The sequence below is a fragment of the Aeromonas sp. R3-1 genome (assembly GCF_040908345.1).
In the GTDB taxonomy this organism is placed as follows: Bacteria; Pseudomonadota; Gammaproteobacteria; order Enterobacterales; family Aeromonadaceae; genus Aeromonas; species Aeromonas veronii.
Genome location: NZ_JBFODN010000200.1, coordinates 1 through 55,511, shown reverse-complemented (window position 1 = coordinate 55,511; position 55,511 = coordinate 1). Strand labels below are relative to the sequence as shown.

Below are 55,511 nucleotides of genomic sequence, written 5' to 3'. Positions count from 1 at the left end.
GGCCATGGCATTGATGGTGTCGACCAGTGCCTGCGGGCCCAGCTCGGCCAGCTTGTCATAGAGGCTGGCGGAGGTCTCGTCGGCGGCGATGGGGCAGCTAACCTTGCGGATCATGGCGCCGGTATCCAGTCCCACATCCATCTGCATGATGGTGACGCCGGTTTCGGCATCGCCCGCCCAGATAGAGCGCTGGATCGGTGCGGCACCGCGCCAGCGGGGCAGCAGGGAGCCATGGACGTTGATGCAGCCCAGCCGCGGGGTATCGAGTACCACCTTGGGCAGGATCAGGCCATAGGCCACCACCACCATCAGATCGGCGCCAAGGGCCGCCAGCTCGGCTTGCGCCTCTTCCTTGCGCAGAGAGGCAGGTTGGTAAACCGGCAGGTTGTGGGCCAGTGCCAGCTCTTTGACCGGGCTGGCGGTGAGCTTCTGGCCACGGCCAGCGGGCTTGTCAGGCTGGGTATAAACGGCAACGACCTCGTGGTCGGAAGACAACAACGCCGCCAGGTGACGGGCGGCGAAGTCGGGAGTACCGGCAAAAATCAGTTTCAGCTTATTCAATGGGGCAGATCCTCAGAGGACTTTGCGATCTTCACGGGCCATCTTTTCCAGCTTCTGGCGAATGCGCTGGCGCTTGAGCGGGGACAAGTAATCCACAAACAGCTTGCCGACCAGATGATCCATCTCATGCTGGATGCAAATGGCGAGCAGATCGTCGGCTTCCAGCTCGAATGGCTTGCCGTTGCGATCCAGGGCGCGGATTTTGATCTGTTCAGCGCGAGGCACCAGAGCACGGCTGCCGGGCACGGAGAGGCAACCCTCTTCGATACCGGTGCTGCCGCACTGCTCGATGACCTCCGGATTGATCAATACCAGAGGATCTTCACGGTTTTCAGAGACATCGATCACTATGATGCGCTGGTGAATGTCGACCTGAGTCGCGGCCAGGCCAATGCCTTCCTCCGCGTACATGGTTTCGAACATATCATCTACAATCTGTTGTAACTCGGGTGTAAAGGTCTCGACAGGGGCTGCAACGGTGCGCAGGCGCTCATCGGGAAAACGCAATACATCTAGAATGGCCATAGTTTTTTCTTTAGTTTCGTATAAATGCAGTCAATATTGGCGTAATTCTAGTCATTTACGCCGACAAAAAACAGCAACACTTTGCGTACAGAAGTAACAGGGAGTGTTATGTATCTGAAGCAAACCATCCTCGCCTGCCTGCTGGTGACCGTGAGTCAGGCAGCACTGGCCGATCAGCTGAGGCTGAAAGCGGGTTACCCCGAAAGCTATGTAGTGCAAAAAGGCGACACCCTGTGGGATATCTCCGGCAAGTATCTTTCCGAACCCTGGCTCTGGCCCCGTCTCTGGAACATCAATCCGCAGATAGCCAATCCTCACTGGATCTACCCCGGTGATGTACTGCATCTGAGCTGGGTCAATGGTGAACCCCGACTCGGCAAGGCGATGCAGGGTGGCAAGCAAGTCATCCGTCTCGGCCCGAAAACCCGTTACGAGAACAAAGCCAACCCCATTCCGACCCTGCCTATCAGCGAGATCGGCCCCTTCCTGCAAACCGACCATATTCTGGCTGACAGCCAGCAGCAGAAAACCTTGCCCTATCTGCTGGGGTCGGATCAGAAGCATATCGGCATGCTGGAGGGGGACACCCTCTATGTGCAGGGCTCCCTGACGCCGGGGCAGGTTTATGGCATTTATCACCCCGGAGTGGTCTACAAGGATCGCGAAACCGGTGAACTGCTGGGCCAGGAGGCGATCTTTGCCGGTGTGGTGCGGGCCGTGGCGCGTCTTGATGGCGAGCGGACTGAAGTTACCCTCACTCATAACCAGCGCGAAGTGCTGCAGGGCGACAAGGTGATGCCGCTGCCGGCTCAGGAAAACATGCCCGCCGTCTTCACACCGAAAGCGGCACCTGCCATCACGCCGGGCTATATCATCGATTTGCCGAACAAGACCCGGGGCGGTGGCAAGTTTGATGTGGTGCTGATCAATCGGGGTGGCCGTGATCAACTGGTCGCCGGGGATGTGTTGGATGTCAGACGACCCGGTGCTGCTCTGGTTACCAAGAATGGCGATGTACAGTACAAGGAGCTCTCGTCGGTTTTTAACCGGGTGTTTTACAGCAGCAACAAGAAGGCACCACTGCCCTCTGAAGCGATTGCCCGCGTCATGTTGTTCAAGGTGTATGACAAGCTGAGTTACGGTCTCATCATGCAGAGTAACGACATGGTGAGTGCGGGCTATCAGGTCACTCACTTCTGACGTGAACTACCCCGACGCGCGTCTGGCGCTCTGGCTAACTCTCGATGCGGTCACCGGTATCGGTCCGGTGACCGCTGCACGTCTGTTGGAACGGGCTGGGGGAAGTATTGATGCCCTGTTCCAGAGCGATGAAGCGCAATTGCATGGTATGGGGTTATCGTCAGAGCAGATCAAACAACTGCGCTGGCCCTCGCCAGTGGTTGAGCAGAGCCTGGCTTGGGCTGCTTTGCCTGACAATCTCCTTATTCCGCAAGATCACCCGGTTTATCCACCCTTGTTGCGGGAAATTCCCGCGGCCCCCCTGTTGCTCTACTGTCGTGGAGATCTTGCTGCGCTGTCGCTACCCCAGCTGGCAATGGTGGGGACACGCCATCCTACCTATGCAGGCAAAGATAATGCCTCCCGCCTTTGTAGCGAGCTGGTTGGATGCGGGTTAGCGATCACCTCGGGCCTTGCGCTTGGTATCGATGGTGTTTGCCATCAGCAAGCGCTGGCTTGTGGTGGTATCACCCTTGCCGTATTGGGTTCCGGGCTGGATTGCCTCTACCCCAAACGCCATCAGGGGCTGGCAGGCCAGATTCTGGAGAGCGGTGGTTTGCTTATCTCCGAGCTGGCGCCGGATAAAGGACCGCTGGCTGAACATTTTCCTCGTCGCAACCGTATTATCAGTGGTCTGTCGCTGGGAACTCTGGTGGTGGAGGCGACCGAGCAGAGCGGTTCGCTGATCACCGCCCGTTATGCGCTTGAACAGGGGCGCGAAGTGTTTGCAGTGCCCGGCGCCCCGCAAAACGCCCAGGCGATAGGGTGCAACAGATTAATTCAGCAGGGGGCCAAACTTGTGCTGAGTGCGGCCGATATAGTGGAAGAACTGCCAGAGTGGGTCGCACGGCCAGATCCGTCGGTCATACCATCTGAGCAACCGCATAATAGCGAATTGCCTTATGCCGATTTGTTGGATAACGTAGATTATGAGACCACGAGCGTGGATACCGTTGCCGAGCGGGCCCAGCTTCCTGTCGAAGTGGTATTGGGCAGGTTGGTAGAGCTGGAGCTGGCCGGTGCAGTGATGGCGGTAGCCGGTGGATACGTCAGAGCGAGGAGGGCGAATCATGTTTGATGTATTGATGTACCTTTTCGAGACCTACATCCACAGCGATGCAGATGTGATGGTCGAGCAGGATGAGCTCACCGACGAGTTGAGCCGGGCCGGTTTCGATAAAGAAGAGATCGACAAGGCACTCGACTGGCTGGAGCGACTGGCCAATCTGCACGATAGCGAACGGGAGGTCTATGTCACCGCCAGCGCGCAAGGCTCGATGCGTATCTATGCTCCGCAAGAGCTGGCACGCCTCAGCACCGAGTGCCGCGGCTTCCTGCTCTTTCTGGAACAGGCCCAGGTGCTGAATGCCGAAACCCGTGAGATCTGTATCGAGCGCCTGCTCGAGCTGGACAAGCCGGATATCGAGCTGGATGACCTGAAGTGGGTCGTCATGATGGTGCTGTTCAACGTACCGGGCAGTGAAAATGCCTACCAGCAGATGGAAGAGCTGGTGTTTGATGAGTCAGACGGCGTCATTCACTGACAGTCCGGTGCCGCGCTGGTAGAATTCAGGCCATCTGGATTTCAAGGCGCGGCCCATGTCAAAAATCGATCATCACCTCTTTTCAGCCCACGAACATGCCTTCGAGCGCGAGCCGTGCCCGCAGTGCGGGGCCGAGCTGGTGATCCGCCAGGGCAAACATGGCCCCTTTCTTGGCTGTTCTGCCTATCCTGCCTGTGATTACATACGCTCCCTGACGCCATCCGGCCGTGACAGCGAAAAGGTGCTCGAAGGCTCTGCCTGTCCCGATTGCGGAGAGCCGCTGGCGATCAAGAAGGGGCGTTACGGTCTGTTTGTCGGTTGTACCCAGTATCCGGCCTGTCAGCACATCGAATCCCTGCAGGAGAGCGATGATACCCAGATCCTCTGCCCCGAGTGCGGCAAGGGTCATCTGGTGAGCCGTACCTCCCGCTACGGCAAGCAGTTTTACTCCTGTGATGGCTATCCCCATTGCAAATATGTGGTGAACGACAAACCGATCCCCATGCCTTGCCCCGCGTGTGGCTGGGGCATCATGGTGGAAAAAAAAGTGAGGGGAACTCTGCGTTGGGTCTGTCCGCAAAAGAAATGCGGCCACCAAAGTGAGCAGGTATAATCCCGCCGCCGCAACCGGATTGAAACGTTTTCGGTGAACTTCAACCCCCCACTTGGAGTAAGGAAATTCCCACCATGAATAAACCCTTTGTTGCCGTATTGATGGGCTCTGATTCTGATTTCCCCGTGATGCAGACCACCCTTGAGGTGCTCAAGTCATTTGATATCGCAGTGGAAGTCAAAGTCACCTCCGCGCACCGCACGCCGGCTGCGACCCATCAGTATGTGACCGATGCCGAGGCCCGTGGCTGCAAGGTCTTTATCTGTGCTGCCGGTCTGGCGGCGCATCTGGCGGGTGCCGTAGCCGGCATCACGACTCGTCCCGTGATCGGGGTGCCCATCGATGGTGGCCCGCTCAAGGGGCTGGATGCGTTGCTCTCCACCGTGCAGATGCCGGGTGGTGTACCGGTAGCGACCGTGGCGATCGGCAAAGCCGGTGCCAAGAACGCAGGTTATCTGGCAGCCCAGATGCTGGCAGTAGCCGATGATGAACTGGCGGCCAAGGTTCGGGCCGAACGCCAGAAGAATGCCGAAGAGGTGATGGCCAAGGATGCCGCCCTGCAGGCTCAACTCAAGTAAGTGAACGAGTGGCGATCCGGATGTGTCGTATTTTCCTGTGCAACAGCAAAACGTCACTTTGTTGTGGTCGCCGCCGTATGGATTCAACTTGCTACTAAGTGACGAGGCGGCAGCCTGGCTGCCGCATTTTTCCTATGCCAAATGAATTTGAACAGGCGGTTGCTGCCCTCCAGCAGGAAGGGGTGATCGCTTATGCGACCGAGGCCGTGTTTGGTCTGGGATGTGATCCCGACTCCGAAGTTGCGGTGCAGCGACTGCTGGCCATCAAGCAGCGTCCGGTTGAGAAGGGGTTGATCCTGATTGCTGCCGACGTAGAGCAATTGCAGGATTACATCGATCTGAGCCAACTTAGTGGTGAACAACTGGCTCGGGTTGAAGCCAGCTGGCCCGGCCCCTTCACCTGGATCATGCCTGCCCGTGCAACGACGCCGGCCTGGCTGACCGGGCAGTTCGAGACCCTCGCGGTACGCGTGACGGCTCATCCTCAGGTGCAGGCGTTGTGTCGCGCCTTTGGCAAGCCGCTGGTCTCTACCAGCGCCAACCTGACCGGTGAGGAGCCTGCCCGTCGGGTGGCCGATATTGGTGAGCGGCTGGCAAGCAAGTTGGCCTATATCCTGCCCGGTGAAGTGGGTGGTCAAGCTAACCCCTCCGAGATCAAGGACGCCCGAACCGGCGCCATTATTCGCCCCTCCTGAGCAGGCGGATACGTCATGATTTGCTATCAATCCGCTGAGCGGTGAGCTCATCTGATTGATTTAACTATAAAAATGGACAGGGCGTTCACGATCCTGCCTGACTGGAGACAAGATGAGCAAACCGGATGTGGCCCAGGTCAAGGCCTTCCTGTTGCAGTTGCAGGACGAGATCTGCCGTGGTCTGGAGCAGGCCGACGGCAGTGGACACTTTGTGGAAGATGCCTGGAGCCGTGAAGGCGGTGGTGGCGGACGCACCCGCGTGCTGCGCCACGGCGCGGTGATCGAGCAGGGGGGCGTCAACTTCTCCCATGTCTATGGCGATGCCATGCCTGCCTCTGCTACAGCCCATCGGCCAGAGTTGGCCGGTCGCAAGTTCGAGGCGATGGGCGTGTCGCTGGTGATCCATCCGCACAACCCCTATGTGCCGACCAGCCACGCCAACGTCCGTTTCTTCATCGCCGAGAAAGAGGGTGAAGAGCCTATTTGGTGGTTTGGCGGTGGCTTCGATTTGACGCCCTTCTATCCGTTTGCCGAGGATGTCCAGCATTGGCATCAGGTCTCCCGTGATCTCTGCCAGCCCTTTGGTGATGAGATCTACCCCGAGTTCAAATCCTGGTGCGATCGCTACTTCTTCCTCAAGCACCGCAACGAGACGCGAGGGGTGGGCGGTCTCTTCTTCGACGATCTTAATCGCTGGCCTTTTGCCGACTGCTTTGCCTTTATGCAAGCGGTAGGTCGGGGATATCTCGATGCTTACCTGCCGATCATTGAACGACGCAAGGTTCTACCCTATGGCGAGCGGGAGCGGGAGTTCCAGCTCTATCGTCGCGGCCGTTATGTGGAGTTCAATCTGGTGTATGACCGTGGCACCCTGTTCGGGTTGCAGACTGGCGGACGTACCGAGTCGATCCTGATGTCGATGCCACCGCTGGCACGTTGGGAGTATGACTGGCAGCCGGAAGCGGGCACTCCTGAAGCCTTGCTCTACACCGATTACCTCACGCCGCGAGAGTGGCTGTGACCCGAGGGGCCATGATGGCCCCTTTTTACTGGCCGATATTCGGCTTGTTCCCGAGTGCGAAAACCCGTTAAATCGGAATATTGCCCTCTGATGGAACTCTTTGATGGATCGTTATCTGGTTTTTGGCCACCCGGTGCGCCACAGCAAGTCCCCCTTCATTCACACCCTGTTTGCCAGACAAACCCAGCAAGAGCTGGAGTATGGGTTGGCTGAACCCGCCGTCGACGAGTTTGCCCAAGCCCTGCGCACCTTCTTTGACCAAGGGGGCAAGGGATGCAATGTCACCGTTCCCTTTAAGGAGCAGGCATTCACTATGGTCGATTGCTTGAGCCAGAGGGCCAAGCGGGCGGGCGCGGTCAATACCATCAAGCTGACCGATGATGGCGTGTTGCTGGGGGATAATACCGATGGCGCTGGATTGGTCGCCGATCTCAAGTCCCATGGTGTGACGCTGGCGGATAGCCGGATCCTGCTGCTGGGTGCCGGTGGCGCTGCTCGTGGTGCATTGGCGCCGCTGCTGGCCGAGCTGCCGAGTGAGCTGGTGATCGCCAACCGCACCCACACAAAAGCGCAACAGTTGGCTGCCGAATTCCACGATCTGGGGCCTGTGACTGCCCAGACCTATGAGCAGTTGGCAGGGCCATTCGATCTCGTCATCAACTCTACCTCCGCCAGCCTGCAAGGAGAGCTGCCGCCGTTGGCCCCTGCCCTGATCCACACTGATATTGCCATCTACGACATGATGTATGGCGCCTCGGATACGGCGTTTATCAGTTGGGCCAAACAGCATGGGGCCCGTCAAACCATGGATGGACTCGGCATGCTGGTGGAACAGGCCGCCGAAGCGTTTACCGTGTGGCGCGGAATTCGTCCCGGGACTAAACAGGTATTGAGAGAGTTGAAGCGTAACTTGGGGGTGATATGAACCAGGGTATTCTGTTTCCTGATTTGATGGAGTGGCAGGTTGACGAACAGCGGGTGCGTTTTCCTGCCCAGCAGATGGGGGCACTGATAGATTGTTACATCAGCCAGCGGCGACTGGAGAGAATGACAGGTCTGGCGCTGACGAGAGAGGATGACATCGTCAGAGCCTTCGAAAGTGTACGTTTTGATATTGAAGATATGGCTGAAAAACTCATTGAAGAACAAGAGCTTGCTGAGGATGGCGCTATCTACCTCTGATTTTTCAAAGTTTTTTTGTTTTGTAGCGGAACTACTTTGAAATGGCGCTGACTAACTAGATAGTTGAGGAAGTGCTAGCTAGTCACCTTTATAACTCCCCGGTATTCGTACTGGGGATTTTTTTATCTGCATGAAAGTAAAAGGTTTTTTCTTAATCTGTAAGTTGTGAAACTAAATTACATAAATTACTTTCACTTTCTGCTGCTTTGCTGTACAGTTGTCTGCGTAGGGTACAGAGGTAAGATGTTCTATCTTTCAGACCTTTTATTTCACGTAATTGAATGTGGCTGAATAGCTGCCCCGATGAGGTTCTCGTCGGGGTGTTTTTTTATGCGCATCATTTAGAGTAAATGCTTTAAATTGGCGATACATTTGATAGAATGAGGCTGCTTCTTGAGGAATACCTGTCGTCTGGTACTCAAGATTCAGCTTCTTCCCAATTTTTTGAACTTATTATTTCAGGCTGGATGGCATCACTGTCGTCCGGCCTCATTTTTATCCCTTTCGGTTAAAGTTTGTAATTAAATTTCATTTTTGTCTCATTTTGTAATTCTTGTTCGTTTTGAAAGAACGAATTTGAAAACGCTATCAACGCCTACTTAAGTTAATTATTTTTGTGAATTAACTGCCTATCTATATGAACTGTAAGCAGTATTGGATATAGCAGGGGAGGCGAATGCGGGGTATTTGTCGTGAGGCAGGTGAAAGCGGCAATCTGAAACCCTTTCAATCAGCGGAGGAGTGCTCCGCCAATTGCAAGGAGAGCGAGGAGTAGATTACTCCTCGGCAGGTTGCTGTTCATCAGCGTCCAGCAGGTCGGTATCGTCACCACTGACGTACCATTCGGTCAGGGTTTGCGCCAGCTTCTCCACACCGATATTGGTGAGGGAGGAAAACGCTTCGACCTGGATCTGGGAACCGAGGTTGGCAACGGCCTGGCGCACCTTGATCACCTGGTTGTTGCGCGGGCCGGGGCTCAATTTGTCAGCCTTGGTCAGCAGCAGCATGACGGGCAACTGACGGTGCGAGCTCCACTCCAGCATGTTCATGTCGGTATCTTTGAGCGGGTGGCGGATGTCCATCAGGATCACCAGGCCTTTCAATGACTCACGGCGCTGCAGATACTCTGCCAGTGACTTTTGCCACTTGAGCTTCATTTCCAGCGGAACTTGCGCATAACCATAACCCGGCAAGTCGACCAGACGCTTGCCCGGTTCCAGCTCAAACAGGTTGATCAGCTGGGTACGACCGGGTGTCTTACTGGTGCGCGCCAAGTTCTTGTGTTTGGTTAAGGTGTTCAATGCAGATGACTTACCGGCGTTGGAACGGCCGGCAAACGCGATCTCGACACCCCCATCATTTGGCAGGTGACGGATGTCGGGTGCGCTGGTCACAAAATGCACCTTATTGAAATTCAGAGTTTGTGTATCCAACGTAAATTCCCCATGGAGATAGAGGGTTATAGAGTTACTTTTTTGTAAAATGGTGTAAAATAGCGTCGCTTAAACGCGTTTATTTTAACATGCCTTCAGCGGCATGGGATCTGGAAGCCTAATAACGAAAAGTTGGAACGCCATGAAGAACCTAGTCATTACTCTTGCTCTGATGGTTGGCGTAACGGGGATGGCACAAGCCAAGGGCGATGCCGCTGCGGGACAGACCAAGGCTGCCGTTTGTGCGGCTTGTCATGGACCGGACGGAAACAGCCTGGTTGATATGTACCCCAAAATTGCTGGTCAGCACGCATCATATATCAAAAAGCAGTTAGTTGAACTGAAGGCTGCCGCTTCTGGTCAAATTGGCCGGGTTGCGCCAGTGATGGGGCCGATGGCGTTACCTTTGTCGGAACAGGACATGGATGACCTGGCGGCTTATTTCTCCAGCCTGAAGGTTACCCCTATCGCTGTCCCTGACGACGTGGTCGAAGCGGGCAAGGCACTCTATATGGGTGGTGACATGAGTCGCGGTCTGGCAGCTTGTACGGCTTGCCATGGTCCCCGTGGCTCGGGTGTCGAACAGGCGAAGTATCCAAACCTGTCCGGCCAGCATCCTGCCTATATCAAGGCTCAGCTCACCGCATTCCGTGCCGGCACGCGTGACAACGATCCGAATGGCATGATGCGGGACGTTGCCAAGAAACTGACTGATCAGGATATCGAAGCCCTCTCCAAATATGTGGCGGGTCTGCACTGATATAGTCGATACGGTCGATTTTAGTTGAAACGGGGAGCCTGGGCTCCCCGTTATTTTTATGGCTTTCAGATAATTCTCGGTTTAATCCCCCCGTTCTGTAAGAGATCTCCCATTCTCAAGGCAGGCCAAGGCTCATAAAATTGCATAAAATATTAAATAATCATTATTTATCAATGAATTATATAAGTATTGATATTTTTCGACATGTTGAGAATGTTTTGAGTGGATTGAGCCGCTTTATAGAGTTGGTACAGTAGGCTTAATGGATTCACCCACGGATTGGGTGGCGGTTTCACGACAGGGGGTTGTGAGCAGAGGATGGCTGGCGTGGCGGGATGCCATGGGCTCGGATGAGCTGGCAAAGGATTGAAGGATCAGGATGGTGACCATCTCCGGAGCGGGATGGGGTTGCGGGATGCAGACTCCCCGGCACGATGGCAGGATGCGGTCGAGACGGGTCAAACAAGCACACGCACATTCAGGAACGACCAATATAAGGTCAGGATGACTACACAACGATATGATGCGGCGACAAGTTGTCATGGAGAGGACGAAACAGACTGTTTTGCCATTCAGGATGGCGCACGCATGAACATATCAAGGCAGCTTCGGCTGCCTTTTTTCTTTTGGGTCATTAACCCGATTAGCCATTCTGTGTCAAAATACCAGCAACATGCCCAGAGGATACCGATCCTGCGGTGTTCAGTGGCCTGATTGGGCCTGATTGGTGCGGGATCCTGCTCTTGTTCCAGCCTTACTGTTCCTCGCATCGTATCCCACCGGGTGAGATCATCCCGGGTACGGGTCAAACCAGTTATTTTCGGAGTTAGCCATTCATGTCTGCCAAACAACCCACTCGCAAGCCTACTGGCAAGCGCAAAGAATCTGATGTCAGTGCTCAGGAAGGCCGTGAGCGTAAACGGGCTGCCAAGCGAAAGGGCCTGAAGGCTGGTTCTCGTCAGCAAGTTGAACAGCCGAAGAACAAGTCTGGCAACAGCCAGTCTAAAGATCCGCGTATCGGTTCCCGCAAGCCGGTAGTTCTGGTGGTGGATGACAAACAGAAGAAGCCGGCAGCACCCAAGGCGGTGAAAGAGAAGAAGCTGGTGATGACCCCCGAGCAGGAGCTGGCTTCTATCGAAAACGATGACCGCTTGAATGATCTGCTGGATCGTCTGGATGCCGGTGAAACCCTGGAAGCGGCCGAGCAGGCCTGGGTTGATCAGCGCGTCGACCGTTATCAGGAGCTGATGGATGAGCTGGGCATCATCGACAATGACGATGATGAAGATGACGATCTGCCGTTTGATGATGGCGATGATGCCGAGTTCGACGAGCAGAAACCGGCCTCCGAAGAGGAGTTGTGGGATCGTTTCAACCAGGTCGATTTCAAGCCGGAACCCAAGCCTGAGCCGAAGAAAAAGTGATGAGTGGATGGATGCTGGCCGCCCTGTTGGGCGGCCTGATTTTGTCAGGGTTGGCCATCTATGCAGGCATGCTGCTGGCCAGACTGAGACGACAGCAAGCGATGCAGTGGCAGACGATTACCGCTCGCAATGAACGAATTCTGGAGAGCGTGCGGGTCATTGCTCATGCGGTGCAGGAGGGGCAGTGCGATTACTCCGAAGGCGCCATTCGGCTGACCAATCTGCTGGATGCGTTGCAGATCAAGGGGGGGCGGGCGTTTGTTGCCGAGTTCCCGGGTCTGTACGGGTTGTATGAGAAGGTGAAAGATATGCCGACTCATGAGGCCAGACGTGCCCTCAAGCGCAATGAAGTGATGAAGATGGATCTCGAACGCAGCGGCTACGAGGCCGAGCTGGAGGCCCAGATCCTCAAGGATGTGGCCCAGCTGAAGGATTTTCAGTTAGGTCGGTGAGCCAACAATAACAACAAGAGAGGAAGCGAGCGTGCAAGCAGAACAGATTGTGTGGGATCAGGCCCTGATCGAAAAATATAACTACAGTGGCCCGCGATACACCTCTTATCCCACTGCGCTGGAGTTCAACGAGAGCTTCGGCTATCCGGATTTTGTCCGCGCTGCCGGCCAGTATCCCGAGCGCAATCTGTCGCTCTACGTGCATATCCCTTTCTGTCACAAACTCTGCTACTACTGCGGCTGCAACAAGGTCATTACCCGTCATCAGCACAAGGCTGACGAGTATCTCGACCACCTGGAGCAGGAGATCAAGGCGCAAGCCCCGCTCTTCAAGCACCGTATGGTCACCCAGCTGCACTGGGGGGGCGGAACACCCACCTATCTGGATGAAGCGCAAACGCGCCGTCTGATGGCCATGCTGCGTGAGCACTTCCATTTCGCCGAAGAGGGGGAATTCAGCATCGAGGTCGATCCGCGCGAGATTGCCATTACCATGCTGGATGTGCTGCGAGACGTCGGCTTCAACCGCATCAGCCTTGGGGTGCAGGACTTCAACAAGGATGTACAGGTCGCGGTCAACCGCGAGCAGGACAACGACTTTATTAAAGCCATGTTGGAACGAGCCCGTGAACTTGGCTTCCGCTCGACCAACCTCGACCTTATCTATGGCCTGCCGCATCAGGATCGTGCCAGCTTCCACCATACGTTGGAAGAGGTGCTCAAGACGGATCCGGCGCGCCTCTCCATCTTCAACTATGCCCATCTGCCGAGCCGCTTTGCCGCCCAGCGCAAGTTGAAAGAGGTGGATATGCCTGCGCCGCAGGAGAAACTGGCCATGCTGCAGGACACCATCGCCTTCCTCACCGGTCAGGGTTACCAGTTCATCGGCATGGACCATTTTGCCAAACCCGATGACGAACTGGCGGTCGCGCAGCGCGAGGGCAAGCTGCACCGCAACTTCCAGGGCTATACCACTCAAGGTGATTGCGATCTGCTGGGGCTGGGGGTTTCCTCCATCAGCATGATCGGTGATGCCTATTCCCAGAACCAGAAAGAGCTCAAGGCGTATTACGCACAGGTTGCAGAGCTGGGTCATGCCCAGTGGAAAGGCTGTTCGCTCAATCAGGATGATCTGATCCGCCGTGAGGTGATCAAGCGGCTCATCTGTGATTTCCGTCTGAACTTTGCTGCTGTCGAACAGGCGCACGGGCTCAATTTCAGAGAGTATTTTGCCGACGATCTCAAGCTGCTGCAGACCTTCATCAACGATGGATTGGTGCGTATGACGGAGGATGGTCTGGAGGTCTCCTCCACGGGGCAGTTGCTGATCCGCAATATCTGCATGTGCTTCGACGTGTACCTGCGCAACAAGGCGCGCCAGCAGCAGTTCTCTCGTGTGATATAAGTTGTGCTTGCCGATCAGAAAACAGAAAGGGGCGCCATTGTGGCGCCCTTCTCATATTGTTTTTTGCTTAAGCAGCGGGTCGGGAAGGTTCTGGTAAGAAGTCTCTGCACTGAGGCAAGCAATTGAGAGCCAAGCAAGGGGACGGTGAAACGCAGATAAAAAGATGGGGGCGACTTGCGTCGCCCCCGGTAGTCGTATCGCTCAGATCCTTGAACGAAGTTGCTCCCTGCAATCCCTGACTGTTTACCTCTTCCTTTAGGTTTCCCCTTCCCAATCCTTTGGGGTGTCCTTTAGCCATCTTGGCCTGACGAGTCATCCTGTCCCGTCGCACTTTCTCCGTCCTGGGAGGTGTCCTTTACCACATCCTGTGGTGAGTCCATTTGCCCAACCCTGGCAGCCAATCTTCCTGACCGACTTCATTGCGTCCGTGCATGAGTAACTATAAGGATTTTCTAACCGGCTACAACGCCAGATTGGAAAACGTTTTTGTCATTAGCTATTTCGAAAGTGGTGAGTTTCGATTTATTCATTTATAAACAGCTGGTTAAGTTAATCATCTTCATGTTTTAAGATCTTATCTTCCGATTATCTCGGGGATCTTTTAGGCTGTTGGCTTACATCTGGAATGGCAGATCTCTTACACGGCGTTTTGGTTGCTTCAGAAACAGATTTTGCCGTCTGATGATGGTCATTCGGGGTGAGTTGGCAAGGCACATAAAGAGCGGCTGAATGGAGAAATTATGAGCGCTGGTTGAGCCGCTCATAGATGGTCTGGCGCTCTTCCGGGGTGAGCGAAGAGAAGTAGTGGGTAAAGAGGCGCAGCAACAGGGACTTGTTCATGCCGTCTTGCTGGGTCAGATTACCCAGCTCGTCGATGGCCACCGTGCTCATGGAGAAGGTGGCTTTTTTGTAGCTGGGCTTCAGGTGCTCGCCGCTCTCGATAAAGGCCAGCGCCGACAAGGCTTCGTCACGATGCAGGCCCAGTTCAAGGCTGACCACCTTGGGTTTGCCTTTGGCGTAGAACTCCGCATCTTCGATAAATTCGTCGACGGTGAACTTCTTCTGGTGATGCAGCTGGTGCTTTTTCTTCAGATCGGCCAGACCCATCTCACACCCCCACTTGCAGGAACTCTTTGGCGATGGCCCGGATCTCTTCGGCGGATTTGCCATCCGGCTCGATCTCCATCACCGACAGTCCCTTCTCTTCGCTGTCGTCATAGACGTTGCGACCATAGGTGATGGCGTTCAGGACGTCGACACCGAACGAGGAGCAAACCTCTTTCGCTTCGAGAATGCGTTTTACCTGATTGGGCAGGGCGGGGCACTGGGTCAGCACTACTGCTGCATTGAGGGTCGGGTTGACCATCTTGCAGGTGGTGATGAGATCTTCCATATGGGGCAGGGTCTTGAGGTCACGGCGTTTCGGGCGCAAGGGGATCAAGGCGTGGGTGGCGACAGCCATGGTGGAGCGCAGTGCCCGATTGTCTTGCCCGCCGCAATCGACGATGACGTAGTCGTAGCGGTTTTTCAGGCTGAGCAGGTCGTTGCGAATATTGCCATAGAGCTGTACGCAGTTGATTTGTGGCAGCTCCGGGTTGTCATTGCGCTCCTGAATCCAGTCAGAGGTGGTACGCTGCGGGTCGCAGTCGACCAGTAACACCTCCCCCTGAAATTGGGATCTGAGGTAGACCGCCAGATTTTGTGCCAGGCAGCTCTTGCCACTTCCCCCCTTCTCTCCACCGACCAACAAGATCATGACGTTCCCCTATCCATGAGAAAACCGCTGATTTCAGTATAGGAGGGGCCTGTCTCATCACAAGGCGAGAGGAGTGATGCTCCTCTCGTTGTTTCGACTAGTAATGAACGCTGCCTCCCTGCCAGCGGCAGACATAGTCAGGCACCAGCATCTGGGGGGCCTTGTCGAAATGGCATACCACCATGGGCATGGCAGGGGCTCCTTCAGCCTGACTGAGGGTGGGGAGCGCAGAGAGCAGCAAAGTCGCGAGCAACAGCATGGGTTTCATTTTCATAACAACTCCTTGGTAGTGCCATTCCTGTGTGATCTGGATCACTTTCTGAGTTAAGTCGAGGTTGGCGCCAGCGCAAGGTGAGACGAATAAATTCAATTAATGAAAAAAGTATCAAAAGGCGTTGTGGTGACCGACGAGGATGGCTGCCCACCTTGATGCGGACTTTGTGCATATTAAGTTGAACTGCACAAAGAGGTGATGACTTATGAGGCCGAGCCTGATGGGGTTGGCATCAATGCCATGATCTGGAACAAGAAAAGATTTATGCAGTGAATGTGGTCGAGGTGAGTATTTATTTCTCCCGCGTTCCTCCCGTCACGGCGATGTATTCAATACCTAGGGAGCAATATTCAAACTCTATTTATATTTTCATTTATTATTATGATTTTTAACGGTTTTTGTTATTTGCATTTAATCACCACAGTGAACTGGCATGAATAAAAAATGAATCAACCTGAAATATAGCGGGGTAGTTTTGCATGGTTATTCGGTGTGCTTTGTGTGGAAAATGCGCAATTTGCTACCGGTGTCATAGATTGGATGGTGAATATATTCAGTTCTGAGTGAATGTGATCAATGTCTAAGTTTGTCGTGATTCGCAGGGCTAACCTCGGTCTCGAAAGGCAAGGGCAGGATAGAACATAAGCCGATTACCCTACATAAAGAATATCCCGCCTTAGCCACGAGCATGAATAGAAGGAATCTATTCAATCACTCGCAGGGACCACTGCTAGACGGAATATAATCATGAGCAAATTTTATGTAGGTTCTGAAGTTGGCCAATTGCGCCGTGTCATGTTGCACCGCCCCAACCTCAGTCTGAAGCGTCTGACTCCTTCCAACTGCCAGGATCTGCTGTTCGATGACGTCCTGTCTGTTGAACGCGCCGGTCAGGAGCACGACAAATTCGCTCAGGTACTGCGCGATCAGAATGTCGAAGTTTTCCTGCTGACCAATCTGCTGGCGGAAACACTTGATGTGCCGGAAGCCAAAACCTGGCTGCTGCAACATCAGGTCTCCGACTACCGCCTCGGCTCTTCTTTTGCCAACGACGTGCGCTGCTTCCTGGCTGACATGCCGCACCGCGAACTGGCCCGCATTCTCTCCGGCGGCCTGACTTACTCCGAGATGCCCTACAGCGGCGTCAACATGGTAGTGGGCATGCACGCTCCGACCGATTTCATCATCGAGCCGCTGCCCAACCACCTCTTTACCCGTGACACCTCCTGCTGGGTTTACGGTGGCGTCTCCATCAACCCGATGGCCAAGCCGGCTCGTCGCCGCGAGACCAACCATGTGAAGGCCATCTACCGCTGGCACCCGATGTTTGCCGGGCAGGACTTCATCAAGTACTTCGGTGACGAGGAGCGTGACTACGACAACTCCACCATCGAGGGTGGCGACGTACTGGTTATCGGCCGCGGCGCCGTGCTGATCGGTATGTCCGAGCGCACCACCCCGCAAGGTGTCGAGCACCTGGCTCGCAGCCTGTTCAAACATGGTCAGGCCAAGCAGGTCATCGCCATGGAGCTGCCGAAACACCGCAGCTGCATGCACCTGGATACCGTGATGACCCACATGGATATCGACACCTTCTCCGTCTATCCGGAAGTGATCCGCAAGGATGTGCAGTGCTGGAGCCTGACTCCGGGCGGCGCCACCGGCATGAACATCAAGGAAGAGGGTTACTTCGTCACCGCTATCGAGAAAGCACTGGGCGTGGATCAGCTGAAGATCATCACCACTGGCGGTGACAGCTTCGAAGCCGAGCGCGAGCAGTGGAACGACGCCAACAACGTACTTACCGTACGTCCCGGCGTGGTGGTGGGTTACGAGCGCAATACCTACACCAACGAGAAATATGACAAAGCCGGTATCACAGTTCTCTCCATCCCGGGTGATGAACTGGGCCGTGGCCGCGGCGGCGCCCGCTGCATGAGCTGCCCGATGGAACGCGACAGCATCTGATGAGACGGCGTGGCGCCGGCAGAAGCTGGCGCCACACAGAACCAAACTCGAGATTAACCACTATGAAAAAACCAACTGTCGTCGTCGCTCTGGGTGGCAATGCACTGCTCCGTCGTGGTGAGCCACTGGAGGCGGATATCCAGCGCAAGAACATCGCAACTGCCGCCAAGACCATCGCCCTGATTGCTCAGGAGTACAACGTGGTGCTGGTGCATGGCAACGGCCCGCAAGTCGGCCTGCTGGCCCTGCAAAACAGCGCCTACACCAAGGTATCCCCCTATCCGCTGGATGTGCTGGGTGCCGAGTCCCAAGGCATGATCGGTTACATGCTGATCCAGGAGCTGAAAAACCTGATGCCGAGCCGCAACGTCACCGCGTTGCTGACTCAGGTGCAGGTCGATCCCAAGGATCCGGCATTCGCCAACCCGACCAAATTTATCGGCCCCGTCTACGAAGAGGCTGAAGCCCGCACCCTGGCAGAAGAGAAGCACTGGGTGGTCAAGGCTGACGGCAAGTTCTTCCGCCGTGTAGTGCCGTCCCCGCTGCCCCAGCGCATCGTCGAAGGCGACGCTATCGAGACTCTGATTGCCCAGGGCCACCTCATCATCTGTACCGGTGGTGGCGGCATCCCTGTGACCTGGGATGGCCAGAGCCTGACCGGTATCGAAGCCGTCATCGACAAGGACATGTCTGCAGCCTATCTGGCCAAGCAGATCAAGGCCGACGCCCTGCTGATCCTGACCGACGCCGATGCCGTCTATCTGGATTGGGGCAAGCCGACCCAGCGTCCGCTGCGGGTCACCAGCCCGGACGAGCTGGCCGGGGTCAAGTTCGACGCCGGTTCCATGGGGCCGAAAGTCGAAGCCTCCTGTGAATTTGTCAAAGCGACCGGCGGCATGGTTGGCATCGGCTCGCTGGAAGATGGCCTCGCCATCCTCAAGGGGGAAGCCGGCACCAATATCGTCGCCACCCGCACCGTACATGCGTAATTACCGATATCTGTACTGAGAATGCGTAGTCAACACTACTGCCCGAACTGGTCTGAAACATATATAGAGAGAACTCATCATGGCTTTTAATCTGCGTAACCGTAACTTCCTGAAACTGCTGGACTTCACCCCGCGCGAAATCCAATACATGATCGATCTGGCCATCGACCTGAAGAAAGCCAAATACGGTGGCTACGAGCGCAAGCATCTGGTCGGTAAAAACATCGCCCTGATTTTCGAGAAGACCTCCACCCGCACCCGTTGTGCATTTGAAGTGGCGGCCTTCGACCAGGGCGCACAAGTCTCCTACCTTGGCCCAAGCGGTTCCCAAATCGGTCACAAGGAGTCCATGAAGGACACCGCCCGTGTACTGGGTCGCATGTATGACGGTATCGAATACCGCGGCTACGGTCAGGAGATCGTGGAAGAGCTGGGTGCCTACGCCGGTGTTCCGGTCTGGAACGGCCTGACCAACGAATTCCACCCGACCCAGATCCTGGCCGACTTCATGACCATGCTGGAGCACGGCAAGGGCAAGCGTCTGGATCAAATCAAGTTCGCCTACCTGGGTGATGCCCGCAACAACATGGGTAACTCCCTGATGGTCGGCGCCGCCAAAATGGGCATGGACATCCGTCTGGTCGCGCCGAAAGCCTTCTGGCCGGAAGAGGAGCTGGTTGCCAAGTGCCGCCTGATCGCCGAAGAGACCGGCGCACGCATCACCCTGACCGAAGATGTGAAAGAGGGTGTGCTGGGTGCGGACTTCCTCTACACCGACGTCTGGGTATCCATGGGTGAAGCGAAAGAAGCCTGGGATCAGCGCGTCAAACTGATGACTCCGTATCAGGTCAACATGGATGTCATCAATGCCACCAAGAACCCGGATGTGAAGTTCATGCACTGCCTGCCGGCGTTCCACAACGACGAGACCACCATGGGCAAGGAAGTGGCTGACAAATATGGCATGAAAGGCCTGGAAGTGACCGAGGACGTGTTCGAATCCGAGCACAGTATCGTGTTCGACGAGGCCGAAAACCGGATGCACACCATCAAGGCAGTGATGGTTGCTACGCTGGGCGACTAAGGTCGCAGTAGTGGTGCCGGGGGGTGACCCCCGGCTTTTCGACCATGTGACAGCGGCATAATACCTCTAACCCTACAACCCGCAGCCTGCATGGATACCACACTCACAGAAGGAAGCTGGACCATGACCAAATTCAAGTTCCCGTCAGCCTACACGATACTGTTTGTGCTGATCGCCCTGGTGGCCGCCCTGAGCTGGATAGTGCCGGCCGGCAAATATGAAATGACCATGAACGAAGCCCTCGGCAAAGAAGTGCCGGTGGCGGGTACCTACAAACTGGTGGAGGGGAATCCCCAGGGGATCGTCGACGTGCTGCTGGCACCTATCGATGGCCTCTACAACCACGACACCTATGAGGCAGGCGCCATCGACGTCTCCCTCTTTATCCTGATCATCGGTGGTTTTCTTGGCATAGTGACCAAGACAGGTGCCATCGATGCCGGTATTGAACGTGTGACCGACCGCCTGCGCGGCCGTGAAGAGTGGATGATCCCGATCCTGATGGCGCTGTTCGCCGCAGGCGGCACCATCTACGGCATGGCCGAAGAGTCGCTGCCTTTCTACACCCTGCTGGTACCGGTGATGATGGCCGCACGCTTCGACCCTGTGGTGGCTGCAGCAACCGTATTGCTGGGTGCCGGTATCGGTACTCTAGGTTCCACCATCAACCCGTTTGCGACCGTTATTGCGGCCAACGCGGCCGGTATCTCCTTCACCGACGGTATCTGGCTGCGCGTCGCCATGCTGGTGGCTGGTTGGTTGCTCTGCGTTGCCTACGTCATGCGTTACGCCAAGATGGTGCGCAGCGATCCGAGCAAATCCCTGGTAGCTGACAAGTGGGAAGAGAACCGTGCCCACTTCCTTGGCAACAAGAGCGACCAGATGCTGGAGTTCACCCTGACCCGTAAAATCGTGCTGGGTATCTTCGTCGCCGCCTTCGCCGTGATGATCTACGGTGTGGCCGTGCTGGGCTGGTGGATGGCGCAGATCTCCGGCGTGTTCCTGGCTGCTGCCATCATCGTTGGTCTCATCTCCCGCATGAGCGAAGAGGAGCTGACCTCCAACTTTATCGACGGTGCCCGCGACCTGCTGGGTGTGGCGCTGATCATCGGTATCGCCCGCGGTATCGTGGTGGTGATGGATAACGGCATGATCACTCACACCATTTTGCACAGTGCAGAAGGGATCGTGACCGGCCTTTCCACCATCGTCTTTATCAACGTGATGTTCGTGCTGGAGGTGGTGCTCTCCTTCCTGGTGCCGTCCTCCTCTGGTCTGGCTGTACTGACCATGCCGATCATGGCGCCGCTGGCCGACTTCGCCAACGTGGGCCGCGATCTGGTGGTGACTGCTTACCAGTCTGCCTCCGGTCTGGTGAACCTGGTGACCCCGACTTCCGCCGTGGTCATGGGCGGTCTGGCCATCGCCAAGGTGCCTTATGTACGCTGGCTGAAGTGGGTGGCTCCGCTGCTCGGTATCCTGACCGTGCTGATCGTGGTCTGCCTGAGTCTGGGCGCCGTGCTCTCCTGAGGATGGCAAGCAAGATGAAACGGGAGCCTGCTGGCTCCCGTTTTTTATGGGCGCAAGAAGTGATGGACACAAAATAGCAAGCAACAAAAAGGCGACTCGCAGGTCGCCTCGATGCATTCGATGAAAGGGGTTAGCGGGCCTGCGCCAGCGTGCGCACCACGGCGGCATGGGCCTGACGGGTGCGGCTGATATGGCGCGGCGCGACCAGTACTACATCGTTGCCCGCGACGGCGCCCATGATCTCGGGATTGGCGTTGCGATCCAGCAGGCGAGCCACCACGGTGGCGGCCCCCGGAGTGGTGTGGATCAGCACCATCTGCTGGTTGTGTACCACTTCACGCACCATGTCGTGGATTGAGCGGGTACTGCCGGCGGGTTCCAGCTGCTCATCGACCAGGGTGTAGACCTTCTTGCCGTTGGCATTCTGGGCCTTGGCGACGCCGAGGCGGCGCAGCAGGCGGGAGATGGTGGATTGGCTGATGTCGGCAAAGCCGCGCTCCGACAGCTCACGTCGGATCTCTTCCTGGGTGCTGTAGCAGTGCTGACCGATGATCTGGCGACAGGCATCCAGCTGGGCCAGATCGGGCTCTTGGGCAACGGGACGACTGAGGGTTTTGACCACGGCGAATTCCTTTGATGATGACCGGAGGTAAACGCGCGATATCTGCCATAGCAGTCAGTTATCAGCCAAAAACACTGATAATCCATCTATATGCAGGGAATGAGCGGGCATTACCATCTTGCGATGGCAAATTATAGCTGACTGGAAATTCGGTGATGTGACAGGGTTCAAAAATGGGCCCCGCGGGGCCCAATCAGATATCAGTAACGCTCGCTGACGATGTCCTGAGTGAAGGACTTCTCGCAATATTTGCACTTCATCCGCACCACGCCTTTCACTTCGCGCACCCGGAAGTAGCTGTCAACCGGCTCGTTATGGGAAATGCAGTTGGAGTTGGGACAGTGGAACACCCCGGCGATGAACTCCGGCAGCTCCAGCTGGTGCTTCTTCACCACATTGAAGTCTTCGATGATGTTGACGGTCGCTTTCGGGGCGAACAGCGCAAGCTGGTTGGCTTGTTGCTCGGTCAGGCGGGTGTTCTCAATCTTGATGAGATCCTTCTTGCCCAGTGCGCCGGATTTCAGGTTGAAGCCGACGGTGATCCGCTCCTGGGTTTCGACCAGCTGGAACAGCTTGAGGATCTTGATGCCCTGGCCAGCGGGGATGTGATCGATGACGGAGCCGTGACGGATGGCTTCGACTTGCAGTTGGTTCTTGTCAGACATGATATTCCCCTAAGCTCAGACAGTTTCGTTCAGTACCAGTGCCAGCAGCGCCTGGCGTGCATAGACCCCGTTCTCCGCCTGCTGGAAGTAGCAAGCGTGGGGAGTCTTGTCGACCGCCACATCGATCTCGTCGACGCGGGGCAGGGGATGCAGGATCTTCATGGTGGGCTTGGCCCCTTCCAGGGTCGCCAGCTCCAGAATGAACTTGGCGGCCATGTGCTTGTATTCGGTCTCGTCGAAGCGCTCTTTCTGGACGCGGGTCATGTAGAGAATGTCCAGCTCCGGCATCACCTCTTCCATGGTCTGGTGGACGCTGAACTGGATACCCTTCTCTTCCAGCTCTTCGCAGATGTAGTCCGGCATCGCCAGCGCTTCCGGGGAGATGAAGAAGAAGCGGCAGTTGAACAGGCTGAGGGCCTGGGCCAGCGAGTGCACGGTGCGGCCATATTTCAGGTCACCGACGAAGGCGACGTTGAGGTTGTCCAGACGGCCCTGGGTCTCATGGATGGTGAACAGGTCGAGCAGGGTCTGGCTCGGATGCTGGTTGGAGCCGTCGCCGCCGTTGATGACCGGCACGCGGGAGAACTCGGAGGCCAGACGGGCCGCGCCCTCTTTCGGGTGGCGCATCACCACCGCATCCGAGTAGGAACCGATGATCTTGATGGAGTCAGCCAGCGTCTCGCCTTTCTTGGCGCTGGTGTTGCCACCGTCGGCGAAGCCGATGATGTTGCCGCCAAGGCGCTGTACCGCGGTCTCGAACGAGAGGCGGGTGCGGGTGGAGGCTTCGAAGAAGCAGCTGGCAACCAGCTTGTCTTTCAACAGGCTGGTGTCAGGTTCAGCCTTCAACCGTTGTGCGGTTGAGACTACCAGTTCCATTTCTGACCGGGTCAGGTCCGAAATGGAGATGACATGTTTCTTATAGAGTGGATTGGTCATCGTCTGCATTCCCTTTGACATCATTGGAGGTTTTTCGGGCACAAAAAAAAGCCCCTGAAACAGGGGCTTTTTTTAAAAATAACTGGGGATCGTTGGGGTGGGAACCGGAAACAACGGGGCCGCTCTGGTGCGCACCACCCGTCTGCAAGGCTGTTTTCTGAATCAAAAACTGCATCGTTTCGTCCCGACCTTTTTCAAAACCGGACAGATTATAGGGCCGCTTTTTTAATTGTCAAAATTTTATTTCCGATGCCAATTTCAGCATGAAAAACGTTTAAGTGGCGGAAACATGACGACAAATCCACACCTTGTGCGTCTCTTGCAGCGATTCCCCATCGCGGGCCATGGCGCGCAAATAACCGAGTCTGTGGTGCCCTTCCAGCAGGCAGTAGGGGCGGGGCAGGGGATGGCCGTTCGGGTAGCTGGCACCCTCCTCTGGCGCCAGTACGATAACCGGCTCGGGCCAGCTCCCTTCGCTCAGCATCTTCTCGCCGAGCCAGGAGCGACGGACATAGCGGTTGCTGCGCAGCATCTCCCCCCAGCGCTCGATCACCTCCATATGGCGGGAGTCCACCTGCTCTACCAGTTGCGCGGTGGGCCAGCTTTCACAGGTGAACTGATGGCTGGCGAGATCGATAAAGCTCCAGTTGGACTCAAAACCGCGCCAATGACGGTAAATCCACTGGGAGAGCACATTTTCAGGAATAAAGGGCACCAGTGGTGCGACCCGTTCAAGATAGGCGGGCAGGGACTCTGTCTTGCGTTCATCCCTGAAATTGAGGGGCGCCAGTTGTTGGAGCAATCGGTAATTGAGCATAAGTGGCCTCCCGGTACCTGATTTCACCCTACCCCCATTTATGTCCCATTCCTACCCCGGCAGGGCTGCAAATACAGCAAGTTATCCCGCTTCGCTGCACAAACAACCGCGACTTGTTCGGGATTTGTGCAATCGCATCGAAAGCGTAAAAAAAGCCTTTACCTTTGATCTCCACTTTGTATACTACGCCTCGTTTGTTGCAGGGGCGTAGTTCCAATTGGTAGAACAGCGGTCTCCAAAACCGATGGTTGCGGGTTCGAGTCCTGCCGCCCCTGCCATTTTCAGAAAGGCCAGCTCATTGAGCTGGCCTTTCGCATTTCCGGCGTTCGCCAATTTATCCCTCTCTCCTTTCTCTTCTCCTTCTTGCCGTTAGCAGTCCGGTGACTGTGGCCACATTGATCTCGATGTCTGCCGCAAGAGCGTTCAATGTGCAGCAACCCGTTGTTTCAGGACGGTGACCAGCCGCTGGTGGCGGGCGGGGAGTGGCCACTCGGCGCGGTAGATCAGCCAGAGGGTGTCGATCACTTCAATGCTGCTCTGGATCACACGGATCTTCTCCTGCTGGGCAAAGGCGGTGACGGCGAAGCGGGGCAGCACGGTAAAGCCGAGGCCGCGGGCGACCGGCTCCAGGATCAGGCCGATCTGGTTGGTAAAGCCGCGCAGCGGGATCTCGTCAACGCGCTGGCCGGGGTAGCGTCGTCCCAACAGGCGTTGTGCCATGCTGCGGCCATCCGGATGGTCGATAAAGCCGAGCTGACAGAGGTGCTGCCAGCTCGGCTCCTCGCCATCGTTGGGCACCACCAGACAGAGGGGTTCGCGGGCGAAGGGCTCGGCGGCGATGCTGGGGTGCTCCGGCGGTTGATCCACCAGTCCCAGATCGCTGCGCCCTGCCAGTACCGCCTGCACTATGTCGGGGGTGGGGGCAAAGCGGTGCTGAATAGTGAGTCCGGGGTGCTCCTGTTGCTGGTCGAGCAGCAGGGGATAGAGCAGCAGACCGATGCTACCCGGGGTGGACAGGGTGATGGCGCCGTGGTGAGGGTCATCGTCCGAGAGGCGCGCCCGCAGCTGTTCGGCGGCCTGCGCCTGCTGGCGGGCGAAGTCGAGCAGCACCAGCCCGCGCGGAGTGAGCTCCAGCTGACGGGGCTTGCGCAGCAGCAGGGGGCCAAATTCGGCCTCGAGGCGCGAGATATGCTGACTGACGGCGGCCTGGGTGAGATCCAGCCGCTCGGCGGCACGGGTAAAACTGCCGGTTTCATGCACCACCACCAGGGTGTGGAGCCAGAGCGGATTAACCATAACTTTAATTTATGCCTTCCATTAGTTTGACCTTATTTTTCATTATGTCGCCCCTTCCTATCATGTCACCTGTTTCCCACACACAATTTCAAGGTGACGTATGACCTATCCACGCAACTTCTCCCACATCGGCATCACGGTGACTGACCTCGACAAAGCGGTCGAGTTCTATACCAAGGTGATGGGCTGGTATCTCATCATGCCGGCCACCACCATCAGCGAGGATGACTCCGCCATCGGCGTGATGTGCAACGACGTGTTCGGCCCGGGTTGGGGTTCTTTTCGCATCGCCCACCTCTCCACCGGCGACAAGATTGGCATCGAGCTGTTCGAGTTCCCCAACAGCGAGCGCCGTGAGAACAACTTCGAATTCTGGAAGACCGGGGTGTTCCACTTCAGCGTGCAGGATCCGGATGTCGAGGGGCTGGCGGCGCGCATCGTCGCAGCGGGCGGCAAGCAGCGGATGCCGGTGCGCGAGTACTACCCGGGCGAGAAACCCTACCGCATGGTCTACATGGAAGATCCCTTCGGCAATATCGTCGAGATCTACAGCCACAGCTATGAGCTGACCTACTCCGCCGGTGCATATCAGGGGTAAGTGACAGGCCGCCTTCGGGCGGCCTGGTGCTTTGTTGTTACAAGAGTCAGTAGCATGGAATAGCGATCTGGTTCACACGAATAGCGCGTTCTGTTGTTGATAGATGGGAAAATATACAGATTCACTAAAGTCTGTTCATATTGCGGCCGATAGCCTTTGATACATCAGGGTTTTCCCTGCCTGACACAACAACAAGGATTCGTCGTCATGACCCTCTCTCTGCGCGGCAAGCTGCTGGCCACCAGTCTTGGCGTGGTGCTGCTGATGGCATCACTGCTCGGCATCGTTGCCTTTCACACCCTAAAATCCCGCACCATGAGCGCCATCCAGAGCGAGGCGGTCAACTATGGCCACGCCTACTCGGTCGCCATCGGCGAATGGATGACGGATCGCAAGAACACCGTCCATGCGCTGGTCAATCTGATCAGCGATAACCCCCAAGCCGAGCTGGTGCCGCACCTGAAGCAGGCCTACACCTCGGGCGGCTTCGGCCTCACCTATTTTGGCTCCGCGCAGGGGGTGATGACCCGGCAGGATCCCTCCCTCAACATCGGCAACTATGACCCGCGCGAGCGCCCCTGGTATCAGGATGCGGTGAAGGCGGGGCAGCTCATCGTCACCGCCCCCTATGTCAGCGTCACCATGCAGAAGCTGGTGGTCACTCTTTCCGAGCCGGTGCGCCATCAGGGCGAGCTGGTTGGTGCCGTGGGGGCCAACCTGGCGCTCGACAAGCTGATCGACGAAGTGCTGGCGATGAAGGTGCAGGGTGAGGGCTATGCCATGCTGCTCGACAGTAGCGGCCTCATCGTCGGCCATCCGCAGAAGGATTTGGCGCTCAAGCCCATCGCCGAGCTGGCGCCGGGACTCTCGGCCGCCATCTTCCAGCAGTGGGGCCGCGAAAACAGCGAGCTGCACGCCGCCACCCTCGACGGGCGGGATGTGCTGCTGGCGGTACAACCGGTACCTGGCACCGACTGGCTGCTGGCCATGGTGATGTATCGCGATGTGCTGGAGGCGCCGCTCAGCAGCCTGCTGTGGGAGCTGGTGGGGCTGACCCTGGTGCTGATGCTGGTATTCAGCGCTCTGCTCACCGCCACCTTCAAATACTTGTTCGCCGATCTCGGTCGGGTCGCGCACGCCCTGCACGACATTGCCCACGGCGAGGGGGATCTCACCGTTCACATCAACACCCACAGCAAGGATGAGGTGGGTCAGCTGGCCCAGAACTTCAACCAGTTCGTGGCGCGGCTGCACGGTATCGTCAGCCGGTTGCGGGATGTGACCGTCGAGCTGGCGGCACAGTCTCGCGCTCAGGCGGCCGGGGCGCAGGCCCGCAGCCAGCGGGTACGCCAGCAGCAGGACGAGATCGTGATGGTGGCGACCGCGGTGACCGAGATGGCTTCCGCTACCCAGGAGATCGCCGGTAATGCCGAGTTTGCCGCCACCACCGCCACCGATGCGGTCGCACTGGCGGTCGCCGGCCAATCCCAGGTTGGCCAGAGTCAGCGCAGCATTACCGGTCTGGCGGACGAAGTGGCCGATGCCAGCCAAATCATCAATGAGCTCGACAGCCATGCCCAGAAGATCAGCGGCATTCTGGCGACCATCAGCGGCATCGCTGAGCAGACCAACCTGCTGGCGCTCAACGCCGCCATCGAGGCGGCCCGGGCCGGTGAGCAGGGACGCGGCTTCGCGGTAGTCGCGGACGAGGTGCGGGTGCTGTCACGCCGTACCCACGACTCCACCGACGAGATCCAGCAGATGATCGAGACCCTGCAGCAGACCACCCGTCGCGCCGTGGGTGGCATGGAGACCAGCCGTCAGCTGGCGGGTACCAGCGTCGAGGATGCGGAAGCGGCCAACCAGAGCCTTGCCCGGATCAACGAGGCGATCGGCTCCATCAGCGACATGGCGACTCAGATCGCCGCAGCGGCCGAGGAGCAGACCTCGGTGACCGGCGAGATCAGCCGCAATACCGAGAATATCCGCCACGTCTCGCAAGAGCTGGCCGAGCAGGCGGGCAACGAGGCGGCGCAGGCGGCCGAACTCAAGTCGCTGACCGAGCGGCTGGAGCAGGAGATCGGCCGCTTCCGGCTCTGACATCCCGCCACGCCAGCAACAGAAAGGGCAGCCCGCGGGCTGCCCTTTGTTATTTCACGACTGGCTTAAGGGTTCTGCTTGACCCAAATCAGCTGGTCGGTGGCAAAGCCCAGCGACTTTGCCTTGGCGACCAGCGCATCCACCTTCGCCTTGGGCGGGTTGGGGGAGCGGGAGAGGATCCAGAGGTAGTCGTGGTTGTAGCTGGTCACCAGCGAGAGCTGGTAATCGGGGTCGAGGTCGATGACGTTGTAGCCGCCGTAGAAGGGGCCGAAGAAGCTCACCTTGAGCCGCGCCTCGTCAGGACTATCGACGAAGTAGGCCTTGCCCTCGGCTTCGCGCCAGCTGCCATCGCTCTGCTTGCCGCGGTTGAGCACCTTGACGCCGCCATCATCCCGCAGGCTGTAGGTGGCGCTCACCTGCTCCAGCCCCCGCTCGAAGCTGTGGTCGAGGCGGGCAATCTCATACCAGGTGCCAAGATAACGATCGAGCTGGAAGCCGGTAACGGGGCGGATGCCATCGGCAATCCCGGTACAGGCTGTCAGCAGCAAAGCGGTGAACAGGCAAAGCAGTGAACGCATAAGTAATCCCTCTCTTGTTATCCCTCGATGATGCGCAGCTGGCCATCCCGGAAGCGGGAGGCCTGATCCGTCGGCGTGCTGCCGAAGAAGCGCTTGTACTCCCGACTGAACTGGGAGTTGCTCTCGTAACCGACTCTGGCCGCCGCGGTACCCGCCTTGATACCGTCGTGCAGCATCATCATCCGCGCCTTGTGCAGGCGAAACGACTTGATGTACTGCAGCGGCGAGGTGGCAGTGACCGCCTTGAAGTGGTGGTGAAAGGCGGAGACGCTCATGTTCACCTCCCGCGCCAGCTCCTCCATGGTGAGGTTGTCGGCATAACGGGACTCTATCATACGCAGCACCCGGGCGATCTGGCCCACATGGTTGTGGCGATTGGCGAGCGCCTGCAGCGCCGGGCCGCCCCCCTCGGTGAGGGCGTGGAACAGCATCTCCCGCACCGTTTGCGGTCCCAACACCCTGGCGTGCAGCGGGTTGTCCATCAGCTCGATCAGTCGCTCGGCAGCGCAGAACATGGTTTCGGACAGGGGGACCGAGTGGACGCCGCTCTTTTGCGGCGCGGGGGCGGGCAGGGCATCGCCCAGCTCCAGCAGCAGCTCTTGCAGGGTGACCAGATCGATCTCGATGGTAAAACCGATAAGCGGCTGCTCGGGGGAGGCGAAGCACTCGCACTCGCAGGGGAGTGGCAGGGTCATCAGCAGATAGTGGTTGGGGTCGTAGCGAAACACCTGATCCGCCAGATAACCCACCTTGTGTCCCTGCAGGATAACGATCATCCGCGGTTGGTAGAGCACCGGGGTGCGGCCATGGTGCTCGGTGGTATAGATGAGGTTGACCTGTTTCACCGGTGATGGGGTGATGCCGGGTGCAGTGACGTGGCGGGTCAATCTGGCGGCGAGGTCGCTGTAACGGTTTTGCATGGGTGCTCTTTGATTCGATAGTTCCGGTTTTTGCTGCTTTGTAGAAATAGGCAAGAATCAAGCAGGATGTTGTCTTGATGGTAGGGTTATTCTGGAGAAAAATGCAATCACGATTTCGCGGCCAGGCCGCCCTGACTATCAGAAGAAGGCAATGTCGATGAACAACTTTACTCTCCATACCCCGACCAAAATCCTGTTCGGCCAAGGGCAGATCGCCCAGTTGCGCGAGCAGCTCCCGAGCGATGCCCGCGTCATGATCACCTATGGCGGCGGCAGCGTGGTACGCAGCGGCTTGCTGGAGCAGATCCGCAACGAGCTGGCTGGCATGACCCTGTTTGAATTTGGCGGCATCGAGCCGAACCCGGCCTACGAGACCCTGATGGGTGCAGTGGAGCTGGCCCGTGCCGAGCGGGTCGACTTCCTGCTCGCCGTTGGCGGTGGTTCCGTGCTCGATGGTACCAAGTTTATCGCCGCTGCCGCGCACTACGATCTGGCCAAGGATCCCTGGCACATTCTCGAGACCGTCGGCAACGAAGTGCGTTCCGCCATCCCGCTCGGTTCCGTGCTGACCCTGCCGGCGACCGGTTCCGAAATGAACATGGGTGCCGTCATCACCCGTCGCAGCAGTGGCGACAAGGTGCACTTCTTCTCGCCGTTCGTGATGCCGCGCTTCGCCGTGCTGGATCCGGTGCTCACCTACACCCTGCCCGAGCGTCAGGTGGCGAACGGGGTGGTGGATGCTTTCGTCCACATCGTGGAGCAGTACCTCACCTATCCGGTCAACGCCAAGGTGCAGGATCGCTTCGCTGAAGGCTTGCTGCTGACCTTGATCGAAGAGGGCCCCAAGGCGCTGGCCGAGCCGCACAACTACGAGGTGCGCGCCAACATCATGTGGAGCGCCACCATGGCGTTGAACGGCCTGATCGGCGCCGGTGTGCCGCAGGATTGGGCCACCCACATGCTGGGTCACGAGCTGACTGCCCTGCACGGCCTCGACCACGCCCAGACTCTGGCGGTGGTGCTGCCCGCCCTGCTGCAGGCCAAGCGCAAACAGAAACATGCCAAGCTGCTGCAATACGCAGAGCGGGTGTGGGGTCTGAACAGCGGCAGCGAAGCGGAGCGCATCGACGATGCCATCGCCGCGACCCGCGACTTCTTCGAGCGGATGGGGGTCAAGACCCGACTGCGCGACTACGGTCTGAAAGATCTGGGGATCGACACCCTGATCGGCAAGCTGGGTGAGCACGGTATGACCCGTCTGGGCGAGCACGGCGACATCGATCTGGTGCAGAGCCAGCATATTTATGAAGCGGCCTGGTAAGGGCCGCCAATCGGTGCCAAACGGGCGAAACGATTGAATTGCCGGGGCCCTCTCCCGCCATCTGGCGGCTGAGCGGCCCCGCTTTTGTTGGGAAAATGTTACTTTTCGGCGTTTCGCTGCGAGAAGTGCGACGAAAGCGGATTTCGTAAGAACAAAAAACGCTAAGATAGAGGGCCGGTAAAACATTTTTTTTGACTGGTTGGATCACTTTTTTCAGCCGTTTTTACTGGTATAAGCCTCTAATTTGGTTTGTTTTTTTTAATCGTAGCCAGGGATGGGCTGAATTCTGTACGAGTGCCGTCGGGACTGCGGTTGTAATAAAACTCCAAAATTTGATACTAATCACCTTCGCGCCTGAAAAGCGGGGGCCTGACCATGACAGGAGGTTGAGGTAAAGCCTACTGATTTTCATAACAAAGAGCCCTGGACCTGCACTTTGGTCATGTCTTGTTTCGTCAGAAGTGAGACACTGGGCAGCGATTGTTTATTAACCATCAGGGAATAGTCATGCAGATTGGAATACCGAGAGAGAGTCTCGCCGGTGAGACCCGGGTCGCAGCGACCCCGGCTACCGTCGAGCAGCTGAAAAAGCTCGGCTTCGAGGTCGCCATCGAGACCGGCGCAGGCCTGTCGGCCAGCTTCGATGATGCCGCCTTCGAGGCTGCCGGTGCCAGCGTGGTGCCGAATGTCTGGCAAGCCGACCTTATCTTCAAGGTCAATGCGCCGACCGATGCCGAGATCGCACAAATTAAAGATGGCGCCACTCTGGTGAGCTTCATCTGGCCTGCCCAGAACCCTGAGCTGGTCAAGAAGCTGTCCGAGCGCAACATCAATGTGATGGCGATGGATATGGTGCCGCGGATCTCCCGTGCCCAGTCCCTCGATGCCCTCTCCTCCATGGCCAACATCGGTGGCTATCGCGCCGTGGTTGAAGCTGCGCACCAGTTCGGTCGCTTCTTCACCGGTCAAATCACCGCAGCCGGTAAAGTGCCGCCTGCCAAGGTACTGGTGATCGGTGCCGGTGTTGCCGGTCTGGCTGCCATCGGTACTGCCGGTTCTCTCGGTGCCATCGTGCGTGCGTTCGATACCCGTCTGGAAGTGGCCGAGCAGATCGAATCCATGGGTGGGGAATTCCTCAAGCTGGACTTCGGTGGCGAAGACGGTGCATCCAGCGATGGTTACGCCAAAGTCATGTCCGATGAGTTCATCAAGGCCGAGATGGAGCTGTTCGCCCAGCAGGCCAAAGAGGTGGACATCATCATCACCACCGCCCTGATCCCGGGCAAGCCGGCTCCCAAGCTGATCACCAAAGAGATGGTCGACAGCATGAAGCCGGGCTCCGTCATCGTGGACATGGCCGCTCAGGCTGGCGGTAACTGTGAATACACAGTGCCGGGTGAGCTGCATGTCACCGCCAACGGCGTCAAGGTGATTGGTTACACCGATCTGCCGGGTCGTCTGCCTGCCCAATCCTCCCAGCTCTACGGTACCAACCTGGTCAACCTGATGAAGCTGATGTGCAAGGAGAAGGACGGCAACGTTGCCATCGACTTCGAAGATGTGGTTCAGCGCAACATGACGGTGATCCAGGCCGGTGAAGTGACCTTCCCGCCGCCCGCCATCTCCGTCTCTGCCGCTCCGCAGAAACCGGCCGCCGCCAAACCGGCAGCCAAGAAGGAAGAGGCCAAGCCTTCCAACAAGAAGTTCGTGTTCGGTGCCCTCGGCATCGCCGCCTTCGGCTGGATCGCCTCTGTTGCCCCGGCAGCCTTCCTCTCCCACTTCACCGTATTCATCCTGGCCTGTGTGGTCGGTTACTACGTGGTGTGGAACGTCTCTCACGCCCTGCACACGCCGCTGATGTCGGTCACCAATGCCATCTCCGGCATTATCGTGGTCGGTGCCCTGCTGCAGATCGGGCAAGGGTCGACCCTGGTCACCGCGCTGGCGTTCATCGCCGTGCTGATTGCCAGTATCAACATCTTCGGCGGCTTCACCGTCACTCAGCGCATGCTGAAGATGTTCCGTAAGGATTAAGGGGGTTTAACGTGTCTCAAGGACTGGTAACAGCATCCTATATCGTTGCCGCCGTGCTCTTCATCCTCAGTCTCGCGGGACTGTCGAAGCAAGAAACGGCCAAGCATGGCAACCTGTTTGGTATCGCGGGTATGGCTATCGCCCTGCTCGCCACCGTATTCAACCCGGAGACCAGTGGTGTTCACTGGATCATTCTGGCCATGGTGATCGGCGGTGCCATCGGCGTGCGTCTGGCACTCAAGGTCGAAATGACCGAGATGCCCGAGCTGGTGGCCGTGCTGCACAGCTTCGTGGGTATGGCGGCAGTGCTGGTGGGCTTCAACAGCTTCATCGATCTGCACCCCTCTGCACCTGCTGAGGTCGTCGTCTCCGTCGGTTCCAATCTGGATGCCACCTTGGCAGCCGCCCGTGCGGCGTTCGAGCAGGCCAACAGCGTTGCTCAGGTCGAGCACCTGACCGGCGCCATGCTGAACATCCATCTGGTCGAGATCTTCCTGGGCGTCTTCATCGGTGCCGTAACCTTCACCGGTTCCGTGGTTGCCTTCGGCAAACTGCGTGGTCTCATCTCCTCCAAGCCGCTGATGCTGCCGCACCGCCACAAGCTGAACCTGCTGGCCGTGGTCGCCTCGTTGGCGCTGATGGTCTACTTCGTCAACGCGGGCGGCTCTACCTTCGCCCTGCTGGTGATGACCCTGATCGCCTTCGCCTTCGGCTGGCATCTGGTTGCCTCCATCGGTGGCGCCGACATGCCGGTGGTGGTCTCCATGCTGAACTCCTACTCCGGTTGGGCGGCAGCGGCGGCGGGCTTCATGCTCTCCAACGACCTGCTGATCGTCACCGGTGCTCTGGTAGGTTCCTCCGGTGCGATCCTCTCTTACATCATGTGCAAGGCGATGAACCGCTCCTTCATCTCCGTGATCGCCGGTGGCTTCGGCTCCGATGGCGTGGCCTCCACGGCTGATCAGGAGATGGGCGAATACCGCGAAACCAGCGCCGAGGAAGTGGCTGACCTGCTGAAGAACTCCAGCTCCGTCATCATCACCCCGGGCTACGGTATGGCGGTGGCGCAGGCCCAGTATCCGGTGGCTGAAATCACCCAGAAGCTGCGTGATCGTGGCGTCAAGGTGCGCTTCGGTATCCACCCGGTTGCCGGTCGTCTGCCTGGCCACATGAACGTGCTGCTGGCGGAAGCGAAAGTCCCGTATGACATCGTTCTGGAAATGGACGAGATCAACGACGACTTCGCCGATACCGACACCGTGCTGGTGATTGGTGCCAACGACACCGTTAACCCGGCCGCGATGGAAGATCCGGGCAGCCCGATCGCCGGTATGCCGGTGCTGGAAGTATGGAAAGCGCAGAACGTCATCGGCTTCAAGCGTTCCATGAACACTGGCTACGCCGGTGTCCAGAACCCGCTGTTCTTCAAGGAAAATACCCAGATGCTGTTTGGCGATGCCAAGGCCAGTGTCGAGGCAATCCTGAAAGCACTGTAAGTGCCATTCAGAGAGTGAATATCAAGGAGGCTTCGGCCTCCTTTTTTATTGCTCATCCCTTGTATATCCTCAATCCATACGGACCATGAGGGATCTCCATGATGTGGTGTCAGGGTTGGCGAAGGATCGGGTTGTACGGCTGGCTGCTGGCCTCCCTGTTTGGTGCTGGTTCGGCCATGGCGGTGGACGAGCCGCCTACTCTGACGCTGCTGACCGAGCTGTGGCCTCCTTATGTGATGCGTGGTGACAATGGCGAGCTGGCCGGCGCCGATCTCGATCTGGCCTGTACCGTGTTGCGCCAGATGGGTTATCGCACCGAAATCAGGGTGCTGCCCTGGAAGAGGGTTCTGCAGCAGGCCCGTCTCAGGCAGGGGGATGCGGTGCTCGATGTCTTCTTTGAACCTTCCCGCCAGCACTGGCTCCACTATCCCGAAGAGCCGCTCTCTTACAGCGGTGAAGTGCTCTTCTATCCGACGGTTCGTCCGGTGGATTTCAGGCAGCTCTCCGACCTCAAGGGTCTGCGGATAGGTATTCAGGAAGATTATGCCTACAGCCCCGATTTTCTGACCGATCCCGGGGTGATCCGGATGCCGATGACGGGGGAGGGGAATGCCATCAAACAGCTGCACTTGATGATGGCCGGTCGGCTGGACGGGGTGGTGCTCAACGAGCGGGTCGGTCGCTACTTGCTGCATACCCAGGGGTTGCAGGATCAGGTGAACCACGGCTCGCGCCTGCTGACCGACGACAACCGCAACTTCCTCGCGTTTACCCACAAGCCCGGCCACGACCAGCTGGCTATCCGCTTCTCCTCTGCCCTCAAGGCGTTCAAACAGACTCCCGCCTACAAGCAGCTACTGGCCCGCTATCACCTCTGAGTTGCCGCCCTGCTGTGCGCCGCTTCACAATTTGTCGCACTTTGTTAAAAGGTGGGCATAATGGCGAGCAAAAAGGGGATGCCGCTCAACATTAGTTGATCTTGTTGATAGTAGAATCAACTGTGGTTTACTCAAAGTTACTCATATATGTCCACAGCAGCCACCACTGACCAGATCAATTCGTTAACGGATGAAGAACGTCATCTGATCGCCAGTTTCGAGCCCGCGGTCGAGGCGCTGGCCGCGCTGTTTGGCGCAGGGTGCGAGGTGGTGTTGCATGCGTTCGATACGCTGGATGCATCGGTCATCAAGATTGCCAACGGCCATGTCACCGGTCGTCGGGAGGGGGCGCCGGTCACCGACTTTGCCCTCAACCGTTTGCAGGGGGAGGCGGGCAGCCAGTGGAGCAGCTACTTCAGCCGTACCCGCGACGGGACGCTGATGAAGTCCTCCTCCATCACCATCAGCAACCGGCAGGGCAAGCCCATCGGCATGCTCTGCGTGAACTTCAGTCTGGATATCTCCCTTGGCAGCCTGCTCGATACTTTTGCGCTGCCCGCGGCACCGGCGCCGCTCAACAACGAGACCTTTGCCAGCTCGGTGGACGATCTGGTGACCCAGGTGATTGAGAAGGTGGATCGGGATGATTCGCTCTCCTGCACGGTGCGCAACAAGGAGATAGTGACCCGGCTCTTCGACATGGGGATCTTCGAGATCAAGGAGGCGGCCCAGCTGGTTGCCCGGATGCTCGGCATCTCCCGTCATACTGTTTATCTGCATATCCGCAATCACAAGGCGGATCTGAACAAGCAATAACTGCCTGCGGGCACCCTGAACATGAGAAACACTGCGATGAAAGCACAATGGACCGACTTTATTACCCTGCTCAAGCGTGAAGTGGTGCCGGCCCTGGGCTGTACCGAGCCGATGTCGGTGGCGCTGGCGGCGGCCAACTGCCGCAAGCTGCTGGGGGAGACTCCGACCCGTATCAGCGTCTGGGTCAGTGGCAATCTGTTCAAGAACGGCATGGGGGTCGGGGTGCCGGGTACCGGCATGATCGGTCTGCCGGTGGCCGCTGCGGTCGGCATAACAGGGGGGAATCCCGATGCCGGGCTGGAGGTGCTCAAGACCCTCACACCAGAACAGGTGGAAGCGGCCAAGGCGCTGCTGCCGGTGATCAAGGTGGATGTGAAGGATGTACCGGACGTGCTCTACGCCGAGGTGCTGGCCGAAGTTGAAGGGCACAGTGCCCGGGTGGTGATCTGCACCGACCACACCCGCATCATCCTGATGGAGAAGGATGGCGAGGTGCTGATGGAGCAGGCCAGCGCCCCCGGTGTGCAGATCCAGCCGGCCAAATCCGCCAAACCGGCCATGACCCTGCGGGAGATCGTCGATTTTGCATTGGAAGTGCCGCTGGCGGAGATCGACTTTATCCGCGAGGCCGCCACCATGAATCAGGCGCTGGCGGACGAAGGGTTGCAGGGTTACGGCCTGAAGATAGGCAAGATCCTCACCGAACAGGTGGAGCGCAAGCTGCTCTCCGATGACCTGATGACGCTGGCGATGCGACTCTCCTCAGCCGCCTCCGATGCGCGGATGGATGGCGCCATGCTGCCCGCCATGTCCAACTCCGGTTCCGGCAATCAGGGCATTGCCGCCACCATGCCGGTGGTCGCGGCCGCCCGCTTCCTCAAGGTGAGCGACGAGCAGCTGACCCGGGCACTGGTGATGAGCCATCTGGTGGCCATCTACATCAAGACTTACCAGAACAAGTTGTCGGCCCTCTGCGCCGCCAGTACCGCCGCCATGGGGGCCGGTGCCGCCATCACCTGGCTGCTGGGCGGCCAGTATCAGCAGATCAGCCACTGCATCAACAACATGATTGGCGATGTCTCCGGCATCATCTGCGACGGCGCGGGCAGCGCCTGCTCCATGAAGGTCTCCACCTCCACCTCGGCGGCGGTTAAGTCTTCGCTGATGGCCATCAACAACCTGCATGTGCCCCAGAGCGAGGGGATCGTCTCCGACGATGTGGACCAGACCATCGCCAATCTGGGCCGTCTCTCCAAAGAGGGGATGCTGGATACCGACATCGAAATCATCAACATCATGCGAGCGAAACAGCAGAAGCAGTGAATCTGTGACAAGGGGGCGATAGACCCCCTTGTTCTTGTCACGACGGCGAAGACCGTCTGACACGGTTGCCAGGGCAAGCATGGCGCTTGCTCTTGTTTCTCGGGCCCAAGCCCGCTTTTTGGGGAGTCATACCATGACATTTAGCGTTATCGGCAATCTGGCCATCGCCGCCATCTTGCTGTTCTTTCTCTACCGGTTACAGGAAAAACATGTGAGCTTCACCCGCCGGGTATTTGCCGGTCTGGGGCTCGGTATTCTGTTCGGCGCCGCGTTGCAACTGCTTTACGGTGCAGGTTCGTCCGTCATTGTTCAGACCATCGACTATCTGGATATCGTGGGGAGCGGCTATGTGAAGCTGCTGCAGATGATCATCATCCCGCTGATCATGGTCTCCATCATCAGCGCTATCTTGAAGCTCAATGGTGGCACCGCGCTGGGCAAGATCAGCGCCATGACCATAGGCGTGCTGATCTTCACCACCGCCATCGCCGCCGGGGCGGGCATCCTGATGTCCAACCTGTTTGGCCTGACTGCTGAAGGGCTCACCTCCGGTGCCGCCGAGAGCGCCCGTGGCGCCGCGCTGCAGACCACCCTCGGTAGCGTCGAGAGCATGTCGTTTGCCAAGATGATGCTTGAGTTTATTCCGGCCAACCCCTTCCTCGACATGACCGGGGCGCGCAAGACCTCCACCATCGCCGTGGTGATCTTCTCCATCTTCATCGGCCTCTCCGCTACTGGCATCTCCCGCAAGAAGCCGGAAATCTTCGCCAGCTTCAGCCACTTCGTGGCCGTGGCGCATGCCATCGTAATGCGAATGGTGACCCTGGTGCTGCGCCTGACCCCGTTCGGCGTGCTGGCGCTGATGACCAAGGTGGTCTCCGGTTCCAACTATGCGGATATTCTCAACCTGCTCAGCTTTGTGATGGCCTCTTACGGCGCCATCGTCATCATGTTTGTCGTGCACCTGCTGCTGGTGAGCATGGTCGGCATCAACCCGCTGCGCTTCCTCAAGAAGATCACTCCGGTGCTGGCGTTTGCCTTCACCTCGCGCACCAGTGCGGGCTCCATCCCGATGAACGTGCAGACCCAGACCAAGTCGCTGGGTATTCCTGAGGGGATCGCCAACTTCGCCGCCTCCTTCGGTTCCACCATCGGCCAGAACGGCTGTGCCGGTATCTATCCGGCCATGCTGGCGGTGATGATTGCCCCGACCGTCGGGGTTAACCCGATGGATCCCGGCTTTATCATGACCCTGATCGCCATCATCACCGTCAGCTCCTTCGGGGTGGCCGGGATTGGCGGTGGCGCCACCTTTGCCGCGCTGATCGTGCTCTCCGCGCTGGACTTCCCGGTGGCGCTGGCCGGTCTGCTCATCTCCATCGAGCCGCTGATCGACATGGGCCGTACCGCGCTCAACGTCTCCGGCTCCATCACCGCAGGGACGGTCACCAGCCGCCTGATGGGCGAGACCGACATGCATGTGTTCAACAGCGATCACGAAGTGAGTCTGGACGGCGAAGAGTCCACCGTCTGATTTGCTGTCGGTTGATCTGCCCGTGGAAAGGGGTGACTCTTTCCCGTCATAGACCGCAGGGAGGGCATGCCCTCCCTGCGCCATTGAGAGGAAAAACAATGAGAATTCTGATCATCGGTGGCGAAGCCGCCGGTATGAGTGCGGCGGCCAAGGCGCGCCGTCTGGCCAAAGATGCCGACATCGTGGTGTATGAGGCCTCCGAAGTGATCTCTTTCGGTGCCTGCGGCCTGCCTTACTTCGTCGGTGACGAGTTTCAGGAGCCCGGTTACATGGCCGAGTTCTCCCCCGAGCAGTTCGCCGCCAAGGGGATCGAGGTCAAGATTGGCCATCGGGTGCTGAGCGTCGATGCGGCTGCCCAGACTCTGGTGGTGGAGCACAACGGCGACACCTTCACCGATCGCTACGGTCGGCTGATGATCGCCACCGGTGCCCGCGAAGTGATGCCCCCCATCCCCGGTTTGCTGCAGCAAGGGGTATTCGGTCTGCGCCGGATGGCCGACGGGCTGGCGCTCAAAGCTGCGGTGCAAGACAAGAACAATCGCCGCGCCGTGGTGATTGGCTCCGGCTTTATCGGGCTGGAGGTGGTCGAGGCGCTGGTCCATCAAGGCAAAGAGGTGCGTCTTATCGAGCTGGCGGATCGGGTCATCCCCGATGCGTTTGATGGCGAGATCACCCAGCACATCGAAACCGAACTGCGCGAGCAGGGCGTCTCTCTCCATCTGGGTGAGCGAGTTGAAGCGCTGCTGGGGGATGGCCGGGTGACCGGCGTGCGTACCAGCCAGGGCGAGTACGAGGCTGATATCGTGGTGGTCTGCACCGGGGTCAAGCCCAACACCGAGTTTCTGGCCGATACCGGCATCGAGCGGCTCGGTAACGGCGCCATCAAGGTGGATCGTCAGGGACGCAGTTCGCTGACCAACGTCTGGTCGGCCGGCGACTGTGCCAGCGTCTGGCACAGCGTGAAGCAGCAGCAGGTTTATGTACCGCTCGCCACCATCGCCAACAAGCTGGGGCGCATGGTAGGCGAGAACCTGGCGGGTGCCGAGCAGGAGTTCCCCGGCACTTTGGGCTCTGCGGCGCTCAAGGTGCTGGGGCTGGAGGCGGGCCGTACCGGTCTTTCCGAGCAGGAAGCCAAGGCGATGGGCATCGACTATCGCACTGTGGTGATCAAGGACAAGTGCCACACCAACTACTGCCCGGGTCAGTCCGATATCCACGTCAAGCTGGTCTATGAGGCGGGCAGCAAGCGGCTGCTGGGCGGCCAGATCCTCGGTCGCAAGGGGGCGGTACACCGCATCGACGCGCTGGCGGTGGCCATCACCATGGGGGTGACCACCGAGCAGCTCGGCATGCTGGACTTTGCCTATGCGCCGCCCTTCTCCCGCACCTGGGATGCCCTGAACGTGGCGGGTAATGTAGCGAAGTAAGAGTTGCGATGACTGCGTCGTTACGCAGATTCTGCTCTGCAGAGCAATCTGCGGGTAATAGCTGAGGGTAAATTGCAGATATAAAAAAACCGATGCCTTGGCATCGGTTTTTTGTTACCGGTTTATCCGTATCACTCAGCCACGGCCGAGGCGGTTCTCCGGGTAGTTCTTGGCCAGCACTTCGCGGGCGTGCTTGGCCAACTGCGGCATCTTCAGGGCGTCGTAAGACTCGACCATGATCTCCAGCGCCTTCTCGGTTTCGGCTGTGTCGGGGTAGGTTTCGACAATCAGCTTGGCCCGGTTGGCGGCCGCAACCAGCGCATCACGCTTCACGTAATACTCGGCCACGCTCAGGTCATATCGGGCCAGACGATTCTTCAGGCCAATCATGCGGGCGCGGGCATCGGCGGCATAGACGCTGTTGGGGTAGTTCTGCAACAGGGTCTTGAAGTCCTGGAATGCCTGACGGGCATAAGCAGGGTCTTTGTCATCCCGATCGATACCGAACAGGCTCTGGAAGAAATTGTAATCCGCCGCCATGTTGGTCAGGCCGCGCATATAGAAGACGTAATCGATATTTTTATGCGCCGGATTGAGGCGGATAAAACGGTCGATATTGGCGATCGCCTGAGCGGTATCATCCTGCTTGTAATAGGCATAGATGAGGTCAAGCTGCACCTGGTTGGAGTAGGCGCCGAACGGGTAGCGAGAGTCCAAAGCCTCCAGCAATTCAGTGGCTTGCACGTAATTGCCAACATCCAGTTTGAGGCGTGCTTTCTGGTACAGGGTCTCCGGCGGTTCGTCGGGTACCTTGGGTTTGGTGCTGGAACAGCCTGTGATCAAGGTAGCGACCAAGGCGAGCGACATCAGCAGGTGAGACTTCTTTCCCATCAACAACATCCGGTCCATTTCCACGAAATTGGCAAAGTATCCGTTATGCTTGGCTAAAAGAAAAGCTAGAATACCCGGATTATTTCGAATTGATACCCCCCGCTCAAGAGACCATACATGAGCCAGCATATTGAACTGACAGGCGAATTCCAGGATCACCAATTCGGGCAGCGACTCGACCAGGCCCTGGCCGAATTGTTTCCAGACTACTCCCGCACCCGCATCAAGGAGTGGATTTTACAGGACAGAGTGACCCTGGACGGTCAGGTTGCCAACACCCCGCGCGAGAAGATTCTGGCCGGGCAGCAGGTGCATGTGAATGTCGAGCTGGAAGATGATACTCGCTGGGATGCCCAGGATATCGAGCTCAACATCGTTTATGAAGATGAACACATTCTGGTGATCGACAAACCGGCCGGACTGGTGGTTCACCCGGGCGCAGGCACGCCGGATGGCACCATCCTCAACGCCCTGCTGCACCGCTACCCCGGCATTGCCGAGGTACCCCGCGCCGGTATCGTGCACCGTCTGGATAAAGACACCACAGGTTTGATGGTGGTTGCCAAAACTGTACCCGCCCAGACCCATCTGGTGGAAGCGTTGCAGGCGCGCCAGATCACCCGTGAGTACGAAGCGATCGCCATCGGTCACATGACCGCAGGTGGCACCGTCGATGCGCCCATCGGCCGTCACCCGACCCAGCGTACCCATATGGCCGTGGTGCCCAATGGTCGTCCTTCCGTGACCCACTACCGGGTTCACGAGAAGTTCCGTGGCCACACCCGTCTGCGTCTGCGTCTGGAGACCGGCCGTACCCACCAGATCCGTGTCCACATGGCGCACATCAAACACCCGCTGGTGGGCGATCCCGCTTACGGTGGCCGTCTGCGCCCGCTGCGCAACGCGACCCCCGAGCTGACCCAGGCACTGCGCAACTTCAACCGTCAGGCGCTGCATGCCACCATGCTGCAACTGGCTCACCCCATCACGGGGGAAGTGATGCAGTGGCACTCAGCTACACCGCAAGACATGGTGGAGCTGATGGAAGTGCTGCGAGCGGATACTCTCGCCAATCCGGATGATTTAGTCTGGAACTGATGCGATAGGGCCTGCTGCGTCGGTTTCTGGCGTCATCCGGCCCGAACAGATGCCAAACGGGGTTCCCTTGCAGGAGCCCCGTTTTTATATCGGTGAATTGAAGGAGTCACAGATGAAATGGATCGAACCCGACTGGCCAGCCCCGGCGTGTGTCAGGGCGTTGTCGACCACCCGGGATGGCGGCGTCAGTGAAGGGGTCTTTGCCGGTCTCAATTTGGGCGCCCATGTGGGGGATGAACCGGTGCGAGTCGAGGCCAATCGCGCCCGCTTGCAGCAGGCGGCCGCCATCCCGGGGCCCCTTAACTGGCTCAATCAGGTGCACGGCACCGTGGTTCATCCGGTCAGCAGCCATTATCAGCAAGCACCGGATGCCGACGCAGCTTGCGCCCATGAGGCGGAGCTGGCCTGCATCGTGATGACTGCTGACTGTCTGCCGGTGCTGTTCTGCGATCGGGCAGGTACCGTGGTCGCAGCAGCCCACGCAGGCTGGCGTGGACTGAAAGAGGGCGTGCTGGAGGCGAGCATCGCCGCCATGTGCTGCGAGCCGGGCGAGGTCCTGGCCTGGATGGGCCCAGCCATTGGCCCTACCGCATTTGAAGTGGGGGGAGAGGTGCGCGAGGCCTTTATGGCGGAGCAGGCTGAAGCAGAAGCGGCGTTCGTCCCTTCGTCCAACGACGGCAAATGGTTGGCGGATATCTACCAGCTGGCGCGGTTGCGCCTCGCCCGTGCCGGCGTTACCGCCGTCTATGGCGGCGAATACTGCACCTTCAGCGATAGCGAGCAGTTTTACTCCTATCGTCGCGACGGCCAGACCGGCCGGATGGCCTCCCTCATCTGGTTGGCCCGCTAAGCAATCACCCGCCAAGTAATAGCCCGTCTCTCTCAAGAACAGATCCGTATGAGAGAGGCGGGGATCCTGCCCTCTCCCCGCTTTGCAGAAAAAATAACCAGCCCATGCCCTTGAAATAGCCCGTACGGGCCTCATCTTTCATCTCAGAAAGTTATGTTGTTTGCCGCGCAAGCGGCGTCTGCCTGTTTGAAGGGGGAGTGCAATGCGCCTCGATCGCCTTACCAGCAAATTCCAGATTGCTATTTCCGATGCCCAGTCTCTTGCGCTGGGTCGTGACCACCAATTCATCGAACCCGTTCACCTGATGACCGCGTTGGTCAATCAGGATGGCGGCTCTATCCGTCCGCTGCTCACCCTGACCGGGATGGATATCAACGCCCTGCGCTCCCGTCTCGGTGAGGAGCTGGATCGCCTGCCGCGCGTGAGCGGTGTGGAAGGGGACGTGCAGCTCTCCAACGGCCTCGGCCGCCTGCTCAACGTCTGCGACAAACTTGCCCAGCAGCGCAAGGATCAGTTCATCTCCTCCGAGCTGTTCGTGCTGGCTGCCCTCGACGACAAGGGAACGCTGGGCGAGTTGCTGCGTGCCCAGGGGCTGACCAAGGAGAAACTCGAAGCGGCCATCGACAAGGTGCGTGGCGGCAAGAAGGTGGAAGATGCCAACGCCGAGGAGAACCGCCAGGCGCTGGAGAAGTACACCATCGATCTGACCGAGCGGGCCGAAATCGGCAAACTCGACCCGGTGATTGGCCGCGATGACGAGATCCGCCGCACCATTCAGGTGCTGCAACGCCGCACCAAGAACAACCCGGTGTTGATCGGAGCTCCCGGTGTCGGTAAAACCGCTATCGTCGAGGGGCTGGCCCAGCGCATCATCAACGGCGAAGTGCCGGAAGGGCTCAAGAACAAGCGGGTGCTGTCGCTGGACATGGGGGCGCTGGTGGCCGGGGCCAAGTATCGCGGCGAGTTTGAAGAGCGGCTCAAGGCCGTACTGACCGATCTCGCCAAGGAGGAGGGCAACGTCATCCTCTTTATCGACGAGCTGCACACCATGGTTGGCGCCGGCAAGGGCGAGGGGGCCATGGATGCGGGCAACATGCTCAAGCCTGCACTGGCCCGTGGTGACTTGCACTGCGTCGGCGCCACCACCCTGGATGAGTACCGTCAGTACATCGAGAAAGATGCTGCCCTCGAGCGCCGTTTCCAGAAGGTGTTGGTGGAAGAGCCGAGCGTGGAGGACACCATCGCCATCCTGCGCGGCTTGAAAGAGCGTTACGAGCTGCACCACCATGTGCAGATCACCGACCCCGCGATTGTGGCGGCGGCCCAGCTGTCGCACCGCTACATTGCGGATCGTCAGTTGCCGGACAAGGCCATCGACCTTATCGACGAGGCGGCAGCCAGCATCCGGTTGCAGATCGACTCCAAGCCGGAGGCGCTCGATCGCCTCGAGCGGCGCATCATCCAGCTCAAGCTGGAGCAGCAGGCGCTGATGAAGGAGGACGACGACGCCAGCCGCAAACGGCTGGAGCTGATCAATCAGGAGATTGGCGAGAAAGATAGGGAATACAACGAGCTAGATGAGGTGTGGAAGGCCGAGAAGGCCGCCCTCGCCGGCACCCAGCATATCAAGGCTGCGTTGGAGCAGGCCCGTCAGGATCTCGATGTGGCGCGCCGCGCAGGCGACCTGGGCCGGATGTCCGAGCTGCAGTACGGCCGCATTCCGGAGCTGGAGAAACAGCTGGATCTCGCCACTCAGGCGGAGATGCAGGAGACCAGTCTGCTACGCAACCGCGTCACCGATGTGGAGATTGCAGACGTCTTGGCCCGCTGGACCGGTATTCCGGTCGCCCGCATGCTGGAAGGGGAGCGCGACAAGCTGCTACGGATGGAAGATCAGCTGCACAGCCGGGTGATTGGCCAGGAAGAGGCGGTCGATGCGGTCTCCAACGCCATTCGTCGCTCCCGTGCCGGTCTTTCCGATCCGAATCGCCCCATAGGCTCTTTCCTGTTCCTGGGGCCCACCGGGGTGGGCAAGACCGAGTTGTGCAAGGCGCTGGCGGAGTTCCTGTTCGATACCCAGGATGCCATGGTGCGGATCGACATGTCGGAGTTCATGGAGAAACACAGCGTGGCCCGTCTGGTGGGGGCGCCTCCCGGATACGTGGGTTATGAAGAGGGCGGTTATCTGACCGAGGCGGTACGCCGTCGTCCCTACTCGGTGATCCTGCTGGACGAGGTGGAGAAGGCACACCCGGATGTGTTCAACATCCTGTTGCAGGTGCTCGATGATGGCCGCCTGACCGATGGCCAGGGTCGCACCGTCGATTTCCGCAACTCGGTGGTGATCATGACCTCCAACCTCGGGTCGGATCTGATTCAGGAGCACCACTCCGAGAAGGATTACGACGAGATGAAGGCCATGCTGATGGATGTGCTGACCCGCAGTTTCCGACCGGAGTTTATCAACCGGATCGACGAGACCGTGGTGTTCCATCCGCTTGGCGAGGATCACATCAAGTCCATCGCCCGCATCCAGCTCAAGAGCCTGATGGGCCGACTGGAAGTTCAGGGTTACGAGGTGGAAGTGAGCGAAGCGCTGCTGGGCAAGCTGGTACACGCCGGGTTCGATCCCGTCTACGGGGCTCGGCCTCTCAAACGGGCGATCCAGCAGAAGGTGGAGAACCCGCTGGCGCAGGCCCTGCTCTCCGGTCGCATCGTGCCGGGCAAAAAGCTGGTGTTGGGGGCCGACAGCAACGGCCTGACCATGACCCAGTAACCGATCTCGTGTCGATGTTTGCAACGCCAGCCTTCGGGCTGGCGTTGTCGTATCTGGCGGCGGGGATTCGGGCGCAAAAAAAAACGGCAATCCGAAGATTGCCGGGAGGAATGTAGTGACGCGACCTTGCGTGGGTTGAGCGGGTCGCAGGGGCAAGCCCCGGTTTCGCCGCGGGCCATCAGGGATGGCCACGCGACTTACAGCATGTCCGGACTGCGCTCGTTCAGTCCGCACCGCCACACACCTTCAGGGCTGACCCGCGTGCCACTGCGCACAGGCCAGACCGATGAAATAAACGCGTTTACAGCATGCCCGGGATAGCGGCCTTCATTTCAGAGGGCCACACACCAACCTGTACCTGACCGATATGCTCTTTTTGCAGCAACAGCATGGCCAGACGAGATTGGCCGATGCCGCCGCCGATGGTCTGCGGCATCCGTGCGGCCAGCAGATCCTGGTGCCAGTCGTACTGCAGGCGATCCTCGTCGCCGGTGATGGCCAGCTGGCGGCGCAGCGCCTCGGCATCGACCCGGATCCCCATGGAGGAGATCTCGAAGCTGTCTTGCAGCACCGGGTTCCACACCAGAATGTCACCGTTCAGGCCTGCCAGACCCAGCTCGCTGTGGCTGCTCCAGTCGTCATAGTCCGGGGCACGCACATCGTGACGCTCACCGTGGGAGAGGGCACCGCCGATGCCGATCAGGAACACGGCCCCCAGCTCTTTGGCGATGGCACGCTCGCGCCCCTTGGCATCGAGGTCCGGGTAACGGGCCAGCAGCTCTTCGCTGTGCAGGAACTGGATCTCGGCCGGCAGGAAGGGGGTCAGCTCATGCTCGGCACAGACCGCGCGCTCGGTGGCCTTGATGGCGGCCCAGATGCCGCGCACGGTTTCCTGCAGATAGGCCAGATCGCGGCGCTCGCTCGGCATCACCTTCTCCCAGTCCCACTGATCCACGTAGACGGAGTGGATGGGGGTGAGCTTGTCTTCATCCGGACGCAGCGCCTTCATGTGGGTGTAGATCCCTTCGCCCGGGCCGAAGCCGAAGCGACCCAGGGTCTGGCGCTTCCATTTGGCCAGTGAATGGACCACTTCGTAGCTGTGCTCCGGCAGGGTCTTCACTTTGACCTGCACTGCATTCTCGTGGCCAGAGAGGTTGTCCTGAGTACCATCACCGACCCGGCTCAGAATGGGGGCTTGCACCTCCATCAGACCCAGTTGCTGGGCGAGTTGGCGGGAGAACATCTCTTTGACGAAGCTGATCTGCTGTTGGCTGCGAATGTAGTGCTGTTTCATGCTGAATTCCTGTTTCAAACCCCGTTGGATGTGGTGATTCTTCAACAGATTGCCAACCAAATTCAATATTCGATAATAGAAATGGGCTTTGTGTGTTTTTTTCTTCAAAATAAGCTGTTTTTTAATGAGGTATCGTCAACGGGGGTGCAAAAAAATGCCGGAAAATTACCGGATCGATAATCTCGATCAGGCCATCCTCACCGCTCTGATGGAGAATGCGCGGATCCCTTACGCCGAACTTGCGAAACAACTGGCGGTCAGCCCGGGCACCATCCATGTGCGGGTGGAGAAGATGAAACAGGCGGGGATCATCGAGGGGACGCGGGTGCAGGTTAACCCCAAGAAGCTGGGTTACGACGTCTGCTGCTTTATCGGGATCAATCTGAAGAGTGCCAAGGATTACCCCTCGGCGCTGGCCAAGCTGCAGGCGCTGGACGAAGTGGTGGAGGCCTACTACACCACCGGCCACTACAGCATCTTCATGAAGGTGATGACCCGCTCCATCGACGAGCTGCAGATAGTGCTGATCAACAAGATCCAGACCATCGACGAGATCCAGTCCACTGAAACTCTGATTTCGCTGCAAAACCCGATCCTGCGGGATGTGAAACCCTGACCCCTTGATCAGGGTTCGATATAGGGGATGGCGTACTTGTCGTAGAGGGCCTTGAGGCTGCCGTTTCGCTTCATGCGCAGCAGTTCGGCATCGTAGGCCGCCATCAGGGCGGGGGTCTGTGCATCCGCTCGTGCGCGGGCCCAGGTGTTGAAGTAGGGGCTGCTCTTGAGCGGTTTGGGCAGGTAATCGATCTTTCCCGTCAGCCCCTCCTCCTTGATCTGGGTGAAGGCGGTGACAAGCGGCATGGGCACGGTATCGATGCGTCCGGCCAGCAGTTTGCGCAGTTGCAGCTGGTTCATGGTGATCTCCTGGAACTGATAGGCCGGGTCGGTCATCGCCACCGCCAGTTCAGGGGTGTAGGAGAAATCCTTGGTCACGCCGATGCGCCAGGGTTTGAGATCGGCCAGCGTTTCGTAGCGGATCTTCATCAGGTCCGCCTTGCGCACGAAGAAGTGCCAGCTGTGGCGAAGATGGGCCTGTTGGGGATAGATGAGATAACTCTCCCGCTCTGCCTTGTAGGAGTGGGTCATCACCAGATCGCAGGCGCCTGTTTCGGCGTTGCGGGTGAGGCGGGCACCGGAGTCGGCCAGCTCGATCCGAAAGGGCGTCTCCAGCTTGTCGAAGATGGCGGTGACGATGTCTATATCGAGCCCGCGGGGTTTCTGATCGGCATCGAGATACTTGAGCGGGGGCTCCATGGTGCCGCAGATCACCAGCTCTTTGGCGGGCAATCCGAGTGGAAACAGCAACCAAAACAGGGGGATCACACGCAAACTACGTCTCCTGAGCCCGTTTGAAGATATTCCAAGACCTGATTCCAGTATATTGGATGGCACCCGATCCGTTAGAAGCGACTGTTTATGGCAAATCCTGAAATCGAGAGCCCGCTGGACGGGATCGACAAGTTGACCGTCTCGCTCTACCGCATTGGCTTGAGTGCGGCAGCCTTGTTGCTGCTTTGTCGCGGTGCGGCGCTGCTGAGCGGGATGGCATTGCTTCCGTCGGCACAATGGTTGATGTCGCTGGCAGTGACAAGCGCAATCTGCGGCTTCTCGCTGCATATCTACGACAAGCGGATTCGCCTGATTCTGCAGGGGTTTGGTTGGGGCGCGCTGGCCCTGGCTGCGGTAGGGGCGCCGGATGCGCTGGTGCTGGGCGCGGCGTTGGCGACCCTCTCCGGGCTGGCGTTCAAGGAGCAGTTTTGCTTCGCCATTCCCGGCATCAAGCTGGTGCCCGTATTGCTGCCGGCGTTATGGCTGCTGGAGTGGTTGCGGGTGGAGTGGGCCGCCGCACTGGTGGCGCTGGTCTGCGGGGCCCTGTTGACCTTGCTGGCGCTGGCCAAGTGGCGAATGCCCCTGCACTTCGATATCGGTGACAAGGGGCGTTACCAGATCTAGGTCTGCTGGCACACCTTCATCTGCTGGTTGAGGGCCTGCATCACCTGACGGCGGCTGATGATGCCGATCACCTTGCCCTGTTGCAGCACCGGGTAGATCTTGGGTTTGGCATCGGCCATCTGGCGAGCCAGATCCAGAATGCTCTCATCCGGCCCGACCGAGAGGGGCGAGCGGTTCATCAGATCCTCCACCTGGGTGCGGGTATCGCAGTGGTAGCTGCCGGTGAGCAGGCTGGGGATGCAATCTTGTTCGGAAAGAAAGCCGATCAGCCGTTTCTGCTCATCCAGCACTGGCAGGCCGCCAAGACCCGATTGATGCAGGCGATCCAGCGCCTCGGCCAGGCCGAGTCCGGCAGTGAGGGAGTGGGTCAGGCGACCCATGTGGTGGTGTACTTTCAGCATGGTGGTGACTCCGCAAGAGGGGGATGCCGCCACTATGACGCGGGCGGGTGGCCCGCGACCAATGGCTTGTGCCGCAGGGATTGATAGGCACAAGCCATCGGAGGTGATCCGCTGGCAGGCGGGCTTCGTTCATGCAAGACCATGAAAGGGAAAGGAGATCGTATGCGTGCATTGGTTACGGGCTGCGGCCGTCGACTCGGATTTTATCTCTGTGAACAGCTGGTGGCGGCGGGTTGGCAGGTGACGGGCAGCTATCGCAGCGAGCGGCCGGAACTGGCCACGTTGGCTGCATTGGGGGTCGAGCTGGTGCAGGCGGATTTTGGTCGGGAAGAGGACGTTGGCAAGCTTATCGCTCTGCTGGCGGCCCATCAGGATCTGGCGCTAGTGATCCACAACGCCTCTGCCTTCGAGCCGCAGGCAACAGATCCGGCTGCGCAACTGGCCCAGTTCGAGCAGTTCTACCGGGTGCACATGGCGGCCCCCTTCCAGCTAAACCGGGCGCTGGCCCCCCGGCTGGCCAGCAACCCCAACGCCAGCATCATTCACATCACCGATATCTATATTCATGCCCCGGCCCCCCGTTTTGCCAGCTATGTGGCCACCAAGGCGGGAGCCCATTCGCTGGCCATGAGCTTTGCCCGGGAGCTGGCGCCTGCGGTGCGAGTCAACACCATAGAGCCGGGCCCCATTCTGTTTCTCGACGAGCATGACGAGGCATGGCGCCAGCAGGTGTTGGCGAAAACACCGCTGGCGAGGGAGGGGGGACTTGAGCCCATCTGGCAGGCGGTGCAGTTACTGATGGGGAACAGTTATATGACGGGGGCCAGCATCAAGGTAGATGGCGGGCGCGCGCTGGCCACTCTCTGAAGATTTGCCAAGCACCAGCGGCTCCAGCCCGACCTGCCGGGTCAGCAAGCCCTTGCCGGGTTTGAGCTTGCCCGACGGGGCGGGGAGCGTCACTTGCAGCGCCACCTTGGGGTCATGCACCTCGCCATGGCCATAGAGCTCGGCCAGCAGCTCCGCCAGATAGGAATCGACCTCTGCCGAGGCAAAGTCACCGCTCCTGTTGCTGGCCAGAATATCGATGTCGAGCGGCCGGTCGTGCACCTTGCAGAGCGGATCGCTGCGATCCCGGCCGTGAGCTACCTCGAGGGCGACAAAGTGCTGCTTGAGGCGGGCGGCATCGAGCGGGCTCTCCACCACCAGCAGGCAGTTGAGAAAGTCGTGGCTGGAGCGCATTCCCACCGGCTTGGTGCGGATCACCGAACTCAGCCGCAGGGGGCCGACGTTCGCAAGCAGCTCGGCCAGCACCCGGCTGACATGGATGTGCGGGTCAAGATTGGAACCAATGCTACACAGATAGAACATGCTCACCTTCCCGGGGTTGGGCTCATCTGAAATGTATACGCAGCTCACGGTTATCGGATTAACTATGGCTTAACATTGTCTTATCTATTGTGATCCGGCACTGATTGGCAGAAAGGAGGTTTGCATGAGTGTGGAGCTGAAATGGGCGCTGTTGACCGCCTCGGGCGCGCTGGCGATGATCATGATTATCTGTCTGGCCTCTGTCGCGTTGGCGTGAATCACCACAATCCAGATAATACAAACCGGCCTGTTGGCCGGTTTTGTTTTTTGGGGCGGTGCGGCTATGCTGGCGCACCGGTGAGAATGCAAGAGAAGAGATGATGACCAAGGTTCGCCCACGCTCCCTGCTGCAGGTGGTATTGATGGGATTTGTGCTGGTATTGATGCCGCTGGGCGGCATGATCTGGCACAACAGCACCTCCCTTGCCCACCTCAGTCAGCTCACCAGCGACGAGATGGAGCGGGCGGTCAAGGATACCCGCCGCGCCACCCTGCTGACGGCGCAAGCCATCGATATCGAACGCACCTTGCGCCGCTTCGCGGTGCTGGGGGATCGCCGCAGTCTCACCAGCTACCAGCAGCAACTCGACGGGTATCGGGTGTTGCTGGCGGAACACCGCAACTCCATCACCGACGGCCAGCTTTACAGCGGGCTCGATCAGGGGCTGGCCTGGCTCGACAGCCTGCAGGATGCCGCGCTGGCCCGGGCGGCGGTAGCGGGGGACAAGCTGGAGCAGTTCAACGATGCCAACAAGCAGCTCGAAATAGTCACCCGCAGCCGGGTTGACGAACACATGGATCGGGTGCAGCTCACCATCGCCGGACTGACCAGCGAGCTCTGGTGGGTGAGCGGCGCCGTGGCGGCGCTCAGCCTGCTGATGGTCTTTATCTTCACCTACCTCATCATCCACCCGGTACGACAGATTGAGTCGCGCATCTTGAGTCTGGGAGCCGGGGTCGAACCCGATCCCAAGCCGGTTGACGGCCCTGCCGAGCTGGTATTGCTGGGGGAGCGGATCGTCTGGTTGCACGACAAACTCAAGGAGCTGGAGCTGCAGAAATACCAGTTCCTGCGCCATGTTTCCCACGAGCTCAAGACCCCGCTGGCGGTGCTGCGGGAGGGGACGGATCTGCTCTGCGAGCAGCTGGTCGGGCCTTTGACGCCGGATCAGCTGGAGATCTGCCAGATGCTCGACGAGAACAGTCGGCGTTTGCAGACCCTGATCGAGCGGCTGCTCGACTTCAACCGGCTCAGTCAGCAGGAGGCCTTCGAACTGGAGCCCGTCCCCCTGCTGCCGATGTTGTCGGAACTTTCTGCCGAGTACCGGCTGGCATTGGAGTCCAAGCAGATCCGTGTACACTTGCCGACCGTGCCGGTTACCCTGTGGGCGGAGCCCTACCGGCTACGGCTGATCCTCGATAACCTCTTCTCCAACGCCGTCAGTTACGGCGCCAGCGGGGGCAATATCTGGATCAGGGCAGGGCAGAATGAACAGATAAGCTGGCTGGAAGTGGCCAACGAGGGGCCCAAGATCCCCGTGGCCGATCAGCAACGCATTTTTGAACCCTTCGAGCAGGGCAGCACTGTGCGGCAAGGTCTCTTGAAAGGCTCGGGCATGGGCCTTTCCATCGCCCGCGAGTCTGCCAACAGCCTGGGGGGGGAACTGGTTCTGGTAGAGGATGAACAGGCGGATGTCTGTTTCAGGTTGACGTTGAAATGAGGACTATGAAGATACAACGCGTATTTCCAGCTCTGATGGCAGGGCTGCTCGCGGGTTGCTCCTTGCTGCCGCAACAGGCAGAGCGGGAGTCCTCCGATATCGCTTTTGCCAAGCGGATGGAGTTTGCCAACAAGGAGATGCAGGTGCGTCTGCAATACTCCGACTGGCTGCTGGCCAGTCACCCCCAGCAACGGGTGCAGGAGCGTCAGCGTCTGAAAGGGGCTGACGATCTGGAGAGCCGGGTCAGTCTGGCCATGGTGGACTCCCACCCCGCCGAGTCGGTGGCCAATCGCACCGCCGGTCTGGCGCGCCTGAAGCAGATGCTGCCCGAACTGGGTCTCGATGCGCAGGCCTTTTTACGTAGCTGGATCGCCCTCGGCGAGCAGCTGCTGGCTCGCGACAGCCGTCGCGATGACCAGAGTCAGGAGATCCAGCGGCTGCGCCGCCAGATCGAGCAGCTGACCGCTATCGACGACCAGCTCAACCAGCGCAAGCTGAACGAGAATCGTGAGGTAATACCATGAGCCGGATCCTGTTGGTGGATGACGACGTCAGCCTGCTCAAACTGATGAGCATGCGGCTGCGCAGTCAGGGTTATGAAGTGGATACCGCCGACAGTGCGGAAGGGGCCCTCGACCGGTTGCGTCAGCAACGGGCCGATCTGGTGCTGAGCGATCTGCGGATGGCTGGCATGGACGGTCTGGCGCTGTTCGAGCGGATCCAGGCCCAGTGGCTCGGCTTGCCGGTCATCATCATGACTGCCCACGGCACCATCCCGGACGCCATTCAGGCGACCCGCTCCGGGGTCTTCAGCTTTCTGACCAAACCCATCAACAAGGATGAGCTGTTCGCCACCATCGAACATGCGTTGAGCCTGACCCGGCCGAAACAGCAGCAGGAGTGGCAGTCGCTGATCCTGACCCGCAATCCCCAGCTGGAGCAGCTGTTGATCCAGGCTCACAGCATCGCCACCATGGAGGTGCCGGTGCTGATCATGGGGCCGTCAGGCTCCGGCAAGGGGGCGATGGCGCAGGCGCTGCATCAGGCCAGCCAGCGGCGCGACAAGCCGCTCCATACCATCAACTGCGCCGCCATTCCGTGGGCGTCACTCGACTTGCAGCTGTTTGGTGAAGATGGCCAGTCAGGGTTGTTCGAGCAGGCCAAGGGGGCGACCCTGTTTCTCGACGAGATTGGCAGCCTCTCCGAATCTCTGCAGGCCAAGCTTCTGCAGGTGATGGAGGAGTATGGTCAGGGCACGCCGGAGGTGCGGGTGCTCAGCTCCAGCCATCAGGATCTGGTCAAGGCGATGGAGGAGGGGCGTTTTCGGGAAGATCTCTTCTATCGTCTCAACGTCGCCAATATCACCTTGCCGTCTCTCAGTGCCCGCAGCGAGGATATCCCCCTGCTGGCCCGACAGGCGCTCGACGATTACCGTAGCCGCCACAGCGACTGCGCCGCCATGGGTTTTTCGCCCGAATCGCTGGCGATGCTGGCGGCCGCTGCCTGGCCCGGCAACGTGCGCCAGCTCTGCAACGTGGTGGAGCAGCTCGCCAGCCTCTGTTGCAGCCCGGTGATCGGAGTATCCATGGTGGAGTCCGCCCTGAGCGGCGGTGGCGGTGGCATCCCCTCGTTCAACGAGGCGCGGGCCGAATTCGAGAAGGAGTATCTGATCCGTTTGCTGCGCACCACCGAGGGCAACGTGACCCTGGCGGCCAACATGGCGGGCAGAAACCGTACCGATTTCTACAAGTTATTGAATCGGCACGGTATCGAAGCTGCAAACTTCAAATCGAAGGGATAAATCAGGCGGGATCAACCACCGCCGGAGCGGCATCGGCTTTTTGAGTTTTATGGGAGAGCCAGAGGCCGCTCGCCTTCATCAGGTAACCGAACAAGGCGCCAATCATGAGGGAGGGCAGGATCAGCCGCCACTCGCCAGCCGCCCCGAAGGTGGCACAGCAACCGGCAAAAGTGCCGGGAATGTAGCCGAGCCACTGCTGCTTGGCCTGTACGCACATCAGGGTTGCGACCACCCCCGTCATCACATAACCCGCCACACCCGCTCCCCACAGACTGTCGCCATGGATCAGCAGTAGTGCCCACAGCATGCCGCTGGTGTTACAGAAGATGGTCTGCAGCAGCGCCTTGTAGCCGCCGCTTGACGCGAAATAGCTGGTGCAGCCGAGAAAGCCGACCCAGGAGATAAGGCCGAACGCGACGGCAATCCAGCCCCAGACGGCGGAGAGAATACCTGTGGTGATGGCGATGGCGATCAGTGGGCTCATGGGGCGACTCTTCAGTTGGCTTCGCAAAATGGGCAGCCTACCCCCGGCAATCGGGGCGGCAAGCGGGGGCCGAATTGTGTGTGATCTTCATCACCCTTTTCAACTCAGGAATACGCTTGCGCTCGCGAAAAAAATTCATTGGTGACCGGCCTGACAGTCGGCCATAGTTAGAGGCCCTGTCCTGCTCATGGAGTGAGTCTGATGGCGCCAAATGTGATCGTTCCCCTGCTGGTGTTCGTAGTCCTGTTTCTGGTCGGCACCATGGCCAAGGCACTGCCCCTGCACCACATGATGTAAATTTGTGTGAAATAAAAATCTGCCGGGGCGGGTCTTATCCATACTGCCTCACTCAGCCCCGGGAGTTTTTCATGTTGATCAAGCGTCGTACCGCCCACCCCCTCACCGAACAGGATGTCACCC

Annotated in this window: 57 protein-coding genes and 1 tRNA gene (1 of these 58 running past the window's edge); 38 read left to right on the top strand and 20 right to left on the bottom strand. The window is 58.7% G+C overall.

The genetic code is table 11. The annotated features are described in order from the left end of the window. Both fmt and def read right to left on the bottom strand, forming a co-directional pair. On the bottom strand, positions 1–561 hold the 5' portion of the coding sequence (gene fmt / locus AB5Y85_RS12645) for a methionyl-tRNA formyltransferase (protein ID WP_005357507.1). It extends 384 nt beyond the left edge of the window; only the first 561 of its 945 coding nucleotides appear in the window; its start codon is at positions 559–561; its stop codon lies beyond the left edge, outside the window. Positions 562–573: 12 nt separating this feature from the next. Continuing rightward, positions 574–1,086 carry a peptide deformylase gene (gene def, locus AB5Y85_RS12640; RefSeq protein WP_005357510.1) on the bottom strand — a complete coding sequence of 171 codons (513 nt, stop codon included), beginning with the start codon at positions 1,084–1,086 and terminating at the stop codon, positions 574–576. A 108-nt stretch (positions 1,087–1,194) separates the two neighbouring features. On the opposite strand from def, the gene AB5Y85_RS12635 reads away from it, so the two are divergent. The 9 genes from AB5Y85_RS12635 to AB5Y85_RS12595 all read left to right on the top strand — a co-directional run bounded on the left by AB5Y85_RS12635 (position 1,195) and on the right by AB5Y85_RS12595 (position 7,958). Next, a complete protein-coding gene (locus AB5Y85_RS12635; RefSeq protein WP_257686828.1) occupies positions 1,195–2,286 on the top strand; it encodes a LysM peptidoglycan-binding domain-containing protein in 1,092 nt (363 codons plus the stop codon). A gap of 1 nt (position 2,287) precedes the next feature. Further along, the gene (dprA, locus tag AB5Y85_RS12630; RefSeq protein WP_257686827.1) at positions 2,288–3,403 is read left to right on the top strand and encodes a DNA-processing protein DprA; all 1,116 of its coding nucleotides are present in this window, start codon (positions 2,288–2,290) and stop codon (positions 3,401–3,403) included. Then, complete coding sequence (locus AB5Y85_RS12625) at positions 3,396–3,869, top strand: DUF494 family protein (RefSeq protein WP_005339699.1); 474 nt, start codon at positions 3,396–3,398, stop codon at positions 3,867–3,869. The genes dprA and AB5Y85_RS12625 overlap by 8 nt, the downstream gene beginning before the upstream one ends. Before the next feature lie 55 nt (positions 3,870–3,924). After that, positions 3,925–4,482: a type I DNA topoisomerase gene (locus AB5Y85_RS12620; protein ID WP_257686826.1), complete on the top strand. Its 558-nt coding sequence runs from the start codon at positions 3,925–3,927 to the stop codon at positions 4,480–4,482. Between the two features lie 74 nt (positions 4,483–4,556). Continuing rightward, positions 4,557–5,060: a 5-(carboxyamino)imidazole ribonucleotide mutase gene (gene purE, locus AB5Y85_RS12615; RefSeq protein ID WP_005339704.1), complete on the top strand. Its 504-nt coding sequence runs from the start codon at positions 4,557–4,559 to the stop codon at positions 5,058–5,060. Positions 5,061–5,194: 134 nt separating this feature from the next. Beyond that, positions 5,195–5,755, top strand: a complete 561-nt coding sequence (locus AB5Y85_RS12610) for a Sua5/YciO/YrdC/YwlC family protein (protein ID WP_005356244.1) — start codon at positions 5,195–5,197, stop codon at positions 5,753–5,755. Between the two features lie 112 nt (positions 5,756–5,867). Continuing rightward, entirely contained in the window at positions 5,868–6,776 is a 909-nt protein-coding gene (gene hemF / locus AB5Y85_RS12605) for an oxygen-dependent coproporphyrinogen oxidase (protein ID WP_075116086.1), read from the top strand. Between the two features lie 103 nt (positions 6,777–6,879). Then, entirely contained in the window at positions 6,880–7,701 is an 822-nt protein-coding gene (gene aroE / locus AB5Y85_RS12600) for a shikimate dehydrogenase (RefSeq protein WP_257686825.1), read from the top strand. Next, positions 7,698–7,958 carry a DUF1488 domain-containing protein gene (locus AB5Y85_RS12595; RefSeq protein ID WP_257686824.1) on the top strand — a complete coding sequence of 87 codons (261 nt, stop codon included), beginning with the start codon at positions 7,698–7,700 and terminating at the stop codon, positions 7,956–7,958. Before aroE ends, AB5Y85_RS12595 begins: the two co-directional genes overlap by 4 nt. A gap of 776 nt (positions 7,959–8,734) precedes the next feature. Here the strand turns inward: AB5Y85_RS12595 and yihA are convergent. Next, on the bottom strand, positions 8,735–9,391 hold the full coding sequence (gene yihA, locus AB5Y85_RS12590; protein ID WP_026034975.1) for a ribosome biogenesis GTP-binding protein YihA/YsxC: 657 nt from the start codon (positions 9,389–9,391) through the stop codon (positions 8,735–8,737). Positions 9,392–9,533: 142 nt separating this feature from the next. On the opposite strand from yihA, the gene AB5Y85_RS12585 reads away from it, so the two are divergent. From AB5Y85_RS12585 to hemN, 4 genes are all read left to right on the top strand, one after another. Continuing rightward, positions 9,534–10,151 carry a cytochrome c gene (locus AB5Y85_RS12585; RefSeq protein ID WP_005339710.1) on the top strand — a complete coding sequence of 206 codons (618 nt, stop codon included), beginning with the start codon at positions 9,534–9,536 and terminating at the stop codon, positions 10,149–10,151. Between the two features lie 836 nt (positions 10,152–10,987). Further along, on the top strand, positions 10,988–11,575 hold the full coding sequence (yihI, locus tag AB5Y85_RS12580; protein ID WP_101530323.1) for a Der GTPase-activating protein YihI: 588 nt from the start codon (positions 10,988–10,990) through the stop codon (positions 11,573–11,575). An 11-nt stretch (positions 11,576–11,586) separates the two neighbouring features. Beyond that, complete coding sequence (locus tag AB5Y85_RS12575; protein ID WP_257686854.1) at positions 11,587–12,027, top strand: DUF2489 domain-containing protein; 441 nt, start codon at positions 11,587–11,589, stop codon at positions 12,025–12,027. Positions 12,028–12,058: 31 nt separating this feature from the next. Then, a complete protein-coding gene (gene hemN / locus AB5Y85_RS12570) occupies positions 12,059–13,432 on the top strand; it encodes an oxygen-independent coproporphyrinogen III oxidase (RefSeq protein ID WP_101530321.1) in 1,374 nt (457 codons plus the stop codon). Positions 13,433–14,170: 738 nt separating this feature from the next. Here hemN and AB5Y85_RS12565 read toward each other — a convergent pair. From AB5Y85_RS12565 to AB5Y85_RS12555, 3 genes are all read right to left on the bottom strand, one after another. Continuing rightward, positions 14,171–14,539 carry a hypothetical protein gene (locus AB5Y85_RS12565; protein ID WP_005339715.1) on the bottom strand — a complete coding sequence of 123 codons (369 nt, stop codon included), beginning with the start codon at positions 14,537–14,539 and terminating at the stop codon, positions 14,171–14,173. Between the two features lies 1 nt (position 14,540). Further along, positions 14,541–15,188 carry an AAA family ATPase gene (locus AB5Y85_RS12560; RefSeq protein WP_005339716.1) on the bottom strand — a complete coding sequence of 216 codons (648 nt, stop codon included), beginning with the start codon at positions 15,186–15,188 and terminating at the stop codon, positions 14,541–14,543. A 97-nt stretch (positions 15,189–15,285) separates the two neighbouring features. Next, positions 15,286–15,462 (bottom strand): hypothetical protein, encoded by a 177-nt coding sequence (locus AB5Y85_RS12555; RefSeq protein WP_240533659.1) that lies wholly within the window; start codon positions 15,460–15,462, stop codon positions 15,286–15,288. A 747-nt stretch (positions 15,463–16,209) separates the two neighbouring features. Between AB5Y85_RS12555 and arcA the strand changes: the two genes are divergently transcribed. From arcA to AB5Y85_RS12535, 4 genes are all read left to right on the top strand, one after another. Beyond that, positions 16,210–17,430 carry an arginine deiminase gene (gene arcA, locus AB5Y85_RS12550; protein ID WP_005339718.1) on the top strand — a complete coding sequence of 407 codons (1,221 nt, stop codon included), beginning with the start codon at positions 16,210–16,212 and terminating at the stop codon, positions 17,428–17,430. A gap of 62 nt (positions 17,431–17,492) precedes the next feature. Then, positions 17,493–18,419, top strand: coding sequence for a carbamate kinase (gene arcC / locus AB5Y85_RS12545; RefSeq protein WP_005339719.1), 927 nt, complete (start codon positions 17,493–17,495; stop codon positions 18,417–18,419). 79 nt (positions 18,420–18,498) lie between these two features. Further along, positions 18,499–19,503, top strand: a complete 1,005-nt coding sequence (gene argF, locus AB5Y85_RS12540; protein ID WP_005339721.1) for an ornithine carbamoyltransferase — start codon at positions 18,499–18,501, stop codon at positions 19,501–19,503. A gap of 123 nt (positions 19,504–19,626) precedes the next feature. Next, a complete protein-coding gene (locus AB5Y85_RS12535) occupies positions 19,627–21,033 on the top strand; it encodes a YfcC family protein (protein ID WP_005339725.1) in 1,407 nt (468 codons plus the stop codon). A gap of 130 nt (positions 21,034–21,163) precedes the next feature. Here the strand turns inward: AB5Y85_RS12535 and AB5Y85_RS12530 are convergent, their stop codons facing one another. The 5 genes from AB5Y85_RS12530 to AB5Y85_RS12510 all read right to left on the bottom strand — a co-directional run bounded on the left by AB5Y85_RS12530 (position 21,164) and on the right by AB5Y85_RS12510 (position 24,073). Beyond that, complete coding sequence (locus tag AB5Y85_RS12530) at positions 21,164–21,655, bottom strand: arginine repressor (protein WP_005339728.1); 492 nt, start codon at positions 21,653–21,655, stop codon at positions 21,164–21,166. A gap of 200 nt (positions 21,656–21,855) precedes the next feature. After that, positions 21,856–22,320: an aspartate carbamoyltransferase regulatory subunit gene (gene pyrI, locus AB5Y85_RS12525; protein WP_005339730.1), complete on the bottom strand. Its 465-nt coding sequence runs from the start codon at positions 22,318–22,320 to the stop codon at positions 21,856–21,858. Positions 22,321–22,335: 15 nt separating this feature from the next. Next, positions 22,336–23,256: an aspartate carbamoyltransferase gene (gene pyrB, locus AB5Y85_RS12520; protein ID WP_005339735.1), complete on the bottom strand. Its 921-nt coding sequence runs from the start codon at positions 23,254–23,256 to the stop codon at positions 22,336–22,338. Next, positions 23,237–23,431 carry a hypothetical protein gene (locus AB5Y85_RS12515; RefSeq protein ID WP_013724188.1) on the bottom strand — a complete coding sequence of 65 codons (195 nt, stop codon included), beginning with the start codon at positions 23,429–23,431 and terminating at the stop codon, positions 23,237–23,239. Before AB5Y85_RS12515 ends, pyrB begins: the two co-directional genes overlap by 20 nt. Positions 23,432–23,530: 99 nt before the next feature. Beyond that, positions 23,531–24,073, bottom strand: coding sequence for a hypothetical protein (locus AB5Y85_RS12510; protein WP_257686823.1), 543 nt, complete (start codon positions 24,071–24,073; stop codon positions 23,531–23,533). Between the two features lie 201 nt (positions 24,074–24,274). On the opposite strand from AB5Y85_RS12510, the gene AB5Y85_RS12505 reads away from it, so the two are divergent. Then, positions 24,275–24,351: transfer RNA gene (locus tag AB5Y85_RS12505), tRNA-Trp, on the top strand. A 145-nt stretch (positions 24,352–24,496) separates the two neighbouring features. Here AB5Y85_RS12505 and AB5Y85_RS12500 read toward each other — a convergent pair. Next, positions 24,497–25,369: a LysR family transcriptional regulator gene (locus AB5Y85_RS12500; RefSeq protein WP_111900954.1), complete on the bottom strand. Its 873-nt coding sequence runs from the start codon at positions 25,367–25,369 to the stop codon at positions 24,497–24,499. Between the two features lie 100 nt (positions 25,370–25,469). On the opposite strand from AB5Y85_RS12500, the gene AB5Y85_RS12495 reads away from it, so the two are divergent. Together AB5Y85_RS12495 and AB5Y85_RS12490 are read left to right on the top strand one after the other, a co-directional pair. Beyond that, entirely contained in the window at positions 25,470–25,967 is a 498-nt protein-coding gene (locus AB5Y85_RS12495; RefSeq protein WP_005357546.1) for a lactoylglutathione lyase family protein, read from the top strand. Between the two features lie 207 nt (positions 25,968–26,174). Further along, the gene (locus AB5Y85_RS12490; protein ID WP_257686822.1) at positions 26,175–28,067 is read left to right on the top strand and encodes a methyl-accepting chemotaxis protein; all 1,893 of its coding nucleotides are present in this window, start codon (positions 26,175–26,177) and stop codon (positions 28,065–28,067) included. Positions 28,068–28,132: 65 nt separating this feature from the next. On the opposite strand, the gene AB5Y85_RS12485 is transcribed toward AB5Y85_RS12490, so the two are convergent. Beyond that, on the bottom strand, positions 28,133–28,645 hold the full coding sequence (locus AB5Y85_RS12485; RefSeq protein ID WP_040070068.1) for a lipocalin family protein: 513 nt from the start codon (positions 28,643–28,645) through the stop codon (positions 28,133–28,135). Positions 28,646–28,662: 17 nt separating this feature from the next. Next, entirely contained in the window at positions 28,663–29,565 is a 903-nt protein-coding gene (locus AB5Y85_RS12480) for an AraC family transcriptional regulator (protein ID WP_019446575.1), read from the bottom strand. Positions 29,566–29,722: 157 nt separating this feature from the next. Here AB5Y85_RS12480 and yqhD point away from each other — a divergent pair, with 157 nt between their 5' ends. From yqhD to AB5Y85_RS12440, 8 genes are all read left to right on the top strand, one after another. Next, positions 29,723–30,886 carry an alcohol dehydrogenase gene (yqhD, locus tag AB5Y85_RS12475; protein ID WP_042054836.1) on the top strand — a complete coding sequence of 388 codons (1,164 nt, stop codon included), beginning with the start codon at positions 29,723–29,725 and terminating at the stop codon, positions 30,884–30,886. Positions 30,887–31,393: 507 nt separating this feature from the next. Beyond that, entirely contained in the window at positions 31,394–32,920 is a 1,527-nt protein-coding gene (gene pntA / locus AB5Y85_RS12470) for a Re/Si-specific NAD(P)(+) transhydrogenase subunit alpha (RefSeq protein WP_040070064.1), read from the top strand. 11 nt (positions 32,921–32,931) lie between these two features. Continuing rightward, positions 32,932–34,416, top strand: a complete 1,485-nt coding sequence (gene pntB, locus AB5Y85_RS12465; protein ID WP_005339759.1) for a Re/Si-specific NAD(P)(+) transhydrogenase subunit beta — start codon at positions 32,932–32,934, stop codon at positions 34,414–34,416. A 98-nt stretch (positions 34,417–34,514) separates the two neighbouring features. Further along, positions 34,515–35,294 carry an ABC transporter substrate-binding protein gene (locus AB5Y85_RS12460; RefSeq protein ID WP_257686821.1) on the top strand — a complete coding sequence of 260 codons (780 nt, stop codon included), beginning with the start codon at positions 34,515–34,517 and terminating at the stop codon, positions 35,292–35,294. Between the two features lie 147 nt (positions 35,295–35,441). Next, a complete protein-coding gene (locus AB5Y85_RS12455; protein ID WP_139400069.1) occupies positions 35,442–36,110 on the top strand; it encodes a transcriptional regulator in 669 nt (222 codons plus the stop codon). 21 nt (positions 36,111–36,131) lie between these two features. Beyond that, positions 36,132–37,433, top strand: a complete 1,302-nt coding sequence (locus AB5Y85_RS12450; RefSeq protein ID WP_257686820.1) for a serine dehydratase subunit alpha family protein — start codon at positions 36,132–36,134, stop codon at positions 37,431–37,433. Between the two features lie 133 nt (positions 37,434–37,566). After that, complete coding sequence (locus AB5Y85_RS12445; protein WP_257686819.1) at positions 37,567–38,967, top strand: L-cystine transporter; 1,401 nt, start codon at positions 37,567–37,569, stop codon at positions 38,965–38,967. A gap of 98 nt (positions 38,968–39,065) precedes the next feature. Then, positions 39,066–40,394, top strand: a complete 1,329-nt coding sequence (locus tag AB5Y85_RS12440; protein WP_257686818.1) for a CoA-disulfide reductase — start codon at positions 39,066–39,068, stop codon at positions 40,392–40,394. Between the two features lie 135 nt (positions 40,395–40,529). On the opposite strand, the gene AB5Y85_RS12435 is transcribed toward AB5Y85_RS12440, so the two are convergent. After that, positions 40,530–41,285 carry an outer membrane protein assembly factor BamD gene (locus AB5Y85_RS12435; protein ID WP_019446583.1) on the bottom strand — a complete coding sequence of 252 codons (756 nt, stop codon included), beginning with the start codon at positions 41,283–41,285 and terminating at the stop codon, positions 40,530–40,532. 117 nt (positions 41,286–41,402) lie between these two features. Here AB5Y85_RS12435 and rluD point away from each other — a divergent pair, with 117 nt between their 5' ends. The 3 genes from rluD to clpB all read left to right on the top strand — a co-directional run bounded on the left by rluD (position 41,403) and on the right by clpB (position 46,009). Further along, positions 41,403–42,383, top strand: coding sequence for a 23S rRNA pseudouridine(1911/1915/1917) synthase RluD (gene rluD / locus AB5Y85_RS12430; RefSeq protein WP_005339771.1), 981 nt, complete (start codon positions 41,403–41,405; stop codon positions 42,381–42,383). 112 nt (positions 42,384–42,495) lie between these two features. Next, entirely contained in the window at positions 42,496–43,233 is a 738-nt protein-coding gene (gene pgeF / locus AB5Y85_RS12425; RefSeq protein WP_257686817.1) for a peptidoglycan editing factor PgeF, read from the top strand. A gap of 202 nt (positions 43,234–43,435) precedes the next feature. Then, entirely contained in the window at positions 43,436–46,009 is a 2,574-nt protein-coding gene (gene clpB / locus AB5Y85_RS12420; protein WP_257686816.1) for an ATP-dependent chaperone ClpB, read from the top strand. A 301-nt stretch (positions 46,010–46,310) separates the two neighbouring features. Here clpB and asnA read toward each other — a convergent pair whose 3' ends face one another. Beyond that, positions 46,311–47,303: an aspartate--ammonia ligase gene (gene asnA / locus AB5Y85_RS12415; RefSeq protein ID WP_100647061.1), complete on the bottom strand. Its 993-nt coding sequence runs from the start codon at positions 47,301–47,303 to the stop codon at positions 46,311–46,313. A 154-nt stretch (positions 47,304–47,457) separates the two neighbouring features. Between asnA and asnC the strand changes: the two genes are divergently transcribed. After that, complete coding sequence (gene asnC / locus AB5Y85_RS12410; protein ID WP_005339783.1) at positions 47,458–47,919, top strand: transcriptional regulator AsnC; 462 nt, start codon at positions 47,458–47,460, stop codon at positions 47,917–47,919. Between the two features lie 8 nt (positions 47,920–47,927). Here asnC and AB5Y85_RS12405 read toward each other — a convergent pair whose 3' ends face one another. Beyond that, entirely contained in the window at positions 47,928–48,692 is a 765-nt protein-coding gene (locus tag AB5Y85_RS12405) for an ABC transporter substrate-binding protein (RefSeq protein ID WP_069526978.1), read from the bottom strand. 87 nt (positions 48,693–48,779) lie between these two features. On the opposite strand from AB5Y85_RS12405, the gene AB5Y85_RS12400 reads away from it, so the two are divergent. Then, positions 48,780–49,316 (top strand): DUF2301 domain-containing membrane protein, encoded by a 537-nt coding sequence (locus AB5Y85_RS12400; protein WP_257686815.1) that lies wholly within the window; start codon positions 48,780–48,782, stop codon positions 49,314–49,316. Here AB5Y85_RS12400 and AB5Y85_RS12395 read toward each other — a convergent pair. Further along, the gene (locus AB5Y85_RS12395) at positions 49,313–49,717 is read right to left on the bottom strand and encodes a CBS domain-containing protein (protein ID WP_181223208.1); all 405 of its coding nucleotides are present in this window, start codon (positions 49,715–49,717) and stop codon (positions 49,313–49,315) included. The two genes, AB5Y85_RS12400 and AB5Y85_RS12395, sit on opposite strands and share 4 nt — an antisense overlap. A gap of 162 nt (positions 49,718–49,879) precedes the next feature. On the opposite strand from AB5Y85_RS12395, the gene AB5Y85_RS12390 reads away from it, so the two are divergent. Further along, positions 49,880–50,584, top strand: a complete 705-nt coding sequence (locus AB5Y85_RS12390; protein WP_257686814.1) for an SDR family oxidoreductase — start codon at positions 49,880–49,882, stop codon at positions 50,582–50,584. On the opposite strand, the gene AB5Y85_RS12385 is transcribed toward AB5Y85_RS12390, so the two are convergent. After that, a complete protein-coding gene (locus AB5Y85_RS12385) occupies positions 50,510–51,085 on the bottom strand; it encodes a 2-amino-4-hydroxy-6-hydroxymethyldihydropteridine diphosphokinase (protein ID WP_257686813.1) in 576 nt (191 codons plus the stop codon). The genes AB5Y85_RS12390 and AB5Y85_RS12385 overlap by 75 nt on opposite strands. A gap of 124 nt (positions 51,086–51,209) precedes the next feature. Here AB5Y85_RS12385 and AB5Y85_RS12380 point away from each other — a divergent pair, with 124 nt between their 5' ends. The 4 genes from AB5Y85_RS12380 (at position 51,210) to AB5Y85_RS12365 (ending at position 54,607) form a co-directional block, all read left to right on the top strand. Further along, positions 51,210–51,302, top strand: coding sequence for a YnhF family membrane protein (locus AB5Y85_RS12380; protein ID WP_005339800.1), 93 nt, complete (start codon positions 51,210–51,212; stop codon positions 51,300–51,302). Between the two features lie 103 nt (positions 51,303–51,405). Then, the gene (locus AB5Y85_RS12375; RefSeq protein WP_042657344.1) at positions 51,406–52,806 is read left to right on the top strand and encodes a HAMP domain-containing sensor histidine kinase; all 1,401 of its coding nucleotides are present in this window, start codon (positions 51,406–51,408) and stop codon (positions 52,804–52,806) included. A 5-nt stretch (positions 52,807–52,811) separates the two neighbouring features. Beyond that, positions 52,812–53,330, top strand: a complete 519-nt coding sequence (locus AB5Y85_RS12370; protein WP_013724185.1) for a hypothetical protein — start codon at positions 52,812–52,814, stop codon at positions 53,328–53,330. Further along, on the top strand, positions 53,327–54,607 hold the full coding sequence (locus AB5Y85_RS12365; protein ID WP_005339807.1) for a sigma 54-interacting transcriptional regulator: 1,281 nt from the start codon (positions 53,327–53,329) through the stop codon (positions 54,605–54,607). The genes AB5Y85_RS12370 and AB5Y85_RS12365 overlap by 4 nt, the downstream gene beginning before the upstream one ends. A gap of 1 nt (position 54,608) precedes the next feature. Here AB5Y85_RS12365 and AB5Y85_RS12360 read toward each other — a convergent pair whose 3' ends face one another. Next, positions 54,609–55,091: a DUF1097 domain-containing protein gene (locus AB5Y85_RS12360; protein ID WP_257686812.1), complete on the bottom strand. Its 483-nt coding sequence runs from the start codon at positions 55,089–55,091 to the stop codon at positions 54,609–54,611. Between the last annotated feature and the right edge of the window lie 420 nt (positions 55,092–55,511).

What these genes read in the sequence shown, in the direction of transcription:
- AB5Y85_RS12620 (WP_257686826.1), top strand. Translation starts at nt 3,925, where the DNA reads ATGTCAAAAATCGATCATCACCTCTTTTCAGCCCACGAACATGCCTTC.
- AB5Y85_RS12635 (WP_257686828.1), top strand. Translation starts at nt 1,195, where the DNA reads ATGTATCTGAAGCAAACCATCCTCGCCTGCCTGCTGGTGACCGTGAGT.
- AB5Y85_RS12445 (WP_257686819.1), top strand. Translation starts at nt 37,567, where the DNA reads ATGACATTTAGCGTTATCGGCAATCTGGCCATCGCCGCCATCTTGCTG.
- yqhD (WP_042054836.1), top strand. Translation starts at nt 29,723, where the DNA reads ATGAACAACTTTACTCTCCATACCCCGACCAAAATCCTGTTCGGCCAA.
- yihI (WP_101530323.1), top strand. Translation starts at nt 10,988, where the DNA reads ATGTCTGCCAAACAACCCACTCGCAAGCCTACTGGCAAGCGCAAAGAA.
- AB5Y85_RS12575 (WP_257686854.1), top strand. Translation starts at nt 11,587, where the DNA reads ATGCTGGCCGCCCTGTTGGGCGGCCTGATTTTGTCAGGGTTGGCCATC.
- AB5Y85_RS12485 (WP_040070068.1), bottom strand. Translation starts at nt 28,645, where the DNA reads ATGCGTTCACTGCTTTGCCTGTTCACCGCTTTGCTGCTGACAGCCTGT.
- clpB (WP_257686816.1), top strand. Translation starts at nt 43,436, where the DNA reads ATGCGCCTCGATCGCCTTACCAGCAAATTCCAGATTGCTATTTCCGAT.
- AB5Y85_RS12375 (WP_042657344.1), top strand. Translation starts at nt 51,406, where the DNA reads ATGACCAAGGTTCGCCCACGCTCCCTGCTGCAGGTGGTATTGATGGGA.
- AB5Y85_RS12455 (WP_139400069.1), top strand. Translation starts at nt 35,442, where the DNA reads ATGTCCACAGCAGCCACCACTGACCAGATCAATTCGTTAACGGATGAA.
- AB5Y85_RS12565 (WP_005339715.1), bottom strand. Translation starts at nt 14,539, where the DNA reads ATGGGTCTGGCCGATCTGAAGAAAAAGCACCAGCTGCATCACCAGAAG.
- AB5Y85_RS12460 (WP_257686821.1), top strand. Translation starts at nt 34,515, where the DNA reads ATGATGTGGTGTCAGGGTTGGCGAAGGATCGGGTTGTACGGCTGGCTG.
- AB5Y85_RS12610 (WP_005356244.1), top strand. Translation starts at nt 5,195, where the DNA reads ATGCCAAATGAATTTGAACAGGCGGTTGCTGCCCTCCAGCAGGAAGGG.
- asnA (WP_100647061.1), bottom strand. Translation starts at nt 47,303, where the DNA reads ATGAAACAGCACTACATTCGCAGCCAACAGCAGATCAGCTTCGTCAAA.
- purE (WP_005339704.1), top strand. Translation starts at nt 4,557, where the DNA reads ATGAATAAACCCTTTGTTGCCGTATTGATGGGCTCTGATTCTGATTTC.
- asnC (WP_005339783.1), top strand. Translation starts at nt 47,458, where the DNA reads ATGCCGGAAAATTACCGGATCGATAATCTCGATCAGGCCATCCTCACC.
- def (WP_005357510.1), bottom strand. Translation starts at nt 1,086, where the DNA reads ATGGCCATTCTAGATGTATTGCGTTTTCCCGATGAGCGCCTGCGCACC.
- AB5Y85_RS12490 (WP_257686822.1), top strand. Translation starts at nt 26,175, where the DNA reads ATGACCCTCTCTCTGCGCGGCAAGCTGCTGGCCACCAGTCTTGGCGTG.
- AB5Y85_RS12500 (WP_111900954.1), bottom strand. Translation starts at nt 25,369, where the DNA reads ATGGTTAATCCGCTCTGGCTCCACACCCTGGTGGTGGTGCATGAAACC.
- pyrI (WP_005339730.1), bottom strand. Translation starts at nt 22,320, where the DNA reads ATGTCTGACAAGAACCAACTGCAAGTCGAAGCCATCCGTCACGGCTCC.
- argF (WP_005339721.1), top strand. Translation starts at nt 18,499, where the DNA reads ATGGCTTTTAATCTGCGTAACCGTAACTTCCTGAAACTGCTGGACTTC.
- AB5Y85_RS12450 (WP_257686820.1), top strand. Translation starts at nt 36,132, where the DNA reads ATGAGAAACACTGCGATGAAAGCACAATGGACCGACTTTATTACCCTG.
- arcC (WP_005339719.1), top strand. Translation starts at nt 17,493, where the DNA reads ATGAAAAAACCAACTGTCGTCGTCGCTCTGGGTGGCAATGCACTGCTC.
- pgeF (WP_257686817.1), top strand. Translation starts at nt 42,496, where the DNA reads ATGAAATGGATCGAACCCGACTGGCCAGCCCCGGCGTGTGTCAGGGCG.
- AB5Y85_RS12400 (WP_257686815.1), top strand. Translation starts at nt 48,780, where the DNA reads ATGGCAAATCCTGAAATCGAGAGCCCGCTGGACGGGATCGACAAGTTG.
- AB5Y85_RS12480 (WP_019446575.1), bottom strand. Translation starts at nt 29,565, where the DNA reads ATGCAAAACCGTTACAGCGACCTCGCCGCCAGATTGACCCGCCACGTC.
- AB5Y85_RS12555 (WP_240533659.1), bottom strand. Translation starts at nt 15,462, where the DNA reads ATGAAAATGAAACCCATGCTGTTGCTCGCGACTTTGCTGCTCTCTGCG.
- hemF (WP_075116086.1), top strand. Translation starts at nt 5,868, where the DNA reads ATGAGCAAACCGGATGTGGCCCAGGTCAAGGCCTTCCTGTTGCAGTTG.
- AB5Y85_RS12515 (WP_013724188.1), bottom strand. Translation starts at nt 23,431, where the DNA reads ATGCAGTTTTTGATTCAGAAAACAGCCTTGCAGACGGGTGGTGCGCAC.
- AB5Y85_RS12510 (WP_257686823.1), bottom strand. Translation starts at nt 24,073, where the DNA reads ATGCTCAATTACCGATTGCTCCAACAACTGGCGCCCCTCAATTTCAGG.
- AB5Y85_RS12440 (WP_257686818.1), top strand. Translation starts at nt 39,066, where the DNA reads ATGAGAATTCTGATCATCGGTGGCGAAGCCGCCGGTATGAGTGCGGCG.
- AB5Y85_RS12585 (WP_005339710.1), top strand. Translation starts at nt 9,534, where the DNA reads ATGAAGAACCTAGTCATTACTCTTGCTCTGATGGTTGGCGTAACGGGG.
- aroE (WP_257686825.1), top strand. Translation starts at nt 6,880, where the DNA reads ATGGATCGTTATCTGGTTTTTGGCCACCCGGTGCGCCACAGCAAGTCC.
- AB5Y85_RS12395 (WP_181223208.1), bottom strand. Translation starts at nt 49,717, where the DNA reads ATGCTGAAAGTACACCACCACATGGGTCGCCTGACCCACTCCCTCACT.
- AB5Y85_RS12625 (WP_005339699.1), top strand. Translation starts at nt 3,396, where the DNA reads ATGTTTGATGTATTGATGTACCTTTTCGAGACCTACATCCACAGCGAT.
- AB5Y85_RS12360 (WP_257686812.1), bottom strand. Translation starts at nt 55,091, where the DNA reads ATGAGCCCACTGATCGCCATCGCCATCACCACAGGTATTCTCTCCGCC.
- pntA (WP_040070064.1), top strand. Translation starts at nt 31,394, where the DNA reads ATGCAGATTGGAATACCGAGAGAGAGTCTCGCCGGTGAGACCCGGGTC.
- AB5Y85_RS12595 (WP_257686824.1), top strand. Translation starts at nt 7,698, where the DNA reads ATGAACCAGGGTATTCTGTTTCCTGATTTGATGGAGTGGCAGGTTGAC.
- AB5Y85_RS12390 (WP_257686814.1), top strand. Translation starts at nt 49,880, where the DNA reads ATGCGTGCATTGGTTACGGGCTGCGGCCGTCGACTCGGATTTTATCTC.
- rluD (WP_005339771.1), top strand. Translation starts at nt 41,403, where the DNA reads ATGAGCCAGCATATTGAACTGACAGGCGAATTCCAGGATCACCAATTC.
- arcA (WP_005339718.1), top strand. Translation starts at nt 16,210, where the DNA reads ATGAGCAAATTTTATGTAGGTTCTGAAGTTGGCCAATTGCGCCGTGTC.
- AB5Y85_RS12560 (WP_005339716.1), bottom strand. Translation starts at nt 15,188, where the DNA reads ATGATCTTGTTGGTCGGTGGAGAGAAGGGGGGAAGTGGCAAGAGCTGC.
- AB5Y85_RS12495 (WP_005357546.1), top strand. Translation starts at nt 25,470, where the DNA reads ATGACCTATCCACGCAACTTCTCCCACATCGGCATCACGGTGACTGAC.
- AB5Y85_RS12370 (WP_013724185.1), top strand. Translation starts at nt 52,812, where the DNA reads ATGAAGATACAACGCGTATTTCCAGCTCTGATGGCAGGGCTGCTCGCG.
- pyrB (WP_005339735.1), bottom strand. Translation starts at nt 23,256, where the DNA reads ATGACCAATCCACTCTATAAGAAACATGTCATCTCCATTTCGGACCTG.
- AB5Y85_RS12385 (WP_257686813.1), bottom strand. Translation starts at nt 51,085, where the DNA reads ATGTTCTATCTGTGTAGCATTGGTTCCAATCTTGACCCGCACATCCAT.
- AB5Y85_RS12435 (WP_019446583.1), bottom strand. Translation starts at nt 41,285, where the DNA reads ATGGGAAAGAAGTCTCACCTGCTGATGTCGCTCGCCTTGGTCGCTACC.
- AB5Y85_RS12365 (WP_005339807.1), top strand. Translation starts at nt 53,327, where the DNA reads ATGAGCCGGATCCTGTTGGTGGATGACGACGTCAGCCTGCTCAAACTG.
- AB5Y85_RS12380 (WP_005339800.1), top strand. Translation starts at nt 51,210, where the DNA reads ATGAGTGTGGAGCTGAAATGGGCGCTGTTGACCGCCTCGGGCGCGCTG.
- AB5Y85_RS12535 (WP_005339725.1), top strand. Translation starts at nt 19,627, where the DNA reads ATGACCAAATTCAAGTTCCCGTCAGCCTACACGATACTGTTTGTGCTG.